Annotated in this window: 53 protein-coding genes (2 of these 53 cut by a window edge); 25 read left to right on the top strand and 28 right to left on the bottom strand. The window is 62.7% G+C overall.

Annotated features, from left to right (window positions below; translation table 11 throughout):
• Both rapZ and REH59_RS04880 read left to right on the top strand, forming a co-directional pair.
• Window positions 1-740: the 3' portion of an RNase adapter RapZ gene (gene rapZ, locus REH59_RS04885; protein ID WP_003255139.1), read on the top strand. The gene continues 115 nt to the left of window position 1, outside the view; 740 of the gene's 855 nt are visible here — the last part of the coding sequence; the start codon falls outside the window, past its left edge; it ends in the stop codon at window positions 738-740.
• A gap of 18 nt (window positions 741-758) precedes the next feature.
• The gene (locus REH59_RS04880) at window positions 759-1,031 is read left to right on the top strand and encodes an HPr family phosphocarrier protein (protein ID WP_003255140.1); all 273 of its coding nucleotides are present in this window, start codon (window positions 759-761) and stop codon (window positions 1,029-1,031) included.
• Window positions 1,032-1,058: 27 nt separating this feature from the next.
• On the opposite strand, the gene REH59_RS04875 is transcribed toward REH59_RS04880, so the two are convergent.
• The 6 genes from REH59_RS04875 to pmbA all read right to left on the bottom strand — a co-directional run bounded on the left by REH59_RS04875 (window position 1,059) and on the right by pmbA (window position 6,427).
• The gene (locus tag REH59_RS04875; protein WP_014861683.1) at window positions 1,059-1,952 is read right to left on the bottom strand and encodes a ZIP family metal transporter; all 894 of its coding nucleotides are present in this window, start codon (window positions 1,950-1,952) and stop codon (window positions 1,059-1,061) included.
• 11 nt (window positions 1,953-1,963) lie between these two features.
• A complete protein-coding gene (locus REH59_RS04870; protein ID WP_003255144.1) occupies window positions 1,964-2,575 on the bottom strand; it encodes a superoxide dismutase in 612 nt (203 codons plus the stop codon).
• A 1-nt stretch (window position 2,576) separates the two neighbouring features.
• The gene (locus REH59_RS04865; protein WP_014755435.1) at window positions 2,577-3,038 is read right to left on the bottom strand and encodes a hypothetical protein; all 462 of its coding nucleotides are present in this window, start codon (window positions 3,036-3,038) and stop codon (window positions 2,577-2,579) included.
• A gap of 27 nt (window positions 3,039-3,065) precedes the next feature.
• A complete protein-coding gene (locus REH59_RS04860; RefSeq protein ID WP_014861685.1) occupies window positions 3,066-4,442 on the bottom strand; it encodes a class II fumarate hydratase in 1,377 nt (458 codons plus the stop codon).
• Window positions 4,435-4,836: a hypothetical protein gene (locus tag REH59_RS04855; protein ID WP_012051310.1), complete on the bottom strand. Its 402-nt coding sequence runs from the start codon at window positions 4,834-4,836 to the stop codon at window positions 4,435-4,437. The genes REH59_RS04860 and REH59_RS04855 overlap by 8 nt, the downstream gene beginning before the upstream one ends.
• 244 nt (window positions 4,837-5,080) lie before the next feature.
• A complete protein-coding gene (gene pmbA, locus REH59_RS04850; RefSeq protein WP_014861686.1) occupies window positions 5,081-6,427 on the bottom strand; it encodes a metalloprotease PmbA in 1,347 nt (448 codons plus the stop codon).
• Between the two features lie 109 nt (window positions 6,428-6,536).
• On the opposite strand from pmbA, the gene yjgA reads away from it, so the two are divergent.
• On the top strand, window positions 6,537-7,058 hold the full coding sequence (gene yjgA, locus REH59_RS04845; protein WP_003255152.1) for a ribosome biogenesis factor YjgA: 522 nt from the start codon (window positions 6,537-6,539) through the stop codon (window positions 7,056-7,058).
• 57 nt (window positions 7,059-7,115) lie between these two features.
• On the opposite strand, the gene tldD is transcribed toward yjgA, so the two are convergent.
• From tldD to mreB, 8 genes are all read right to left on the bottom strand, one after another.
• On the bottom strand, window positions 7,116-8,555 hold the full coding sequence (gene tldD / locus REH59_RS04840; protein ID WP_003255154.1) for a metalloprotease TldD: 1,440 nt from the start codon (window positions 8,553-8,555) through the stop codon (window positions 7,116-7,118).
• 2 nt (window positions 8,556-8,557) lie between these two features.
• The gene (locus tag REH59_RS04835) at window positions 8,558-9,409 is read right to left on the bottom strand and encodes a carbon-nitrogen hydrolase family protein (protein ID WP_012051308.1); all 852 of its coding nucleotides are present in this window, start codon (window positions 9,407-9,409) and stop codon (window positions 8,558-8,560) included.
• An 8-nt stretch (window positions 9,410-9,417) separates the two neighbouring features.
• Window positions 9,418-13,239, bottom strand: coding sequence for a YhdP family protein (locus tag REH59_RS04830; RefSeq protein ID WP_014861687.1), 3,822 nt, complete (start codon window positions 13,237-13,239; stop codon window positions 9,418-9,420).
• Between the two features lie 82 nt (window positions 13,240-13,321).
• A complete protein-coding gene (rng, locus tag REH59_RS04825) occupies window positions 13,322-14,779 on the bottom strand; it encodes a ribonuclease G (protein WP_003255158.1) in 1,458 nt (485 codons plus the stop codon).
• Window positions 14,780-14,833: 54 nt separating this feature from the next.
• Window positions 14,834-15,445, bottom strand: coding sequence for a Maf family protein (locus REH59_RS04820; protein ID WP_003255159.1), 612 nt, complete (start codon window positions 15,443-15,445; stop codon window positions 14,834-14,836).
• Between the two features lie 32 nt (window positions 15,446-15,477).
• Entirely contained in the window at window positions 15,478-15,966 is a 489-nt protein-coding gene (mreD, locus tag REH59_RS04815; RefSeq protein WP_003255161.1) for a rod shape-determining protein MreD, read from the bottom strand.
• Window positions 15,966-16,967 carry a rod shape-determining protein MreC gene (gene mreC, locus REH59_RS04810; protein WP_320450404.1) on the bottom strand — a complete coding sequence of 334 codons (1,002 nt, stop codon included), beginning with the start codon at window positions 16,965-16,967 and terminating at the stop codon, window positions 15,966-15,968. Before mreC ends, mreD begins: the two co-directional genes overlap by 1 nt.
• Before the next feature lie 225 nt (window positions 16,968-17,192).
• Window positions 17,193-18,230, bottom strand: coding sequence for a rod shape-determining protein MreB (gene mreB / locus REH59_RS04805; protein ID WP_003255163.1), 1,038 nt, complete (start codon window positions 18,228-18,230; stop codon window positions 17,193-17,195).
• A 205-nt stretch (window positions 18,231-18,435) separates the two neighbouring features.
• Between mreB and gatC the strand changes: the two genes are divergently transcribed.
• The 5 genes from gatC to REH59_RS04780 all read left to right on the top strand — a co-directional run bounded on the left by gatC (window position 18,436) and on the right by REH59_RS04780 (window position 23,254).
• A complete protein-coding gene (gene gatC, locus REH59_RS04800; protein WP_003255165.1) occupies window positions 18,436-18,723 on the top strand; it encodes an Asp-tRNA(Asn)/Glu-tRNA(Gln) amidotransferase subunit GatC in 288 nt (95 codons plus the stop codon).
• 15 nt (window positions 18,724-18,738) lie between these two features.
• Complete coding sequence (gene gatA, locus REH59_RS04795) at window positions 18,739-20,190, top strand: Asp-tRNA(Asn)/Glu-tRNA(Gln) amidotransferase subunit GatA (RefSeq protein ID WP_265536603.1); 1,452 nt, start codon at window positions 18,739-18,741, stop codon at window positions 20,188-20,190.
• Window positions 20,191-20,201: 11 nt separating this feature from the next.
• Window positions 20,202-21,647 (top strand): Asp-tRNA(Asn)/Glu-tRNA(Gln) amidotransferase subunit GatB, encoded by a 1,446-nt coding sequence (gatB, locus tag REH59_RS04790; RefSeq protein WP_003255169.1) that lies wholly within the window; start codon window positions 20,202-20,204, stop codon window positions 21,645-21,647.
• 128 nt (window positions 21,648-21,775) lie between these two features.
• Entirely contained in the window at window positions 21,776-22,150 is a 375-nt protein-coding gene (locus tag REH59_RS04785) for a septal ring lytic transglycosylase RlpA family protein (protein ID WP_003255170.1), read from the top strand.
• Between the two features lie 60 nt (window positions 22,151-22,210).
• Complete coding sequence (locus tag REH59_RS04780; RefSeq protein ID WP_014861647.1) at window positions 22,211-23,254, top strand: calcium/sodium antiporter; 1,044 nt, start codon at window positions 22,211-22,213, stop codon at window positions 23,252-23,254.
• A gap of 143 nt (window positions 23,255-23,397) precedes the next feature.
• Here REH59_RS04780 and REH59_RS04775 read toward each other — a convergent pair whose 3' ends face one another.
• From REH59_RS04775 to REH59_RS04765, 3 genes are all read right to left on the bottom strand, one after another.
• Window positions 23,398-24,759 carry an amino acid permease gene (locus REH59_RS04775; protein ID WP_003255172.1) on the bottom strand — a complete coding sequence of 454 codons (1,362 nt, stop codon included), beginning with the start codon at window positions 24,757-24,759 and terminating at the stop codon, window positions 23,398-23,400.
• A 56-nt stretch (window positions 24,760-24,815) separates the two neighbouring features.
• A complete protein-coding gene (locus REH59_RS04770) occupies window positions 24,816-25,757 on the bottom strand; it encodes an AEC family transporter (protein ID WP_003255173.1) in 942 nt (313 codons plus the stop codon).
• Window positions 25,758-25,950: 193 nt separating this feature from the next.
• Window positions 25,951-26,838 carry a hypothetical protein gene (locus REH59_RS04765; protein WP_014861646.1) on the bottom strand — a complete coding sequence of 296 codons (888 nt, stop codon included), beginning with the start codon at window positions 26,836-26,838 and terminating at the stop codon, window positions 25,951-25,953.
• Between the two features lie 160 nt (window positions 26,839-26,998).
• Here REH59_RS04765 and olsB point away from each other — a divergent pair, with 160 nt between their 5' ends.
• Window positions 26,999-27,754 (top strand): L-ornithine N(alpha)-acyltransferase, encoded by a 756-nt coding sequence (gene olsB, locus REH59_RS04760; RefSeq protein ID WP_003255175.1) that lies wholly within the window; start codon window positions 26,999-27,001, stop codon window positions 27,752-27,754.
• Entirely contained in the window at window positions 27,754-28,542 is a 789-nt protein-coding gene (locus REH59_RS04755) for a lysophospholipid acyltransferase family protein (protein WP_014861645.1), read from the top strand. The genes olsB and REH59_RS04755 overlap by 1 nt, the downstream gene beginning before the upstream one ends.
• A gap of 94 nt (window positions 28,543-28,636) precedes the next feature.
• On the opposite strand, the gene REH59_RS04750 is transcribed toward REH59_RS04755, so the two are convergent.
• Complete coding sequence (locus tag REH59_RS04750) at window positions 28,637-29,221, bottom strand: ACP phosphodiesterase (RefSeq protein ID WP_004574459.1); 585 nt, start codon at window positions 29,219-29,221, stop codon at window positions 28,637-28,639.
• Between the two features lie 150 nt (window positions 29,222-29,371).
• Here REH59_RS04750 and REH59_RS04745 point away from each other — a divergent pair, with 150 nt between their 5' ends.
• On the top strand, window positions 29,372-29,674 hold the full coding sequence (locus tag REH59_RS04745; RefSeq protein ID WP_003255178.1) for an ArsR/SmtB family transcription factor: 303 nt from the start codon (window positions 29,372-29,374) through the stop codon (window positions 29,672-29,674).
• Window positions 29,675-29,691: 17 nt separating this feature from the next.
• Window positions 29,692-30,741, top strand: a complete 1,050-nt coding sequence (locus tag REH59_RS04740) for an alkene reductase (protein WP_047604985.1) — start codon at window positions 29,692-29,694, stop codon at window positions 30,739-30,741.
• A 90-nt stretch (window positions 30,742-30,831) separates the two neighbouring features.
• Here REH59_RS04740 and REH59_RS04735 read toward each other — a convergent pair whose 3' ends face one another.
• From REH59_RS04735 to REH59_RS04725, 3 genes are all read right to left on the bottom strand, one after another.
• Entirely contained in the window at window positions 30,832-31,701 is an 870-nt protein-coding gene (locus REH59_RS04735; RefSeq protein WP_320450403.1) for an ATPase, read from the bottom strand.
• Between the two features lie 73 nt (window positions 31,702-31,774).
• Window positions 31,775-32,767: an NAD-dependent epimerase/dehydratase family protein gene (locus tag REH59_RS04730; protein WP_003255182.1), complete on the bottom strand. Its 993-nt coding sequence runs from the start codon at window positions 32,765-32,767 to the stop codon at window positions 31,775-31,777.
• 49 nt (window positions 32,768-32,816) lie between these two features.
• Complete coding sequence (locus REH59_RS04725; protein WP_014860099.1) at window positions 32,817-33,707, bottom strand: LysR family transcriptional regulator ArgP; 891 nt, start codon at window positions 33,705-33,707, stop codon at window positions 32,817-32,819.
• Window positions 33,708-33,808: 101 nt separating this feature from the next.
• On the opposite strand from REH59_RS04725, the gene REH59_RS04720 reads away from it, so the two are divergent.
• The 11 genes from REH59_RS04720 (at window position 33,809) to REH59_RS04670 (ending at window position 48,241) form a co-directional block, all read left to right on the top strand.
• Window positions 33,809-34,408, top strand: a complete 600-nt coding sequence (locus REH59_RS04720; RefSeq protein ID WP_003255185.1) for a LysE/ArgO family amino acid transporter — start codon at window positions 33,809-33,811, stop codon at window positions 34,406-34,408.
• Between the two features lie 271 nt (window positions 34,409-34,679).
• Complete coding sequence (locus tag REH59_RS04715; RefSeq protein ID WP_003255187.1) at window positions 34,680-35,276, top strand: superoxide dismutase; 597 nt, start codon at window positions 34,680-34,682, stop codon at window positions 35,274-35,276.
• Window positions 35,277-35,525: 249 nt separating this feature from the next.
• Window positions 35,526-37,577, top strand: a complete 2,052-nt coding sequence (locus tag REH59_RS04710; protein ID WP_014860098.1) for a putative bifunctional diguanylate cyclase/phosphodiesterase — start codon at window positions 35,526-35,528, stop codon at window positions 37,575-37,577.
• A gap of 159 nt (window positions 37,578-37,736) precedes the next feature.
• Window positions 37,737-39,071, top strand: coding sequence for an imelysin family protein (locus REH59_RS04705; RefSeq protein ID WP_003255194.1), 1,335 nt, complete (start codon window positions 37,737-37,739; stop codon window positions 39,069-39,071).
• A gap of 141 nt (window positions 39,072-39,212) precedes the next feature.
• On the top strand, window positions 39,213-39,695 hold the full coding sequence (locus REH59_RS04700) for a hypothetical protein (RefSeq protein WP_003255196.1): 483 nt from the start codon (window positions 39,213-39,215) through the stop codon (window positions 39,693-39,695).
• A 13-nt stretch (window positions 39,696-39,708) separates the two neighbouring features.
• Window positions 39,709-40,095 (top strand): hypothetical protein, encoded by a 387-nt coding sequence (locus REH59_RS04695; RefSeq protein WP_014860097.1) that lies wholly within the window; start codon window positions 39,709-39,711, stop codon window positions 40,093-40,095.
• 109 nt (window positions 40,096-40,204) lie between these two features.
• Complete coding sequence (locus tag REH59_RS04690; protein ID WP_014860096.1) at window positions 40,205-41,632, top strand: di-heme oxidoredictase family protein; 1,428 nt, start codon at window positions 40,205-40,207, stop codon at window positions 41,630-41,632.
• A 19-nt stretch (window positions 41,633-41,651) separates the two neighbouring features.
• Window positions 41,652-42,716 carry an imelysin family protein gene (locus REH59_RS04685; protein ID WP_010952113.1) on the top strand — a complete coding sequence of 355 codons (1,065 nt, stop codon included), beginning with the start codon at window positions 41,652-41,654 and terminating at the stop codon, window positions 42,714-42,716.
• A gap of 2 nt (window positions 42,717-42,718) precedes the next feature.
• Window positions 42,719-43,816: a DUF1513 domain-containing protein gene (locus REH59_RS04680; protein WP_014860095.1), complete on the top strand. Its 1,098-nt coding sequence runs from the start codon at window positions 42,719-42,721 to the stop codon at window positions 43,814-43,816.
• 219 nt (window positions 43,817-44,035) lie between these two features.
• A complete protein-coding gene (locus REH59_RS04675) occupies window positions 44,036-45,184 on the top strand; it encodes an efflux RND transporter periplasmic adaptor subunit (RefSeq protein WP_014860094.1) in 1,149 nt (382 codons plus the stop codon).
• A 12-nt stretch (window positions 45,185-45,196) separates the two neighbouring features.
• Entirely contained in the window at window positions 45,197-48,241 is a 3,045-nt protein-coding gene (locus tag REH59_RS04670) for a multidrug efflux RND transporter permease subunit (protein ID WP_014860093.1), read from the top strand.
• 108 nt (window positions 48,242-48,349) lie between these two features.
• Here the strand turns inward: REH59_RS04670 and REH59_RS04665 are convergent, their stop codons facing one another.
• The 5 genes from REH59_RS04665 to colR all read right to left on the bottom strand — a co-directional run bounded on the left by REH59_RS04665 (window position 48,350) and on the right by colR (window position 52,059).
• Window positions 48,350-48,583, bottom strand: a complete 234-nt coding sequence (locus REH59_RS04665) for a hypothetical protein (RefSeq protein WP_014860092.1) — start codon at window positions 48,581-48,583, stop codon at window positions 48,350-48,352.
• Window positions 48,583-49,281: a lipopolysaccharide kinase InaA family protein gene (locus REH59_RS04660; protein WP_004574440.1), complete on the bottom strand. Its 699-nt coding sequence runs from the start codon at window positions 49,279-49,281 to the stop codon at window positions 48,583-48,585. The genes REH59_RS04665 and REH59_RS04660 overlap by 1 nt, the downstream gene beginning before the upstream one ends.
• 6 nt (window positions 49,282-49,287) lie before the next feature.
• On the bottom strand, window positions 49,288-49,968 hold the full coding sequence (locus REH59_RS04655; RefSeq protein ID WP_320450402.1) for a class I SAM-dependent methyltransferase: 681 nt from the start codon (window positions 49,966-49,968) through the stop codon (window positions 49,288-49,290).
• A gap of 107 nt (window positions 49,969-50,075) precedes the next feature.
• Window positions 50,076-51,386, bottom strand: a complete 1,311-nt coding sequence (locus REH59_RS04650; protein ID WP_003255212.1) for a sensor histidine kinase — start codon at window positions 51,384-51,386, stop codon at window positions 50,076-50,078.
• Window positions 51,376-52,059 carry a two-component system response regulator ColR gene (colR, locus tag REH59_RS04645; RefSeq protein ID WP_003255215.1) on the bottom strand — a complete coding sequence of 228 codons (684 nt, stop codon included), beginning with the start codon at window positions 52,057-52,059 and terminating at the stop codon, window positions 51,376-51,378. Before colR ends, REH59_RS04650 begins: the two co-directional genes overlap by 11 nt.
• Window positions 52,060-52,242: 183 nt before the next feature.
• Between colR and REH59_RS04640 the strand changes: the two genes are divergently transcribed.
• Window positions 52,243-52,971 carry a phosphatase PAP2 family protein gene (locus REH59_RS04640; RefSeq protein ID WP_014860091.1) on the top strand — a complete coding sequence of 243 codons (729 nt, stop codon included), beginning with the start codon at window positions 52,243-52,245 and terminating at the stop codon, window positions 52,969-52,971.
• A gap of 42 nt (window positions 52,972-53,013) precedes the next feature.
• Here REH59_RS04640 and REH59_RS04635 read toward each other — a convergent pair whose 3' ends face one another.
• Entirely contained in the window at window positions 53,014-53,934 is a 921-nt protein-coding gene (locus tag REH59_RS04635) for an iron-sulfur-binding ferredoxin reductase (protein ID WP_014860090.1), read from the bottom strand.
• 249 nt (window positions 53,935-54,183) lie between these two features.
• Between REH59_RS04635 and REH59_RS04630 the strand changes: the two genes are divergently transcribed.
• Window positions 54,184-55,707: a fumarate hydratase gene (locus REH59_RS04630; RefSeq protein WP_003255232.1), complete on the top strand. Its 1,524-nt coding sequence runs from the start codon at window positions 54,184-54,186 to the stop codon at window positions 55,705-55,707.
• A gap of 119 nt (window positions 55,708-55,826) precedes the next feature.
• On the opposite strand, the gene REH59_RS04625 is transcribed toward REH59_RS04630, so the two are convergent.
• On the bottom strand, window positions 55,827-56,660 hold the 3' portion of the coding sequence (locus REH59_RS04625; protein ID WP_014860089.1) for a carbon-nitrogen hydrolase family protein. 39 nt of this gene lie beyond the right edge of the window; the window shows 834 of its 873 coding nt (coding positions 40-873); the start codon falls outside the window, past its right edge; the stop codon is at window positions 55,827-55,829.

Genomic DNA, 56,660 nt, shown 5'->3' with positions numbered 1-56,660 from the left:
AGTTGGCGGAAAATGCACTGATCAACACCGAATTGCTGCAGCCCAAGGTGGCGGTTTCGATCGACGCACGCAACCTGCCCAGCCACCTGATGCGTTTTCCCGAGCTGCTTGAAGAAGCCCGCGCACGGCACATCCAGTGCGACGTGTTGTACCTGGATGCCGATGAAGAGGTCCTTCTCAAGCGTTTCTCGGAAACCCGCAGGCGGCACCCCCTGACCAACGCCAACCGCTCGCTCGCGGAAGCGATCCGCGTGGAAAGCGATTTGTTGGGCCCCATTGCCGACCTGGCCGACCTGAAGATCGACACCACCAACCTGAACCTGTACCAGTTGCGTGACTCGATCAAACTGCGCCTGCTCAACCAACCCGAGCCTGGCACAGCGTTTCTGGTCGAGTCGTTCGGGTTCAAACGGGGCATGCCGGTCGACGCCGACCTGGTTTTTGACGTGCGCTGCCTGCCCAACCCCTACTGGAAACCAGAACTGCGTGAGCACTCAGGTCTCGATCAACCCGTGATCGACTACCTGGCCGCACAACCGGATGTCGAAGACATGTACAACGACATCTCCAGCTACCTGCTCAAATGGTTGCCCCGCTTCGCTGCCAGCAACCGCGCCTACGTAACCATTGCCATCGGCTGCACTGGCGGCCATCACCGTTCGGTGTACATCACCGAGCGCCTTGGTCAACAGCTGCAGCAAACCCTGAAAAACGTCCAGGTCCGTCATCGCGACCTCTAGCCCAAGGATCCACCCCTGATGCCCGCCCGCGAAATCACCATCATCAACAAGCTGGGTCTGCATGCCCGGGCAGCAGCCAAGTTCGTCGGTGTGGCCGGCCGCTTCCCCTGCCAGGTACGGGTGGGTCGCGCCCCGGACAAGCTGGTGGATGGCAAGAGCATCATGGCGGTGATGATGCTGGCCGCAGGCAAAGGCACCCAGGTGCACCTGCATACCGAGGGTGAGCAGGACAACGACGCCATGGATGCACTGGTCGAACTGATCAACAATTTCTTTGACGAAGGCGAATAGGCCTCGCAAACCTGCGCTTGCACAAGATCAGGACATCGCGGTATCCATCACCATCATCAGACAGAAGCCTGTACACAGCCCAAGACTGGCCAGACGATGATGGCCGTTGCTGCGCGATTCGGGGATGATTTCCTGGGTGACCACCAGCAACATCGCCCCTGCTGCACAGGCCAGCCCCAGCGGCAGCAGCAGTTCGGCAACATTCACCAGCCAGGCACAGATCAACGCCGCCACCGGCTCGACCAAGCCTGAGGCTGCGCCGATCAGGAAGGCCTTGAAGCGCGGCATGCCCGCCCCTGCCAGCACCAGCGCGATCACCAGCCCCTCAGGCACATCCTGCAAGGCAATGCCCATGGCCAGGCTGTCGGCGTCAGCCATACCTCCCCCGGCCGACACACCAATGGCCATACCTTCGGGGATGTTGTGGGCAATGATGGCAATCACGAACAGCCAGATGCGCGCTGCAATCACCGGCTGGTTTGCTGTGCCCACCAACGCTTCAGGCGAAGCCCAGGATACCTTGAGGTCGACCAGGAACAGGCACAACGCCCCAAACATCAGGCCAAAACTGACCAGGCCACCTGCCCCCCAAGGGCTGAAGCCAATAGACTGAGCCGCCGCCAGGCCCGGCATGATCAGGGAAAACGCGGTGGCCGCCAGCATCACGCCAGCACCGAAGCCCAACAGCGTATCCGCCAGCGCCACAGGCATATTGCGAATGACCAGTACCGGTACTGCGCCCAGTGCCGTACCCAGCGCGCATAAAGCACCGCCCTCCAGGGCGCGCAGTATGCGCGGATCGAGGTCTAGCCAGGCGAGACCCCGAGCCACCAGTAACGCGGCGCCAGCCAGCAAAAGCAAAGTCCCAAGCGCCAGGCGGAACAGGCGCACACTGCTGACAGACATCACCTCAGAGCGCATACCGGTCCGACTCACTTCAGGGCTTCAAGGTAACGACGTTCAACTTCCACCCAGTCAATGACGTTGTAGAAGGCACCGATGTATTCCGGACGACGGTTCTGGTACTTGAGGTAGTAAGCGTGCTCCCACACGTCCAGGCCCAGGATCGGCGCATTGCCGTGCATCAGCGGGCTGTCCTGGTTGCCGCTACTCTCCACCACCAACGTTTTTTGCGGCGTGACGCTGAGCCAGGCCCAACCGCTGCCGAAGCGGGTCAACGCGGCTTTGGTGAAAGCCTCCTTGAAAGCCTCGAAGCCGCCAAGTTGTGCTGTGACGGCTTGCGCCAGCTGGCCCACAGGCTCGCCACCGCCCTGAGGTGACATGACAGTCCAGAACAGGCTGTGGTTGGCGTGACCGCCACCGTGGTTGGTCACAGCGCCACGCAGGTTCTCCGGCAGTTGCTTGACGGCAGCGACCAGTTTTTCCACCGGCCATTCGGCCCACTCGGTACCTTCGAGGGCGGCATTGAGGCCGTTCACGTAGGTCTGGTGATGCTTGGTGTGGTGGATTTCCATTGTCTGGGCATCAATGTGGGGTTCCAGCGCATCGTAGGCGTATGGCAATGCAGGCAAGGTATGGGGCATGTCAGTGAATTCCGTAGGCATGGGTTCTGGGTGCCACATCCGGCTGGGCAGCGAGCTCGCTGGCACCAGCGCTGTGGCGGTTGAGCAAGCGCTCGGTACGCGGGTACTGGCCATACTCGGCAATGAAACTCAGCAGCTCGGTGTAAGTGCGCGCACTGTGGCGCAAGGCGGCATCACGCAGTGCCTGAGGCAGGCGCGCTTCCTGGCAGGCCTGCAGCAGTCGCTGATGAGCAGCGCACAGGTAGTCGGCGCTTTCATGCGGCTGGTCAAGGCGCAGGTGCAGGTCAGCCAGGTTGTGGTGGGCGATGACGAATGCAGCCACCGCTTCATCCACGTCATGCCAGCGCTCGAACAGCACCTGGGCCAACGCCAAGGCTTGCAGGTAGTGTTCCCGGGCGTCCACCAGTTCGCCTTGTTCGAATAGGCGGTTGGCGGTTTCCGTGGTGCGTTTCCAGTGCTGCATGGTTGTCTCCTGGGCGGTGACGCAGTGTCAGATACCGCCGGCGGTGAGTTTTTCCGGGTCCAGCAGCGCTTCAAGCTGGTCGCGGGACAGGTCGGTGTGCTCCAGCGCCACATCGATGATTGGACGACCCTGCTTGTAGGCGGTCTTGGCGATTTCGGCGGCCTTGAGGTAGCCGATGATCGGATTCAACGCCGTGACCAGAATCGGGTTGCGCGCGAGCGCTTCCTTGAGTTTGTCTTCGTTGACCTTGAAGCTGGCGATGGCTTTGTCGGCCAGCAAGCGGCTGACATTGGCCATCAGCTCGATGCTTTCCAGCAGGTTGCGGGCGATTACCGGCAGCATCACGTTCAGCTCGAAGTTACCGGCTTGGCCTGCGACGGCGATGGTCGCGTCGTTGCCAATCACTTGGGCGGCGACCATGGCAGTGGCCTCCGGGATCACCGGGTTGACCTTGCCTGGCATGATCGAAGAGCCCGGCTGCAGAGCTTGCAGCTCGATTTCGCCCAGACCGGCCAGCGGGCCGGAGTTCATCCAGCGCAGATCGTTGGCGATTTTCATCAACGCCACCGCAGTGGTCTTGAGCTGGCCAGACAAAGCCACGGCAGTGTCCTGCGAGCCGATCAGTGCGAACAGGTTCTGGCCGGGCGTGAACTCGACCTTGGTTAGGCCGCTGAGCTGGCGAGCGAAACCGACAGCGAACTGCGGATGGGCGTTGATGCCGGTACCCACGGCGGTTCCGCCCTGGGCCAGCGCCTGCAAGTGCGGCAGCACACCTTCGATGTGCGCCTTGGCAGCATTGATCTGCGCAGCCCAGCCATCCAGCACCTGACTCATGCGCACGGGCATCGCGTCCATCAGGTGAGTACGACCGGTCTTCACGAATTGATGTACTTGTGCCGACTTGACCTCGATCACCTGTACCAGGTACGCCAGGGCTGGCAGCAACTGCTCGTGCAGGGCCAGCGCGGCGCTGACGTGGATGGTGGTCGGAATGATGTCATTGCTGCTCTGGCCACAGTTGACGTGGTCATTGGCGTTGACCGCCTCACCCAGTACATGGGTAGCCAAGGTGGCGATCACCTCATTGGCGTTCATGTTCGAACTGGTGCCAGAGCCTGTCTGGAACACATCCACCGGGAAGTGCTGGATGAAGTCCTCGGCCAGCAATTGCTCAACAGCCTTGACGATAGCCTGGCCCCGCCCGGCAGACAGTTGCTCCAGTTCGACGTTGGCCTTGGCCGCAGCGGCCTTGGCCAGCAACAAGGCACGAATGAACTGGGCCGGCATACGCTGGCCGCTGATCGGGAAGTTGTCGACCGCGCGCTGGGTCTGGGCGCCATAGAGGGCCTGGGCTGGCACCTGCAGCTCACCCATGCTGTCACGCTCGATACGGGTATCACTCATCATCAAATCCTTGCATCAGTTCATCGGGAGAAATCGAAGGCAGCAGACGGCAATTGGCCAGCTGCAGGGCGTAGGGTTGCCAGCGTTGGTTCTGTTCCTGGCGGTCGAGGTTGCGCAGGTCCAACAGAGGACGCCAGGCCTGGTCCAGGCACAGACAACGCCAATGCCAGGGGAGCATGCGATCGCAGGCGGTATCCAGCAGCAGGCGAAACGCTGTCAGCGCCACCGTCCATGGCGAGGTTTCGGTGCAGCACACCAGATAGCGGCCTTCGGCCAGGTAATGCTCGATCAGGCGCGGCTCGTCGGGGTCGAGCGCACAGCGAATGCGCCGGCTGAGCCAGCGCCAGTTTTCCAGGTAGGGCAGTTCGCGGAGGACGGATTTCATGAACATCATCGCCGGGTTACTGGATAATGATATTCATTATTAAGTGATAAATAGAATCACTTCAAGAAAAAGGTGATGAAATAAAAACCCGGCGCGGGGGCCGGGTCTTCGGATTTGCAGAGAAAGGTGTAGTGCTGTGTAGGCCTCTTCGCGGGTAAACCCGCTCCTACAGCGGCCGGTGTCCAACCCCGATGTGCGTCCACTACCGTGTAGGAGCGGGTTTACCCGCGAAAGGGCCGGCGCAGGCTAAAGATCAGCTACCAGCAACGGTCATCCGCTCGATCAGCACCGAGCCCGTATGAATGTTGCTACGGGTTTCAAGATCGCTGCCAATCGCGACAATCTGTTGGAACATGTCCTTCATGTTTCCGGCGATGGTAACTTCCTGTACGGCATGCTGAATCTCGCCATTCTCGACCCAGAACCCCGCCGCACCACGGGAATAGTCCCCCGTCACCATGTTCAAGCCATGCCCCATCAGTTCGGTCACCAGCAGCCCGCGCCCCATGCGGCGAATCAGCGCGGCCTGATCTTCGACACCGTGGCTGACGAACAGGTTGTGCACACCACCAGAATTGGCCGTACTCGGCAAACCCAGCTTGCGCCCCGAATAGGTACCCAGCAAGTACGACACCAGCTCGCCTTTGTCGACAAACGGTTTGGCATAGGTGGCCAGGCCATCACCGTCGAAGGCGGCGCTGCCCAACGCGCGCGGAATATGCGGGCGTTCGTCGAGGGTCAGCCAGGAAGGGAACAGGCGCTGGCCAATGGTACCCTCCAGGAACGACGACTTACGGTACAGGTTGCCGCCGGAAATGGCCGACAGGAAGCTGCCGAACAGGCCACCGGCCAATTCGGCCGAGAACAGCACCGGTACCTCGCAAGTCGGCACCGGTCGGGCGCCAAGGCGGCTAGCGGCACGCTGGGCAGCGCGCACGCCGATGCTGCTCGGGTCGGCCAGCAGGTTGCCCTGGCGGTTCACGTCGTACCAGTAGTCACGCTGCATCTGCCCGTCGCCTTCGGCAATCATCACGCAGCTCAGGCTGTGCCGGGTCGAGGCGTAACCACCGATGAATCCATGGCTGTTGCCATACACGCGGCAGCCTTGATGGGTATTGAGGGTGGTGCCATCGGCGTTGAGGATGCGCGGGTCGGCGTCGAACGCCGCCGCCTCGCAGGCCAGGGCCATTTCGATGGCCTTCTCGGGCTCGATATCCCAGTCGTGGTACAGGTCCAGATCCGGGATTTCACGCGCCATCAGCGCTGCGTCGGCCAAGCCCGAGCATTCATCCTCGGAGGTATGCCTGGCAATTGCCAACGCTGCGGCGACGGTCTCGCGAATCGCCTCCGGACCACTGGCCGAGGTGCTGGCCGAACCTTTGCGCTGGCCAACATAAAGGGTGATACCAAAGCCTTGGTCGCGGTTGAACTCGACCGTTTCGACCTCACGCTGGCGCACGGTGGTGGACAGCCCTTGCTCCAGCGACACCGCCACTTCGCAGGCACTGGCCCCCTGCCGACGCGCCTCGGCGATGATCGCCTCGACCTGTTCCTGCAATGCTGGCAGGTCTTTCGGACCTACGCTCTGGACTGCACTCATGGTTCTCTCCACTCAAATTCTGCGTACGGCTTGGGGTCATTCTACGACCGGGCCGGACAAGCGGCCCCCGACTGGTTATCATGGCGGCGATTTCTAGCGGACTGCCACCATGGTTGATTCAAACGACGACGCCTTCGACGGCGAAAAAAGCAAAACCCAGATCAAGCGCGAACTGCATGCGCTGGTCGAACTCGGCGAGCGGCTTACCACCCTCAAGGCCGATACCTTGGCGCGCCTGCCTTTGACCGACGAGCTGCGCAAGGCACTGGCCGAGGCCAGCAAGCACACTGCTCATGGCGCCCGTAAACGCCACATGTCGTTCGTCGGCAAGCTCATGCGCGTGCAAGACCTCGATGCCATCCACGCCTTGCTCGAACAGATGGACAGCTCGACTCGCCAGTACAACGAACGTTTCCACAGCCTGGAGCGCTGGCGTGACCGGTTGATCGACGGTAACGACGAAGACCTCGAGCGCTTCGTCAACGAGTACCCCGACACCGACCGCCAGCAGCTGCGCTCGCTGGTGCGCCATGCCCAGCACGAGAAGGCGCGGAACAAGCCGCCTGCCGCCGCGCGCAAGGTGTTCAAGTACATCCGCGACCTCGACGAGTTGCAGCGCGGGTTGCGCTGACGGACTGGGGCCTTGTGGGAGCGGGCGTGCCCGCTCCTACAATGGCTCCCGAAGCCATCAAGCCCCGGTACCGCCCACGGTAATCGCATCCAGTTTCAAGGTAGGCTGCCCCACCCCAACCGGCACCGACTGCCCGTCCTTGCCGCACGTCCCTACTCCGCTGTCCAGTGCCAGGTCGTTACCGACCATCGAAACCCGGCTCATCGCCTCGGGACCATTGCCGATCAGGGTTGCGCCCTTCACTGGCGCGGTAATCTTGCCGTCTTCGATCAGGTAGGCCTCACTGGTGGAGAACACGAACTTGCCGCTGGTGATATCCACCTGCCCACCACCGAGGTTGGCGCAGTAGATACCCTTCTTCACCGACGCAATAATCTCCTGTGGGTCGCTTTCGCCGGCTCGCATGTAGGTGTTGGTCATGCGTGGCATCGGCAGGTGCGCGTAGGATTCACGGCGGCCGTTGCCGGTCACAGCCATGCCCATCAGGCGCGCGTTCAGCTTGTCCTGCATGTACCCCTTGAGCACGCCATTCTCGATCAGCGTGGTGCATTCGGTCGGGGTGCCTTCGTCATCCACGCTCAGAGAACCACGGCGGCCTTCAAGGGTGCCATCGTCGACGATGGTGCACAGGCTCGACGCCACTTTCTCGCCAATGCGGCCACTGAACGCCGAACTGCCCTTGCGGTTGAAGTCGCCTTCCAGGCCATGGCCGACGGCCTCGTGCAACAGCACGCCCGACCAGCCCGAGCCCAACACTACCGGCAAGGTACCGGCCGGTGCCGGGATCGCTTCCAGATTCACCAGGGCCTGGCGCAAGGCCTCGCGGGCATAGCCCATCACCCGCTCTTCGGTGAAGTAGCGGTAATCGGTACGCCCGCCACCGCCCTGCCCACCGCGTTCACGACGGCCGTTCTGCTCGACGATGACGCTGACATTGAAGCGCACCAGCGGGCGTACGTCGGCAGCCAGGCTGCCATCGGCCGCAGCAATCAGAATGCGTTCCCAGACCCCGGCCATGCTCACGCTGACTTGCTGAATGCGCGGGTCCAGGGCACGGGTGGCGGCATCGACACGCTTAAGCAGCTCGACCTTTTCGGCACGGCTGAGCACGTCCAGCGGGTTGTCCGCGGTATACAGGGCGGCCACCTCCTGGCTGCGGAAGGCTTGCACCGTGCCGTTTTGCCCGGCACGGGAAATCGAACGGGCGGCACGGGCTGCCGAGGTCAGCGCTTCAAGGTTGATCGCGTTGCTGTAGGCGAAGCCGGTTTTTTCGCCTGACTGGGCACGCACGCCCACGCCCTGGTCGAGATTGAAGCTGCCCTCTTTGACGATACCGTCCTCCAGCGCCCAGGTTTCCGAGATCTGGCCCTGGAAATACAGGTCGGCGGCGTCGATGCCGGGGCCAGCCAACTCACCCAGCACGCTCTGCAGGCTGTCCAGGGTCAAGCCGCCTGGGGCCAGGAGCTGCTCACTGACGGTGGATAACATCTGGCTCATAGTCACTCCGAGGTATGCGCAGGTCGCAACGCGCCCTGCGAAAAAAAGCGCCGGTGCGATACCACCGGCATGCGCGCCCGAATGGACGCTTGTTCTTCAATGTCGCGCTCGGCAAGCAGTACCGCTTCACCTTGCGCCTGTTCTGCGAGAATGCGCCCCCAAGGGTCGACGATCGCCGCATGGCCATGGGTTTCCCGTGGGCCAGGATGGGCGCCGCCCTGTGCCGCAGCCAGCAGGTAACACTGGGTTTCGATGGCCCGGGCACGCACCAGCACCTCCCAATGTGCTGCGCCGGTCACTGCGGTAAAAGCTGCTGGCGCGGTGATCAGCTCCGCGCCGGCAGCGCGCAGCGCGCTGTACAGTTCGGGAAAGCGCAGGTCGTAACACACGCTCAGCCCCAGCCGCCCGACCGGCGTATCAGCCACCACCACCTGAGCACCCTGCGCGTAGTCATCCGACTCGCGGTAACGGCCCCGGTTGTCGGCCACATCCACATCAAACAAGTGCAGCTTGTCATACCTTGCCGCCACCTCGCCGTGTTCATCGACCAGCAGCGAGCACGCATGGGCCTTGGCATCGGGCTGGCCGAACGGTGGCAAGGGCAAAGTACCGGCAACAATCCATAACTTGAGGTCGCGGGCGGTGCGTTTCAACCACGGCAGAATGGGCCCTTCCCCCAAGGCTTCGGCACGGCCGATGGCAGCAGCGTCCTTGCGCCCCATGGCGGCAAAGTTTTCCGGCAGCACCGCCAACCGTGCGCCGCCCAATGCGGCCTGCTCCAACAGGGCACCGGCACGCTGCAGGTTGGTCTGCACGTCGTCCTGGCTGACCATCTGGATTACCGCTGCCTTCATGGGTACTCCTAGCGGGATTTCTCGAAAGGTTTCACAAAGGTGATTCTAGGCTCTTTCCACGGCCCTTCGACACGGTAGTGCACGCTGGCAAAGCGTGACACGCGGTCACCGATCAGCCGATCGACCAGGAACAGCGCACCGCCCACCGCCGGCGCGCCGACGATCAACGCCGCCAGCGGCAGGTTGTTGGTCACCGGCAGGCTCACCTGCAAGTCAGCATCGACCCGGTCGCTGACCATGTCCAGCGTGCCGTCGAGCTCGAAGTTGCTCGACGGGCCGGTCACGGTAATCGGTTCGCGGGTCACGTACACGCCACTGCTGGCCACCAGCAAGCCCTTGACCCGGTCATAGGCCAGGCCCTTGTCAAACAGGTCGGAAAAGTCCAGACGCAGGCGCCGGCCAATCGAGTTGAAGTTGAGCAGGCCGAACACCCGCAGCGCCTGTGCGCTGCCTTCGACCTCGACGAACTGGCCGGTGCGCAGTGCTGCATCCATGCTGCCCGAGAAGCGTTTCAGGCCCACCGCGGCCGGCGAACCCGGCCAGCGGCCATCCACATCCAGGCGGAAGTCGCGGCTGGTCACCGTCGGGGCAAAGCCCCAGGCGCTGAGCACATCCGCCAGGTTCTTGCCGTCAAGGCGCCCTTTGTACCAACTGCTGGTTTTGCCCGTTTCGCCCTCCCAGCCACCACCGCCATCGATGCGCAACCCCTTGAGGTCGAGGTCGATATCACTGGCTGTGACGCCACGTGGGGTCGGCCGCAGCTTGATCGCGGCGCTACCGTAAAGATCGTCACCGCGATAGAGCTTGTCGATGCTCAGGTCCAGTGCCGGGACTTTGCGCGGATCGAACGAGGCAAGCGGGTCGGGGCCGTCTTCAGCCTGCTGTTCAGCGGCGCTGGCGGCAGGCAGCCGCAAGGTCTGCATGCGCACGACCATGGGCGCGCCCTTGGCATCCGGTACGCGCGCATTACCGATGACTTCCTTGCTGTCGAGGCGCAAATCCCAGGCCGGGCCGCCCCGGGCCAGGCGTACCACGGCCTGGTTCAGGTCCATGCCAAAGGCTTTCAACTGGCCGATGCTCAGGTCGACGCTTTGCAGGTTCTGCCGCGCGCTGCCACCGGGGTCGTCCCCAGCCAGCCGGCCTGCCTGCTCTTGCCAAGGGGCCAGGTCCAGGGTCTCCAGGCGCCCGCGCACCCTCAGCCCCTGGCTGGAAGGTACCCGGGCGTCGCCTGTGCCCAGCACTAGCTCGCCACGGCCCTGAGTCAACGTTTCAGCCGGTGCAGCATAGGCAAAGCGGGCAAGGTCGGCGTAGGCAGCGTTGAATTGCCGCTCCGGGCCCTGAAGGCTCATGTTGAAACGGCTGTCACGGGTATCTGCTGCCGCTTTGCCGAACGGAGCCGGCAGGTCGATGGCCAGTCCCTTGAGGCTGGAAGTGACACTCAGGCGGTTGTCCCGGCTCCCCAGACTGAGCTGCAACTGATAGGGCAGTTCACCGGAGGCCGGCAAGGCCTGCTTGAACTGCAGCCAGTCAGTCAGTGTCTTGAGCGATACCTGGCCATTGGCATTGATGCGGGTCTGCATCTGCCCAGCCTGACCTTCAGCGGTTATTTGCGCCGTTACCGGCTTGCCGAAGGCCTGCAGGCTGATGCCTTTGCCACTCAGGCCCTTGTCGAAGTCGAAGCTGAAGTCGCCCTTCAGGCGGTTCAACTCCAGGCTTGGCGGGGCCACTTTCAGGCGCGCATCGTGGGTGGCGAAGTCCACCTGCACCTTTGGGCGCTGCCCATGGGCCAGCGGGATATCGAGCTTGACCTTGCCCTTCAGCGGCCCCTCACCTTCCCAGCCGGCGAAAATCTCCCCGGTGCCGATTGGCGCTTCCTTGAGAATCTTCAGGCCATCACCCAAGCTACCGTCGAAGTCGCCATCCAGGTAGAGGTGGCTGTGCTGGCCACCCTCGACATGCGGGATATCGACATTCACATCGCTGACCTTGGTGTCGAGCAGCACGCCCTGCTGGGCCTTGATGCGCACGCCACTGTCCTCGATGAACACATCACCATCGACGTGCTGCACCTGTGGCCAACCGGGCTGGAAGTCCAGCGCGGCGTCATGCACCTTGAAGAACAGGCTGATGCTGCGCGCTTGCGGCGCTGCGCCATGGTTCAGCGAGCCCTGATACTGGAAGTAGCCTTCATCCACAGCGCCTTTGACGATCGCGCTGCGCAGCCACTCGTCGAGGGCCGGGCTGAGCACCTCGGGCAGATACTTGGCAGTATAGCGGCCATCGCCTTCGGTCAGGCCGACGCGCAGGTCCATGTAGTCCTCGCGGCCTTCCTCGAACAACAGGCGAATCAGGAAGTCACCGGCGATCTTGCCCTCCTCGCCCAGCACCTTGAGGTAGGGCGCAATCAGGGTGAAACCGTCTTTGTCCAAGGTCCAGGTCAAGCGCGCATTCGCCTTCTGGTAATGCCAGGGCTTGGCGAAGATCGGGTACAGATGCAGCATGAACGCATCGGTATCCAGGCGCAGCTCGCCGTGGCCCAGGTCACCACTGATGCTGCCACTGACGTTACCGGCCGCCGGGGCGTTGTGATAAGCATCGAAGCCTACCTTCTCCAGGTTGGCTGCGAACTGCAGGCGCTGGTCACCCTCGGCCTTGGGCCTGGCCTCGAGGCGCACATTGCGCAACGCACCGGTCACCTTCAAGCCATCGACCACATCCTTGACCTTGTCCGGCAGGGGGGCCAGGGCATCGATCAGCGGAGTCAGCGGGGTGAGGTCGAGGCGGTCGGCCTGTAACTGCCAGCTTTCATCGGCTGCATTCTGGCCAGGGCGATGCTGCAACTGCAGGTGAGACTCCCAGCGGGCCTTGCCGAGGTCCATGGCCAACGAGTCGACGACCACATCGAAGCCTTGCTCCCGGCGCTGGAACCAGGCGCCCAAAGCCAGATTATTCAGGTTGGCAGCCTTGCGCCCGGCATAGGCCCCCTCCAGCCTGGGTGCATTGAGCCTTACGACGGCCCGTTGCAACTGCCCCTTGCCCCAGCCGATCCAGAACTCACCGCCCGCCCGCAGGGTGTCAGCATGCCACTGCCCCAACACCCTGGGCGGCAACCAATGTGCCCAGTCACTTTGCGGCAGGCTGACATAGGCTTCTACCTCGCCATCACGCCAAGCGTCGGCCGACATACGGCTGTTCAGGCTCAACGCCAGGGGTTGGCCGTCAGGCAGGGTCGCACGCAAATCCAAGGCCTGACGGGTGGCACCGGCCTGCAGGCCGGCACTCACATAAGTCAGGGTCAGCGGGTCGCGCTGCCAGGGGTGCAGAGTGACCAGACTGTCGAACACATCGATGCGCCCCAGCTGGCGCAGGCGCTGCAGCAAGTCGGCAGGGTCCAGCGGCGCGTCGTCCTTCTTCGGCAGGCCTTCCAGGCTCCAGGCGCCCTGCTCGTTTTCGCGAAGGATCAGTTGCAGCCCGCCCAGCTGGATGCGCGCCAGGCGCACTTCGCGGGCGGTGAGGCTGGCCCAGATGTCGGGCACCACCATGACGTCGTCCAGTCGGAGCGCCTTGGTGCCTTCGCCCAGTTGCAGGTCACGTACCCGCAGCACAGGGGCCAGTCCGCTCCAGTGCCCTTCCAGGGCACCGACATGCACGGGCAGGCCCAGCGCCTGCTCGGCCTTGCTTTCTACGTCAGCACGGTACTCGGCTACCAGCGGCACCAGTTCACGACCAAGGCTGACATACAGCGCCACCAATACTGCCAACAGGGCACATATGCCCAACCCCCAGCGGGTCAGAGCAACAAGAACGCGGTTCAGACGTCCCATGGCCATGGCCCTCCAAGTCGTTTATCCATGATGGCCCGTCGTGCCGGTTTTGCCAGCACGACGATGCAGTGGCGTGTTTCAGAAGGCCTCAGAGCAGCACCACGTCGTATTGTTCCTGCGAATACATCGACTCGACCTGGAAGCGAATGGTTCGACCGATGAAGGCTTCCAGTTCCGCCACGTTGCCTGACTCTTCATCCAGCAGGCGGTCGACCACCTTCTGGTTGGCCAGCACACGGTAGCCTTCAGCCTGATAGGCACGGGCCTCACGCAGGATCTCGCGGAATATTTCGTAACAGATGGTCTCGGGTGTTTTCAGCTTGCCGCGGCCCTGACAGGCCAGACACGGCTCGCAAAGCACCTGTTCCAGGCTTTCCCGCGTACGCTTGCGGGTCATCTGCACCAGGCCCAACTCGGTGATGCCGATGATGTTGGTCTTGGCGTGATCGCGCTCCAGCTGTTTTTCCAGGGTACGCAGTACCTGACGCTGGTGATCTTCGTCTTCCATGTCGATGAAGTCGATGATGATGATGCCGCCAATGTTGCGCAGGCGCAGTTGCCGGGCGATGGCGGTAGCGGCCTCGAGGTTGGTCTTGAAGATGGTTTCTTCGAGGTTGCGATGACCGACGAAAGCCCCGGTGTTGACGTCGATGGTGGTCATCGCTTCGGCCGGGTCGACCACCAGGTAACCGCCGGACTTCAACGGCACCTTGCGCTCCAGAGCCCGCTGGATCTCGTCTTCGACACCGTACAGGTCAAAGATTGGGCGCTCGCCGGGGTAATGTTCGAGGCGGTCGGCAATTTCCGGCATCAACTCGCCAACGAACTGCGTGGTCTTCTGGAAGGTTTCCCGCGAGTCGATGCGGATCTTCTCGATCTTCGGATTGACCAGGTCGCGCAGGGTACGCAGGGCCAGGCCAAGGTCTTCGTAAATGACCGTTGGCGCGCCGCAGGTCTTGATCTGGGTGCCGATCTGCTCCCACAGGCGGCGCAGGTAACGGATGTCCTGCAAGATCTCCTCGGCACGCGCGCCTTCGGCGGCGGTGCGCAAGATGAAGCCGCCGGCATCCTTGATGTTCTCGCTGTCCATGCAGTCGCTGACCACTTGCTTGAGGCGCTCACGCTCGGCCTCGTCCTCGATTTTCAGCGAAATACCAACATGACTGCTGCGTGGCATGTACACCAGGTAGCGCGACGGGATCGATAGCTGGGTGGTCAGGCGCGCCCCCTTGGTGCCGATCGGGTCCTTGGTCACCTGCACCACCAGGGCCTGGCCTTCATGTACCAGTGCGGTGATGTTCTCTACCGCCGAGCCTTCGCGCTGGGAGATTTCCGAGGCATGGATAAACGCTGCGCGCTCGAGGCCGATGTCGACGAAGGCCGCCTGCATGCCTGGCAGCACACGCACCACCTTGCCCTTGTAGATATTGCCGACGATGCCACGGCGCTGGGTGCGCTCGACATGCACTTCCTGCAGCACCCCGTTTTCAACCACCGCCACACGTGACTCCATCGGGGTGATGTTGATCAGGATCTCTTCACTCATGGCAGGCTCTCGTCAAAGGTTCTTTCTAATGATGGATGGCGTATGCACTGCTGGCTACTGCGGGTTTGTTACCTCTGGCGTATGCGCGAGCGATTGCCAGCAGGCGATGCCGAACTGGCCAAGCAAATCGGCCGTTTCACAGAGCGGCAAGCCGACCACCGCCGAATAGCTGCCGGAAAGACCGGTGACGAAGACCGCACCCAGCCCCTGGACGGCATAGCCGCCAGCCTTGTCAGCTGGCTCACCGCTGGCCCAATAGCGTTGCGCTTCATCGGTGCTGATGGCGCGAAAGCGCACTGTGCTGGTCACGCAAAAACTGTGCACACGCTGGCCATCGTCCAGGGCGACAGCGGTCAGCACCTGATGCTCGCGGCCTGACAGGTCAGCCAGCATGGCCAAGGCATCTTCACGGTTTTCCGGTTTGCCGAGAATACGACCATCGAGCACCACGGCAGTGTCTGCGCCGAGCACTACAGCCGGGCCGTCGACACGGGCCAGGCCGGCGGCGGCCTTTGCCCGGGCCAGGCGTTCGACGTAGGCAGGGGCGCTTTCGCTGGGTAGCGGAGATTCATCGATGGGGGCACTGATGACAATGAACGGCACGCCGATCTGCGTCAGCAGTTCACGACGACGGGGCGAGCCTGAAGCCAGGTATAGCGGGGTCATGCAGACATCTCCCTGTCAGTGGCGCGTTGCCGTCAGTTGATGTGCAAGCGTCGACGCAGGTCGCGCAAGGCAAAGCTGATCCACGGCCAGAGCAAGGCGCTGATCACCGCCGACCAGACCAGCGCCAGGGTGGGCAGGCGGTTGCCGGTCAGTGCACTGAGCCACAGCTGGATCAACTGGGCGATACCAAAGATCACCAAAATGACCAGGCTTTGCTGCCACATGGGGAACATGCGCAGACGCTGCTGCAGGGACAGCACCAAGAAGGTGATGAGGGTAAGGACCAGCGCATTCTGCCCCAGCAGCGTGCCATACAGCACGTCCTCGGCAAGGCCCAGCACGAATGCCGTGGTCATGCCGACCTTGTTCGGCACGGCAAGGGTCCAGAACGACACCAGCAAGGCCAGCCACATGGGCCGGAATACTTCCATGAACTGCGGCATGGGGGAAACACTGAGCAGCAGGCCGATGGCGAACGTAAGCCAGATGACCCAGCCGTTATTGCGGCGTGATGCAGCCATCATTGCCTCCGGGGTTGAGCGGGTGCGGCCGGCATGGCAGGTGCAGCAGACGGGGCTGCTGGCTGCGCGACCGGAGTGGCCGGTGCTGCCGGTGCTGCCGGTGTGACCGACGCGGCAGGCGTGCCAGCGGCGGGTGCGACCTGATCACGGGTAGCGGCCGGCTGGCCAGCGGGTGCAGCCCCCTTTCGGTCAGCCTCTTCCTGGGCAATGGCGGCATCGGTGGCACGCTGCTCCGGGCTACGCCGGTCACTGAACACCAGCAACATGTAGCGGCTGCGGTTAAGCGCGGCGGTGGGGATGGCACGGACGATGGCAAAGGGTTGGCCGGAATCGTGGATCACTTCGTTGACCGTGGCCACCGGGTAGCCGGCAGGAAAGCGCTGCCCCATGCCGGAACTGACCAGCAGGTCGCCTTCCTTGATGTCGGCCGTGTCGGCCACATGCCGCAACTCCAGGCGCTCCGGGTTGCCAGTGCCGCTGGCGATGGCTCGCAGACCGTTGCGGTTGACCTGCACCGGAATGCTGTGGGTAGTATCGGTCAGCAACAGCACCCGCGCGGTGTAGGGCATCAACTCTACGACCTGGCCCATCAGGCCGCGGGCATCGAGCACCGGTTGGCCCAGGAACACACCATCACGCTCACCCTTGTTGATCAGAATGCGGTGGGTAAACGGGTTGGGGTCGACACCGATCAGCTCGGCCACTTCAACCTTTTCGTTGACCAGCGCCGAAGAATTGAGCAGCTCGCGCAGCCGCACGTTCTGCTCGGTCAGGGCCGCCAGCTTCTGCAGGCGCCCCTGCAGCAGCAGGGCTTCGGTCTTGAGCTTCTCGTTTTCGGCAATCAGCTCGGTGCGGCTACCGAACTGGCCGGCCACACCTTGCCAGGCACGCTGTGGCAAATCGGTGATCCAGTACGACTCCATCAGCACCAGGCCCATCTGGCTGCGCACGGGTTTGAGCACGTCGAAGCGCGCGTCGACAACCATCAACGCGACCGACATCACCACCAGAACGAGCAGGCGAACGCCCAGCGAAGGGCCCTTGGAGAAAAGCGGTTTAATGGGCCGTTCCTCGTGGACGACTCAGGAGGTCATTGGACATGGAACAACGCACCAGCCTGGTTGCGGGTTGACGGATACGGCGCCCAAACGGGCGCCAGCCCAGCGCATACAGGTAGCACTGTACGTACTACCTGTAAACCGGGCGCTCGTGAACAGCGAGCGGGATCACTCGCTGGAGAGCAGGTCCATCGCGTGCTTGTCCATCATCTCCAGGGCGCGACCGCCGCCACGGGCGACGCAGGTCAGCGGGTCCTCGGCGACGATCACCGGCAGGCCGGTTTCCTGGGCCAGCAGTTTGTCGAGGTCACGCAGCAGCGCACCACCACCGGTCAGCACCAGGCCGCGCTCGGCGATGTCCGAGGCAAGCTCCGGCGGCGATTGCTCGAGGGCGCTCTTGACCGCCTGGACGATGGTCGCCAGCGATTCCTGCAGCGCTTCGAGCACTTCGTTGGAGTTCAGGGTGAAGGCACGCGGTACACCTTCGGCCAGGTTACGACCACGCACGTCGACTTCACGTACTTCGCCACCTGGGTAGGCAGTACCGATTTCCTGCTTGATACGTTCGGCGGTGGATTCGCCGATCAAGCTGCCGTAGTTGCGGCGCACGTAGGTCACGATGGCTTCGTCGAAGCGGTCACCGCCAACGCGGACGGACTCGGCATAGACCACGCCGTTCAGCGAGATCAGGGCGATTTCAGTGGTACCGCCACCGATATCGACGACCATCGAACCGCGGGCCTCTTCAACCGGCAGGCCGGCACCGATGGCAGCGGCCATTGGCTCTTCGATCAGGAACACTTCACGGGCACCCGCACCGAGGGCCGACTCGCGGATGGCGCGGCGCTCGACCTGGGTCGACTTGCACGGCACGCAGATCAGCACGCGCGGGCTCGGCTGCAGGAAGCTGTTCTCGTGAACCTTGTTGATAAAATATTGCAACATTTTTTCGCAGACGCTGAAGTCGGCAATGACGCCGTCCTTCATCGGACGAATGGCTGCAATGTTGCCAGGCGTACGGCCCAGCATGCGTTTGGCTTCGGTACCGACGGCGACAACGCTTTTCTGGTTGCCATGGGTACGGATGGCAACAACCGAGGGCTCATTCAGGACGATACCGCGCTCACGCACGTAAATAAGGGTGTTGGCAGTACCCAGGTCGATAGAAAGATCGCTGGAAAACATGCCACGCAGTTTCTTGAACATGGGAAAGTGACCCTGGGGAAAGCGTGGGTAAAAAAGTGCGGCAAACTCTAACAATGGCAGGGATTTTGGGCAAGGAGCCAATATGTTAAATTGGCTGTTTTTCCGAGCACGCCAGCAGAATTTCGCGGCCGTTAGACCGCCAGAAAGCTGACATGTTCCTCACCGCGGACCCAAATTCCGTTCTTTGTTTCCCTTGGAGATCCTCATGGCGCTTGAACGCTGCGACGTGGAAAAGATCGCCCATCTGGCCCGCCTGGGCCTGAATGATGGCGAACTGCCACGCATTACCGACGCCCTGAACAGCATTCTCGGCCTGGTCGACCAGATGCAAGCGGTCGATACCACTGGCATCGAGCCCCTGGCCCACCCGCTGGAGGCCAGCCAGCGCCTGCGTCCTGACCAAGTCACCGAAAGCAACCAGCGCGATGCCTACCAGGCCATCGCGCCGTCGACCGAAAGCGGTCTGTACCTGGTTCCCAAAGTCATCGAGTAAGGGATAGAGCCTGCCATGCATCAATTGACCCTGGCCGAGATCGCCCGCGGACTCGCCGACAAATCGTTTTCTTCCGAAGAGCTGACCGGCGCCCTGCTGGCGCGCATCAAACAGCTCGACCCGCAGATCAACAGCTTCATCAGCATCACCGACGACCTGGCCCTGGCTCAGGCGCGTGCCGCCGATGCCCGTCGCGCCGCTGGCGAAACCGGCGTGCTGCTGGGTGCACCGATCGCCCACAAAGACCTGTTCTGCACCAACGGCGTACGCACCAGCTGCGGCTCGAAGATGCTCGACAACTTCAAGGCGCCCTATGACGCCACCGTGGTCGCCAAGCTGGCCGAAGCCGGCATGGTCACCCTGGGCAAGACCAACATGGACGAGTTCGCCATGGGTTCGGCCAACGAATCCAGCCATTACGGCGCGGTGAAGAACCCGTGGAACCTCGAGCACGTTCCGGGCGGGTCGTCCGGTGGTTCGGCCGCTGCCGTGGCCGCGCGCCTGCTGCCCGCCACCACGGGCACCGACACCGGCGGCTCGATCCGCCAGCCAGCGGCACTGACCAACCTCACCGGCCTCAAGCCGACGTACGGTCGTGTGTCGCGCTGGGGCATGATCGCCTACGCCTCCAGCCTCGACCAGGGCGGCCCACTGGCCCGCACCGCCGAGGACTGCGCGCTGCTGCTGCAAGGTATGGCCGGTTTCGACGCCAAGGACTCCACCAGCATCGAAGAACCGGTGCCGGACTACAGCGCCAGCCTGAACGCTTCGCTGCAGGGCCTGCGCATCGGCCTGCCGAAAGAGTACTTCGGTGCCGGTCTAGACCCACGCATCGCCGACCTGGTCCAGGCCAGCGTCAAAGAGCTGGAAAAGCTCGGCGCAGTGATCAAGGAAATCAGCCTGCCGAACATGCAGCATGCCATTCCGGCCTACTACGTGATCGCTCCGGCTGAAGCCTCTTCCAACCTGTCGCGTTTCGACGGCGTACGCTTCGGCTACCGCTGTGAAGAGCCGAAAGACCTCACCGACCTGTACAAGCGCTCCCGCGGCGAAGGGTTCGGCGTTGAAGTACAGCGCCGCATCATGGTCGGTACCTACGCCCTGTCGGCCGGCTACTACGACGCCTATTACGTGAAGGCGCAGCAAATCCGCCGCCTGATCAAGAACGACTTCATGGCCGCCTTCAACGATGTCGACCTGATTCTCGGCCCGACCACGCCAAACCCGGCCTGGAAGCTTGGCGCCAAGAGCAGCGACCCGGTTGCCGCCTATCTCGAAGACGTCTACACCATCACCGCCAACCTGGCGGGCCTGCCTGGCCTGTCGATGCCAGCAGGCTTCGTCGACGGCCTGCCGGTCGGCGTGCAACTGCTGGCGCCGTACTTCCAGGAAGGCCGCCTGCTCAACGTCGCGCACCGCTACCAACAGGTGACCGACTGGCATACCCGCGCCCCCAACGGCTTCTGAGGAATTCACACATGCAATGGGAAGTTGTGATCGGGCTGGAAATCCACACTCAGCTCGCCACCCAGTCGAAGATCTTCTCCGGCAGCGCTACCACCTTTGGCTCCGAGCCGAATACTCAGGCCAGCCTGGTTGACCTGGGCATGCCCGGCGTACTGCCGGTACTGAACGAGGAGGCCGTGCGCATGGCGTGCATGTTCGGCCTGGCCATCGATGCCGAAATCGGCAAGCGCAACGTGTTCGCACGCAAGAACTACTTCTACCCCGACCTGCCCAAGGGCTACCAGATCAGCCAGATGGACCTGCCGATCGTCGGCAAGGGCCACCTGGACATCGCGCTGGAAGACGGCACCATCAAGCGCATCGGCGTAACCCGCGCGCACCTGGAAGAAGACGCCGGCAAGAGCCTGCACGAAGACTTCAGCGGCTCCACCGGCATCGACCTGAACCGTGCCGGCACCCCGCTGCTGGAAATCGTCTCCGAGCCTGACATGCGCAGCGCCAAGGAAGCCGTGGCTTACGTCAAGGCAATCCACGCGCTGGTGCGCTACCTGGGCATCTGCGACGGCAACATGGCCGAAGGTTCGCTGCGCTGCGACTGCAACGTATCGATCCGCCCGAAAGGCCAGACCGAGTTCGGCACTCGCTGCGAAATCAAGAACGTCAACTCGTTCCGTTTTATCGAGCGCGCGATCAACAGCGAAATCCAGCGCCAGATCGACCTGATCGAAGACGGTGGCAAAGTCGTACAGGAAACACGCCTGTACGACCCGAACAAGGACGAAACCCGCTCCATGCGCAGCAAAGAGGAAGCTAACGACTACCGTTACTTCCCCGACCCCGACCTGCTGCCGGTGGTCATCGAGGACAGCTTCCTCGAAACCATTCGCGCCGGCCTGCCGGAGCTGCCGCCACAGAAGGTCGAGCGCTTCCAGACTCAGTACGGTCTGTCGGCCTACGACGCCAACGTGTTGGCTTCCAGCCGCGAACAGGCTGACTACTTCGAAGAAGTGGTGAAGATCGGTGGTGATGCCAAGCTGGCGGCCAACTGGGTCATGGTCGAACTGGGTAGCCTGCTGAACAAGCTGGGTGTCGAAATCGATCAGGCGCCGGTCAGCGCTGCGCAACTGGGCGGCATGCTGCTGCGCATTCGTGACAACACCATCAGCGGCAAGATTGCCAAGACCGTGTTCGAGGCCATGGCCGCCGGTGAAGGCGATGCCGACAGCATCATCGAGAGCAAAGGCCTGAAACAGGTTACCGACACGGGTGCGATCGACAAGATGCTCGACGAAATGCTGGCAGCCAATGCCGAGCAGGTCGAACAATATCGCGCAGCCGATGAGGCCAAGCGCGGCAAGATGTTCGGCTTCTTCGTCGGTCAGGCCATGAAAGCCTCCAAAGGCAAGGCCAACCCGGGGCAGGTGAACCAATTGCTCAAGGCCAAGCTCGAAGGGTGATGGTTTTACCCCTGTAATGCTGCGAGGGCTTCGCCCTCGTTCGCGGCTGAAGCCGCTCCTACACAAGCCAGCGTTTTCCCTGTAGGAGCGGGTTTACCCGCGAATGGTCGCACCGGAGAGCACCTGACTTGCTAAAACGTTCCCTCGGCACCCTCGCCCTGTTTTCTTTCCTGGCCGGCTGCGCCAGCCATGACATCGACCCGCGCGGCTACGACCAGACGGGCACCGCTTCCTACTACGGCTCGCGCCACCATGGCAAACGCACCGCCAGTGGCGAACCGTTCAACCAGCACGGCCTCACCGCCGCGCACCGCAGCCTGCCGTTCGGCACACGTGTACGGGTGACCAACATGGCCAACCAGCGCAGTGTGGTGGTACGCATCAACGACCGTGGCCCGCACACCCGCGGCCGCCTGATCGACCTGTCTCGCGCAGCAGCAGAAAAAATCGGTATGCTCCGTAGCGGAACAGCGCGCGTGCGCGTACAAGGGCTTAGCGACTGACGCGACAGGAGTCCGACCATTTTCGACCTGGCCACCCTCCCCACTTTTAGCCTGCTGCAAATGGGCGTTGCCCTGTTGTTGCTGATCGGTGGCGCCGAGCTATTGGTGCGCTCCGCCTTGCGCCTGGCGCAACGCCTGCACGTTCGCCCGCTGATCATAGGCCTGAGCCTGGTGGCCTTCGGCAGTACCGCGCCACAATTGACCGTAAGCCTGCAGGCCGCCTACCAGGGCGCGCCGGATGTGGCAGTAGGCAGCGTGATCGGCAGCAACATCTTCAACGTGCTGGTCATTCTCGGCCTGGCCGCGCTGATCATCCCGCTACGGGTGTCACGCCAGCTGGTGCGCCTGGACATTCCCCTGATGATCGTCGCCAGCGGGCTGGTGTATGCACTGTCCGCCAATGCCCACCTGGGCAGGGTTGAAGGGGCACTGCTATTGCTGGGGCTGGCCGGTTACCTGGCAATGCTCTGGCATCAGTCGCGCCATTACGCACGCATCTACCCGGCCCCGGACGCCGCCAGGTCCGGGGCCGGGCGCTTCTGGTCAGGTACGCTGCTGCAGATACTGGTCGGCCTTGGCCTGCTGAGCCTGGCGGGCCACTTGCTACTGGAAGCTGCCATCGAGATGGCCACCGACCTGGGCCTGTCCGAGCGTATTATCGGCCTGACGGTCGTCGCCATCTGCACCTCCATGCCGGAACTGGCCGCTGCGCTGATCGCCGCCTTGCGTGGCGAACGGGAGATCGCCGTGGGCACGGTGATCGGCAGCAACCTGTTCAACCTGCTGGCCGTACTGGGCCTGACCGCACTGATCACCCCGGAACCCCTGTCGATCTCGCCTAACGCGCTGTCTTTCGATCTGCCTGTAATGCTCGGCGTTGCTGTCCTGAGCCTGCCAGTGTTCTATTCCGGTTACCGCATCACTCGCGCCGAAGGCCTGGTGTTTCTTTGCCTGTACCTGGCCTACGGCCTTCATGTGGCGGCTTTTACCATGGGTATGCCGCTGGCTGGCCGCCTGGAGCGATTGTTGCTGTTCTATGTACTGCCGGTGCTCGCTGCGGTGTTGCTGTACACCACTGTGCGTGCCTGGCGGAGGCAGCATTGAGGGGCATGGAAGGGGCACGCGTCAGGGCCGCCAGACGCATGCCTTTAGGCTTTCATCGCCTGTGAGATCGAGCGCCGCGCGGGCGGCGCTCGATCTCACAGGCGCCGAAAACCTAACGGCATGCCCCTTACGAACAAACCCGATCAGCCCTTGGCCTGGCGAGCCTTCTTCAGCTTGAAGGCCACCCACAGCACAGCGATCCATGCCGGGATCAGCATTACCGAGATTCGAATCGGCGGCGTCAGGTACATCACCACCAGGATCAGCACGATGAACGCCAGGCACAGGTAGTTGGTCAGTGGGTGCCCCAGGCTTTTGTAGAAGGGGGTGATCCCGGCGGCCAGCTTGGCCTTGCGGAATTTGAGGTGGGTAATGCTGATGCTCGCCCAGTTGATCACCAACGCGGACACTGCCAACGCCATCAGCAAGCCAAAGGCCCCGCCCGGCATCAGGTAATTGATCAGCACGCACAGGCCGGTCGCAAAGGCCGACACGGCCAGCGCGGTCAGCGGCACGCCGCTACGGCTCACCTTCAGCAACTGACGCGGCGCATCGCCCTGGCTGGCCAGGCCGAACAGCATACGGCTATTGGCGTACACACAGCTGTTGTACACCGAGAGCGCAGCCGTCAGCACCACGATATTGAGGATGGTCGCCACCAGGTCGCTGTCCAGTTCGTGGAAGATCATCACGAACGGGCTGCCGCCCTGCACCACCTTCTGCCACGGGTACAGCGACAACAGCACTGCCAAGGCACCGATGTAGAAAATCAGGATGCGGTACACCACCTGGTTGGTGGCCTTGGGGATGCTCTCGCGCGGGTTGTCAGCCTCGGCAGCCGTGATGCCGACCAACTCCAGGCCACCGAACGAGAACATGATCACCGCCAGGGCCATTACCAGACCCGTGACGCCGTTAGGGAAGAAGCCGCCGTACTGCCACAGGTTGGCCACGCTGGCATCCGGGCCACCATGACCGCTGCCCAGCAACCAGGCACCAAAGCCAATCATGCTGACGATGGCTACTACCTTGACCAGGGCGAACCAGAACTCCATCTCGCCATAGACCTTTACCTGGGTCAGGTTGATCAGGTTGATCACCACGAAGAAGATCGCCGCCGTGGCCCAGGTGGGGAAGTCCGGCCACCAGTACTGCACGTAGATACCGACCGCCGTCAGCTCGGCCATGCCGACCAGCACGTACACCACCCAGTAGTTCCAGCCAGAGACAAAGCCGGCGAACTCGCTCCAGTATTGGTGGGCGAAGTGGCTGAAGCTGCCGGCGACCGGCTCTTCCACCACCATTTCACCCAGCTGGCGCATGATCAGGAAGGCCATCAGGCCGGCGATGGCGTAGCCCAGCAACACGGAGGGGCCGGCCAACTGGATGGTCTGGGCAATGCCCAGGAACAACCCGGTACCGATGGCCCCGCCCAGCGCGATCAGCTGGATATGGCGATTCTTCAGCCCGCGCTGTAACCGCTCGGGCGTGCTCTGGTCTTGCATGAAGTGTCCTTTAGCTCAGTGAGGCAGTGTTGTTGCTGTTATTTGCAGTCAAGGATCTAGATCCATCCGCCCCACTGCAAGATGAAAATACCAATGTTGGTGGTGATCGCCGCCATTAGCGTGGTAATCACGATGATCGACGCGGCCAGTTCATGATTGCCGTTGGCCGCCCGCGCCATCACGTAGCTGGCCGCAGCGGTCGGGCTGCCTATGTACAGGAACAGGATGCCCAGCTCCGCCCCGCGAAACCCGCACAACCAGGCCCCAAGGGTGCCGAGCAGCGGCAGCCAGAGCATTTTCACGAGGCTGGCATCGATGGCCAGCCGGCCACAGTTACGCAGCGCTGCCAGCGACAGCGTGCCACCGATACAGATCAGCGCCAGCGGCAGGGTCATCTGTGCCAGGTAGTCGCCTGAGGTCAGCAGCCAGTTGGGCAATGGCACCTGGCCGTAAGCCATCGGCGCAGCCACCAGCACGCTGATGATCAGCGGGTTGCTGAAAATGCTCTTGCAGATGCTCCACGGGTCGGACTTGAGGTCCGGGCTGTACACCGCCAGAACCACCGCTGACAGCGAGTTGTACATGAGGATGACCAGGCCTGCGAGCACCGCCCCCAGGGAAATGCCATAGTCACCGTACAGGCTGGCGGCCAGGGCCAGGCCGATCACACCGTTGTTGCCGCGGAAGGCGCCCTGGGTATAGATGCCTCGGTCGGCCATCGGGCTGCGCCAGATGGCCATGCCCCAGGCAAGGGCGAAACCGGCCAGGGTGGCGACGATGAAATACAGGATGACACCGGGCTTGACCGCTGCGGCCAGGTCGGCGTGGTAGATGCCGAGGAAGAGCAGCGCCGGCATGCAGACGTTGAATACCAACTGCGAGGCGACGCGGTTGAAGTTATCGTCGATCAAGTGAATGCGTTTGAGCAGGACGCCCATGAACAGCATGGCGAAAACCGGTGCCGTGATGTTCAGGGTCTGGATAAGAAGGGCGAGCATGCGCAAGCGATCCTGGAGGGGTTGCCGTCAGGCGGCCAATGATACGTCAACGGCTGGGATTTGCGGGGATCAAGCGCGATAAAAGGAAATGTCTTTCAGGTTTTCTGCTGCCAGTACCGGCCGCTTTGCACCTAACCCCGCCCCCACAGGTACCACGCCGCGGCTCATCGGTTCACACAAACCTGTCAGCCATTCATGACAAACCCGCAGCAACCCACGCCTTGTTCAGCCGCTTCTCCCGTGCCGACGCCGCCAGCGCCATCACCCCTTGGTCACGCTGCCAGATGTGCGCCCAATGCCCCGGCCCTGTCGCCAACGCCGCATCGATCTCCCCCCGCAATGCCTGGAACTGTGCAAACAACCCGCCCAGCAACAAGTGACAACCCATGCTATCGGCACACTGCCGGCTACCCTCGGCGCAGCCGGCCAACAGCCCAAGCAACTGCAGGCGAAGCCCCTGCGGCCAGGCGCACTCCTGCCCAACGCCATACAACCAGGCAGTCAGCGCCGTGAGCACATACAAATCCTCCAGCGAACGGAACGGCTTCACGTAGGCCTCCCAGCCGTCACCGGCCAGCAACTCGCACGATGCCTGCTCCAGCAGCAGTCGGCCGTGCCCGACTTCCGGCATCAGCGGCAGGGTCGGCAATGGCTCCAGTGTCACGCCAGGCTCCCCGGGGTAAACCACCGCCAGGCTCAGTTGCGGCGCCGCGCCAGCCGCTTCGCTACGCGCCGCCACCAGCAACCACTCCGCCTCCAGGCCTGCGGTAACGAAGTCTTTGCAGCCCGACAGCCGCAGAGCGTCCAGCCGTGTGTGCATGTCTGCCGGCCGCACGCTGCGCCGCTCGGTGGCACACAAGGCGCCAAGGCTGTGCGGCGCACTGGGCCACAGCACGCGAAGGGCAGCCTGGTAACCCACCAGGAAGGCCAGGCCCGGGGTGGCCATTGCACGTCCACCCAGTACCGCCAATTCGAACGGGGCAACCGAGCCGAGGCGCTCAAGCAGCGCGGCGTAGGTTTCGCCCAGGGTGCCGGTCGGCGCGAGGCGAAGCGGATCGTTGAGTCGTTGCAACCAGGCCATGGAACAGCTCCTTGCTGGAGGGCTTTCAGTTAAGGCTCAGGGTGTGTCACGCAAGCATCACCAAACATTCACAGGGGTGACACTGGGTCTACCTAGGCTGACTTTGCACAACAAAGCCGACCGGCCGCAACCTTTCTTGGCTGGCTTATGGAGACTCGTAATGACTCGGATCGCTACCGCTGGCGACTACAGCACCGAACGCCGTCTGCAAGCCGAACGCCTGGTTGGCGCCGCGGCGCTGCAGGAAGCCCAGGCTCTGCGCTACACCGTATTCAGCGCAGAATTCAAGGCCAAGCTCAAAGGTGCCGAGCAGGGCCTGGACATGGACGACTACGACGTGCACTGCCGCCACATTGGTGTACGCGACCTGAGCACCGGCGAACTGGTTGCCACCACCCGCCTGCTCGATCACCAGGCCGCCAGTAGCCTGGGCCGTTTCTACAGCGAAGAAGAATTCAGCCTGCACGGCCTGTTGCAGTTGCAAGGCCCAATCCTCGAACTGGGCCGTACCTGCGTCGCCCCCGACTACCGCAACGGCGGTACCATCGCCGTGCTCTGGGGCGAACTGGCCGAGGTGCTCAACGAGGGCCGCTACAGCTATCTGATGGGCTGCGCCAGTATCCCCATGCAGGACGGCGGCGTGCAGGCCCATGCAGTGATGCAGCGACTGCGTGAACGTTACCTGTGCACCGAACACTTGCGTGCCGAGCCGAAGAACCCGCTGCCGAAACTGGCCCTGCCCAATAACGTCATTGCCGAAATGCCCCCGCTGCTCAAGGCCTATATGCGCCTGGGCGCGAAGATTTGCGGCGAGCCATGCTGGGACGAGGATTTCCAGGTGGCAGACGTGTTCATCCTGCTCAAACGCGACGAGCTGTGCCCACGCTACGCCCGCCACTTCAAGGCGGCGGTCTGATGCCGAAGTTGCGGGTACTGGCCCGCCTCATCCGACTGCTGCTGGTGCTGGCGCAAGGCATGCTGATGGCCAGCATTATCGCCTTGGGCGAACGCTTGGGCTTCAAGGCGCCGATCGAACGGCGCCAGCGCTGGACCTGCCTGTTCATGAAGCGCCTGGTCGCCGCCCTGCCCTTCGACGTGAAGGTCGTTGGCGAACTTCCACAGCGACCGATGCTATGGGTCAGCAACCATGTTTCCTGGACCGACATCCCCCTGCTTGGCATGCTCACGCCGCTGTCTTTCCTGTCCAAGGCCGAAGTGCGCCACTGGCCGGTGGCCGGCTGGCTGGCGGAAAAGGCCGGCACGCTGTTCATTCGCCGTGGTGGTGGCGACAGTCAGCGCCTGCGCGAACAGATCGCCGGGCAACTGGGGCTGGCCCGCCCGCTGCTGATATTCCCCGAAGGCACCACTACCAGCGGCCGCACGTTGCGCACCTTTCATGGCCGCCTGCTGGCAGGTGCCATCGACCGTGGCGTGGCAGTGCAGCCAGTCGCTATCCAGTACCTGCGTGATGGCCAGATCGACACGGTAGCGCCGTTCATTGGTGAGGACGACCTGGTGTCGCACCTGATGCGCCTGTTCGCCCTGCCGCGGGGCGAGGTGTGCATCCACCTCCTGCAGCCAATAGGTAGCGTGGGCAAGGAACGTGCGGTGCTGGCATTGCAGGCGCAACAGGCGATTCACCTGGCGCTGTTTGGGGTTGAAGACGTGGAGATGGCGCCACGTCGACAGGCGCGGGCTGCCTGAATGCGTGTACTGCCTGTTCTGGCCCTTTCGCGGGTGAACCCGCTCCTACACCGAGCGCATTACCCGCGAAGGGGCCAGTATCACCCACACACCTCTAACTGTCAGACATCCGCCCTACCGCCGCAAACGCCTGCAGCTGCGGGTAGAACTCGCGAAAATCCGCCAGCAGCGGCTCATACAGTCGCTCCAGTTCCACCATCACCCCGGCCATCCCCTCAGGCCGTGACAAGCGCCGGGCAATGCCGTTGAACACCTGCTCCAGCGTGTCGAAATCGCCATACGCCCCTAGCCAGTCATCCGCTGCCATGAACGGCGCAATCCGCGCCAGCCGCCCAGGCAGCTCGGGCTCTGCCAGCAATACCCGATAAAACGCGCCAGTGAACTGCTCCAGCGGCTGATCGGCGTAGTTGCCCCAGTGCCGTGCCAGGCAATGGTCGAAAAACACATCCAGGACGATGCCGGCAAAGCGCCGCCGCTCGCGCGGAAAACGTGCCAGAGCCGCCAGCACCAACGGATGCTGGTCAGTGTAACTGTCGATATGCCGGTGCAGCCGGATGGCCGCCTCCAGCGCAGGCGGAAAGCGCCCTTCCAAGGAGCCTTTGACAAAGTCGCCATACAGGCTGCCAAGCAGTTGTTGCGGCGCCGGGCCGCCCAGGTGCAAGTGTGCGAGGTAGTTCATGAGCGCAGTCTAGCATCGCCACCCAGCATATCGTTATAACGCGATATATCGATTCGTGCTCAGCTCAGAACGCCTTCGTATTTGTATATCGGAATTCAGCGAATTATATTTCGGCCTATCGCGATATACCGCTACAACGAGCCTCAAACCATGCCACTCGATCTCGACGAAATCATAAAAGCACTGGCCCACCCGGTCAGGCGAGAAATTCTCAGCTGGCTGAAAGACCCGGCAACCCAGTTTCCGGACCAGTACCACAGCACCGAAAACGGTGTGTGTGCGGGGCAAATCGACCAACGCTGCGGCCTGTCGCAGTCGACCGTCTCTGCCCACCTGGCCACGTTGCAGCGCGCCGGGCTGATCAGCAGCCAGAAGATTGGCCAATGGCACTTCTTCAAACGCGACGAAGCCACCATCCAGGCGTTCCTCGAACAACTGCGCCAAGCACTTTGACAAGGCAGGTAACCACAATGACCACGCTTTTCGATCCGATCAAACTGGGCGACCTGCAACTGCCCAACCGTATCATCATGGCCCCGCTCACCCGCTGCCGTGCCGATGAGGGCCGTGTGCCCAATGCGCTGATGGCCGAATACTACGTACAACGTGCCAGCGCCGGGCTGATCCTCAGCGAGGCCACTTCGGTCAGCCCGATGGGCGTCGGCTACCCAGATACCCCCGGCATCTGGAACGATGAACAGGTACGTGGCTGGAACAATGTGACAAAGGCCGTACATGCCGCGGGCGGTCGCATCTTCCTGCAGCTGTGGCACGTGGGTCGTATCTCCCACCCCAGCTATCTGAATGGCGAACTGCCTGTGGCCCCCAGCGCGATCCAGCCCAAGGGCCATGTGAGCCTGGTGCGCCCGCTGAGTGACTACCCTACCCCGCGGGCGCTGGAAACCGAAGAAATCAACGACATCGTCGAGGCCTACCGCAGTGGTGCCGAAAATGCCAAGGCTGCCGGTTTCGATGGTGTGGAGATCCATGGCGCCAACGGTTACCTGCTCGACCAATTCCTGCAAAGTAGCACCAACCAGCGCACCGACCGTTACGGTGGCTCGCTGGAAAACCGCGCGCGCCTGCTGCTGGAGGTGACCGATGCGGCCATTGAAGTGTGGGGCGCGCAGCGCGTAGGTGTGCACCTGGCACCGCGAGCCGACGCCCATGACATGGGCGACGCCGACCGCGCCGAGACCTTCACCTATGTGGCCCGAGCGCTGGGCAAGCGCGGCATCGCCTTCATCTGCTCGCGGGAGCGGGAGGCCGACGACAGCATCGGGCCGCTGATCAAAGAGGCATTCGGTGGCCCGTACATCGTCAACGAGCGGTTCGACAAGGCCAGTGCCAATGCGGCCCTGGCCAGTGGCAAAGCGGATGCCGTGGCGTTTGGTGTGCCATTCATCGCCAACCCCGACCTGCCGGCACGGCTGGCAGCGGATGCGCCGTTGAACGAGGCACATCCCGAAACCTTCTATGGCAAGGGGCCGGTGGGGTACATCGATTACCCGCGGTTGTAATCAAGATTGCCGGGGCGCAGCTCAATCGGCGTTCACCGTACATAGTGGGCCTTGTGTCGCGATAGGAGGGCAACGCCCTCCCCTGCGGCGTCACGGCCGAGCGTTGATCTGTTGCTGCAGGTTCTGAATCTGGCTCTGCAGCGTATTCAGGTTACGCGTCATCTGCGCACGGAAGGCATCGAACTCCTGCACCGAAGCACCACTGGATGACGCCGCGGCCGGGCGGTTGTCGACCTGGCTCTTCAACACCAGCATGTCCTGCTGCAGGCTCTGAATCTCAGCGCTCGGGTTGCCCTGTTTCTTCAAGGCCGCCACCTCGCTACCCAAACTCTTGAGCTGGCCGTCCAGCTGGCCGCCATCCACCTGTGAGGCTTTCAGCGCGGCAACCTGCTCGCTCAGGCTCTTGAACTGGGCATCCAGCTTGCCACCATCGACCTGGCCCGAACGCAGCGCCGCCAACTCGCCATTCACCAGCTTCAGTTGCGCCTGCAACTGGCCTTGCAACTCGGTCACAGCCTTCTGCTGTTCTCGGGTATCGGCCAGCACCTGCTCCAGACGCTTGCCCAGGTCGCCGGTCTGCCCGGCAACACCCTGCTGCAACTGGCGCAGTTGTAGCTTCAATGCCTCACTGCTGGTAGTGGCGCCAGACTCACTGGCCGCCACCTTGCCACTGATCGCCTGAAGGCGGCCAGCCGCCTCTTCACTGATGCGGGCAAAGCTTTCCTGGGTCGCCACCAGTTGCTGCTCCATCAGCGAGATCTGCTGGAAGCTCCACCAGCCCAGCCCCGCCAAGGCGATGAAGGAGGCACCGATCAATGCCCACAACGGCGCCGTACTAGCCCCGCGGGCGGCTTTCTGGCGGCTGCGCATCACATGCGCCGGCATCAGTTCGTCATCATCAACGGTGCCCGCCCGCAAGGCAGGCACGTCATCAAAGTCATCGTGAGCATGGTTACGCATGGATACATTCAACCGCGGTAGTCACAAAGAGGCACGAGTATAAACCGCCAGCGCGGCGCATTGATGACCATTGTCAGCCGGGCGGCAAATGCTTCCACCAGCCGCAGAATTCATCCAGCGCCGTCCACAGGCTGACCTTGGGTTGGTAGTCCAGGTACTGCCGGGCACGGCTGATATCCAGGGTGAAATCACGGCTCATCACCTGCATCCCCAGGCGCGACAAGGTCGGTTGCGGGCGCCCTGGCCATAACATGCAGGCCGCCTCGTTGAGCGCGGCCAGGCTATAGGCAAGACCATAGGAACGGTAGCGGGTCACCTGGGGAAGCTGCATCTGGCGCATCACGTAGTTGACCACGTCCCACAGCGGCAGTGGCTGGCCGTTGCTTATGTTGTAGGCCTGGCCCAGCGCCCGGTCATCAGCGAACAATGCACTTAGCAGCGCCTCGTTGAGGTTGTGCACACTGGTGAAATCGACCTTGTTCAGGCCGTTGCCGATGATCGCCACACGCCCTTTGCGCTGCATCTGCATCAGCCGCGGGAAGATACTGGCATCGCCCGCACCGGTAACGAAGCGCGGACGCAGCGCCAGCACTTCCAGGCCGAACTCCTGGGCACCGAACACTTTCTGCTCGGCCAGGTACTTGGTTTGCCCATAGTGATCGTGGAAGCGACGCGGTACCTGGTCTTCACGGACGTCCAGACGCGAACGGCCATTGAAGTAAATCGACGGCGAAGACAGATGCACCAGGCGCCGTACGTGCTCTTTCAGGCAGCCCTCGACCACGTTCTCGGTCACCACCACGTTGCCTTGGTAGAAATCCTGATAGCGCCCCCAGTTACCGACCGCGCCAGCGCAATGCACCACGGCTTCGACACCCTGGCACAAACGCCGGGCCAGCTCGGCGTCACCCAGATCACCCGGGATGAACTGTGCGCCACGCTTGACCAGATGCTCGACCCCTTCGGCACGGCGGCCGCTGACGCGCACGTCCAGGCCTTGCTCCAGGGCGAAACGCGCAAAACGCCCGCCAATGAAGCCACTCGCGCCGGTGACCAGAATTCGCATGTAACACTCCGTCTTGCCAGATTTCAGATGCAACTGACGCCAGCCACGGCTACAAGGGCACCAGCCAATGCTGTGCGGTGTGCCGCAGGTGGTCGGTCAGTTGCGCGAGCAATTGCCCGCCATTGCGCCAATGATGCCAGTACAGCGGCACATCGATAGGGGTATCGCGGCAGATTTCCACCAATTGCCCACTGGCCAGTTGCTCCCGGGCCTGCAGTTCGGGCACCAGGCCCCATCCCAACCCGGCCTCGGTCATGCGCAGGAAGCCTTCGGATGAAGGGCACAGATGGTGCAGGAAACCACCCTCTATGCCCAGCGATGCCAGGTAGCGATGCTGCAGGAAATCGTCCGGGCCGTACACGATCGCTGGCGTACGGGCCAGGCGGCTGGCGACAAAACCTTGGGGGAAGTGCCGCGCCATGAACACGGGACTGGCCAATGCCCGGTAGCGCATGGCCCCCAGTAGCAAACTGCGTGCGCCGGCTACCGGCCGCTCGCTCCCACACAGGCAGGCCGCCACTTCGCCGGCACGCATGCGTTTCAGGCCCACTTCCTGGTCCTCAACCACCAGGTCGGTCAGCACGTTCTGTTGTGCGCAGAAGTTGCCCACCGCGCCGGCCCACCAGGTGGCCAGGCTATCGGCGTTGAGGGCGATACGCAGGCGCTCCGGCATGCCCTCTTCATCCAGCGCCGGTACCTGGCGCTGCAGGTCGCGTTCAAGCAGGCGCACCTGCTGCACATGGTTGAGTAGCTGCCGACCGACTTCGGTCGTGCCGGGCGGCGAGGCACGTACCAGCACCGGCTGGCCGACCCGCGCCTCAAGCAACTTGATGCGCTGGGAAATGGCCGATTGCGACAAGCCCAGCACCTGCGCCGCACGCTCGAAACCGCCTTGTTCGATCACTGCCGCGAGGGCAGCCAGCAGTTTGTAGTCGAACATCGATTTTCCTAATGGGTGATCAGCTTTATTTGTTTTTCTTATACAGCGCCGAACATCACAATGGCCAGCATCTTCCGTGACCCTTTTTGGAGAGCCCTGCCATGTGGCAAAGCTATCTCAATGGCATGCTGGTGGCCTTCGGCCTGATCATGGCCATCGGCGCCCAGAACGCCTTCGTCCTCGCCCAGAGCCTGCGCCGTGAGCATCACCTGCCGGTGGCAGCGCTGTGCATCGTCTGTGACGCCATCCTCGTGGCCGCCGGGGTATTCGGCCTGGCCACCGTGCTGGCACACAACCCGACCTTGCTGGCAATCGCCCGCTGGGGCGGCGCAGTGTTCCTGATCTGGTACGGCGCCAAGGCGCTGCGCAGTGCCTGCTCCAAGCAGAGCCTGCAGCACCAGCAAGGCCAGGGCGTTCGCTCACGTCGCGCCGTACTGCTCAGCGCCCTGGCGGTGACCCTGCTGAACCCGCACGTGTACCTCGATACGGTGTTGCTGATCGGCTCGCTGGGCGCCCAACAGTCCGCCCCTGGCGCCTACGTGGCCGGTGCGGCCAGCGCTTCGCTGCTGTGGTTCTCGACCCTGGCCATTGGCGCGGCGTGGCTGGCACCGTGGCTGGCGCGGCCTGCGACCTGGCGCATGCTCGACCTGATGGTGGCGGTGATGATGTTCGCGGTGGCGGCACAATTGATCTTCAACTGACCTCGGGGCTTGGTGCGGCATATTCATCGCCTGCCAGATCGAGCGACGCTCGCCCTCACTGGCAACACCAACGCAACGGCGAGCCACTGGTCGGTACAGCCCAACCCCTCCGGAACCTCTATTCCCTATGTTTGTTGCGTGGTTATGCGCCGGGCCCGGTGCTATGATCCAGCCCTTGCGTCGCAAAGAGTACAGACTCGCCGACGCTTATCGGGCCGCCCGTGATCGGCCTTGCGCAAACCGCAAACAGACCTGAATCAGGAGATCCACCATGGCTTTTGAATTGCCGCCGCTGCCGTACGCCCATGATGCCCTGCAGCCGCACATCTCCAAGGAAACCCTGGAGTATCACCACGACAAGCACCACAACACCTATGTCGTGAACCTGAACAACCTGGTCCCAGGCACCGAATTCGAAGGCAAGACCCTGGAAGAGATCGTCAAGAGCTCTTCGGGCGGCATCTTCAACAACGCCGCTCAAGTCTGGAACCACACCTTCTACTGGAACTGCCTGTCGCCAAACGGCGGCGGCCAGCCTACCGGTGCACTGGCTGACGCCATCAACGCCGCTTTCGGTTCCTTCGACAAGTTCAAGGAAGAGTTCACCAAGACTTCGGTTGGCACCTTCGGTTCCGGCTGGGGCTGGCTGGTGAAGAAAGCTGACGGTTCCCTGGCCCTGGCCAGCACCATCGGCGCCGGCTGCCCACTGACCAGCGGCGACACCCCGCTGCTGACCTGCGACGTCTGGGAACACGCCTACTACATCGACTACCGCAACCTGCGTCCGAAGTACGTCGAGGCGTTCTGGAACCTGGTCAACTGGGCCTTCGTTGCCGAGCAGTTCGAAGGCAAGACCTTCAAGGCCTGAGTCATTCGGCCTTGAACGAGAAACCCGGCCATGTGCCGGGTTTTTTTGTGCCTGTGTTGCCGCAAACAGGCTGGCACGGTTTTGCTTGCTCAGCCCGCATAGCGCGCTAACATCAAACCTCTGGAAGATTGATACAGCGCATTCAAGTTGCGGGGTCAGGCAACCGATACACTGCTCATGATCGGCCGGTAGTGTATCGTCATCGTTGATGGCAAAATGATGCCATGCGCATGGATTAAGGAAACCCCATTGAAGCTGGAATTGCGGAACAGCTTGTCGGTCAAGTTGCTCAGGGTCGTGCTGCTGTCGGCGTTGGCGGTTGGCGTCGTGCTCAGCTGTGCGCAAATCGTCTATGACACCTACAAGACCCGCCAAGCCGTGAACAACGATGCCCAGCGCATCCTCGACATGTTCCGCGATCCCTCGACCCAGGCGGTTTACAGCCTTGACCGTGAAATGGGCATGCAGGTCATGGAAGGCCTGTTCCAGGACGAATCAGTGCGCATGGCCTCCATTGGCCACCCCAACGAAACCATGCTGGCAGAAAAGTCCCGCCCGCTGCAGGACATGTCCATGCGCTGGCTCACCGACCTCATCCTCGGCCAGGAGCGCACCTACACCACACAACTGGTCGGCCGTGGCCCTTACAGCGAATACTACGGCGACCTCAGCATTACCCTCGATACCTCCTCCTACGGCAAAGATTTCCTGATCAACGCGGTGATCATCTTCATATCCGGCGTGCTGCGGGCCATGGCCATGGGCCTGGTGCTTTACCTGGTCTACCACTGGCTGCTGACCAAACCGCTGTCGAAGATCATCGAGCACCTCACCCAGATCAACCCTGACCGCCCCAGCCAGCACCAGATACCGCTGCTCAAGGGCCACGAGAAAAACGAGCTGGGCCTGTGGGTGAACACCGCCAACCAGTTGCTGGCCTCGATCGAGCGCAACACCCATCTGCGCCACGAGGCGGAAAACAGCCTGCAGCGCATGGCCCAGTACGACTTCCTCACCGGCCTGCCCAACCGCCAGCAACTGCAGCAGCAACTGGACAAGATCCTCGTCGACGGCGGCCGCCTGCAGCACCGAGTGGCTGTGCTGTGCGTTGGCCTGGACGACTTCAAGGGTATCAACGAACAATTCAGCTACCAGGTCGGTGACCAGTTGCTGCTGGCCCTGGCCGATCGACTACGCGCCCACAGCGGCCGCCTGGGCGCTCTGGCGCGGCTGGGCGGCGACCAGTTCGCCCTGGTACAGGCCAATATCGAGCAGCCCTACGAGGCTGCCGAACTGGCGCAAAGCATCCTTGATGACCTGGAAGTACCGTTCGACCTCGACCACGAGCAAATCCGCCTGCGCGCGACCATCGGCATCACCCTGTTCCCCGAAGACGGTGACAGCACCGAAAAACTGCTGCAGAAAGCCGAACAGACCATGACCCTGGCCAAGGCCCGCTCGCGCAACCGCTACCAGTTCTATATCGCCAGCGTCGACAGCGAGATGCGTCGCCGTCGCGAACTGGAAAAGGACCTGCGTGAAGCCCTGCCCCGCAACCAGCTTTACCTGGTGTATCAGCCACAGATCAGCTACCGCGACCACCGGGTGGTTGGCGTAGAGGCCCTGCTGCGCTGGCAGCACCCGGAACTGGGCATGGTGCCACCCGACCAGTTCATCCCCCTGGCCGAGCAGAACGGCAGCATCATCAGCATCGGCGAATGGGTGCTTGACCAGGCCTGCCGGCAACTGCGCGAATGGCACGACCAAGGCTTCAGCGACCTGCGCATGGCGGTCAACCTGTCTACCGTGCAACTGCACCACAGCGAGCTGCCACGGGTGGTCAACAACCTGCTGCAAGCCTATCGCCTACCACCGCGCAGCCTGGAACTGGAAGTCACCGAAACCGGCCTGATGGAAGACATCAGCACCGCCGCCCAGCACCTGTTGAGCCTGCGCCGCTCCGGGGCGCTGATTGCCATCGACGACTTCGGCACCGGCTACTCGTCCCTCAGCTACCTGAAGTCGCTGCCCCTGGACAAGATCAAGATCGACAAGAGTTTCGTTCAGGACCTGCTCGACGATGATGACGACGCCACCATCGTTCGCGCCATCATCCAGCTGGGCAAGAGCCTGGGGATGCAGGTGATCGCCGAGGGCGTGGAAACGGCCGAGCAGGAAACCTACATCATTGCCCAGGGTTGCCACGAGGGCCAGGGCTACCACTACAGCAAGCCTCTTTCGGCCCGTGAACTGACCCACTTCCTCAAACAAGCGCAACGCAACCGGGTTTCGGTGTCCTGAGGCCACCTGCCCGGTTACAGGCCGTGCCCCTGATTTACATGAATTGCGCGCCCGCCTCTTTACAGCAAATGCAAATCTTTCGCATGATGTTGTAGTTTTGCGTGCCACGGCGCACGGTCCACCCCTCTGGTCCAACCACACGATGCAGGAAAACCAATAATGATTCGAATGCCTCTGGCCTCCGCCAGTCTGCTGGCCATTGCCATCGCCCTCGCCGGTTGCGGTGAAGGCAAGGACGAAAAAGCCGCCGCGCCGCAAGCCCAGGCACCTGCTGCCGCCACCACCGCTGTTGCGCCAGGGGCTGTCGACGAAGCAGCCGGCAAAGCCGTGGTCAAGCATTACACCGACATGGTCTACGCCGTGTACAGCGACTCGCTGAGCACTGCCAAGACGCTGCAGAGCGCAGTCGACGCGTTCCTGGCCAAGCCCAACGACGAAACCCTGAAAGCCGCCAAGGAAGCCTGGTTCGCCGCGCGCGTACCGTACCTGCAGAGCGAAACCTTCCGCTTTGGCAACACCATCATCGACGACTGGGAAGGTCAGGTGAACGCCTGGCCCCTGGACGAAGGCCTGATCGACTACGTCGACAAGAGCTACGAGCACGCCTTGGGCAACCCGGGGGCCAGCGCCAACATCATCGCCAACACCGAGATCCAGGTGGGCGAAGAGAAGGTCGACGTCAAGGACATCACCCCCGAAAAACTGGCTAGCCTGAACGAGCTGGCTGGCTCCGAGGCCAACGTTGCCACGGGCTATCACGCCATCGAATTCCTGCTCTGGGGCCAGGACCTGAACGGCACCGGCCCTGGCGCTGGCAACCGCCCGGCATCCGACTACCTGGAAGGCCAGGGCGCTACCGGCGGCCACAACGACCGCCGCCGCGCCTACCTCAAAGCGGTTACCGACCTGCTGGTCACCGACCTCGAAGAGATGGTCGGCAACTGGGCACCGAACGTCGCCGACAACTACCGCGCCAAGCTGGAAGCCGAGCCTGTCAACGACGGCCTGCGCAAGATGCTGTTCGGCATGGGCAGCCTGTCGCTGGGCGAACTGGCTGGCGAGCGCATGAAAGTTTCGCTGGAAGCCAACTCGCCGGAAGACGAGCAAGACTGCTTCAGCGACAACACTCACTATTCGCACTTCTACGACGCCAAGGGCATCCGCAACGTCTACCTGGGCGAGTACACCCGCCCGGACGGCACCAAGCTGACCGGCCCTAGCCTGTCGTCGCTGGTCGCCAAGGTTGACCCGGCCGCCGATGCAGCCCTCAAGGCCGATCTGGAAGCCACCGAGGCCAAGCTTCAGGTGATCGTCGACCACGCCCTCAAAGGCGAGCACTACGACCAGCTGATCGCCGCCGACAATGCTGCCGGCAACCAGATCGTGCGTGACGCCATCGCCGCCCTGGTCAAGCAGACCGGCTCGATCGAGCAGGCCGCGGGCAAGCTGGGCATTGCCAACCTGAACCCGGACACTGCGGATCACGAGTTCTGATCCTGCTGTAGCGCTTCATCGAAAACGCCCGGCCTTGTGCCGGGCGTTTTCGTTTGCTGCCGGGTAAAACGCTTCCCGCTGCCTGGCGTGCACGCAGATGCTCATCCTGTAGGCCTTCGATCAAAGCTAACAGGAGGCACAGTGCTGCAGATTCTTGATGTCTGGGGCGAAGGCCGAATCGTCCAGCGCATGAATGGGGAAGACCTCATCACCGGATTCAACGATGCGTACAACCTGAACAAGGCTGGCCAGCTCATCTCCAACGGGCCGTTCGCTGGTGGGCACATTCCCAACCTCATTGTCGTATACGAATACGATGCTCCGGACTTTCCCCTCGACGACCATGCAGTCCCTCACGTGACGCTGATGGGCGCTCCGATCACCCGGCATGTGGCCGAGGAAATGTGCCGGGTAGTTGCCCGCCCCGGCAAGATCTACCTGTACGACCCCAACGAAACTGACCGCCGTATGTTCGAGGCAGTCGCCATTGACCAAGGGATGCAGCTGCTCGGACGCTTTCATCCCGCCGAGCTCGACCCTCCGTTCAACGAAATCACCTTGCTCGCGGCCTATGTCTATCGCGCCCCGACCAGCCCGTTGCCACGCCCGAAAACTGAACATTGAAAGGAAACACTACATGGCCAACGTCACCTACTTGCGCTCCATCGCCAATAACACGCCTTATACCCTGACCCTGATCGACGGTGAAAACCGCAGCAACAGCCTGGCAGTCGGTGCCCAGCACGTCTGGAATGGCTCGCTGGCCATCCCGTGGATCGGCAGATCGACTGAGAACCACAAGGCCTTGCGCCTGATCCTCGGCCCGTCTGCCGACACCAGCATCTGGTTATTCCAGGATTACTGGCAACCTGCGCACATGGACGCGGTCAAGTGCATTACCGCCTCCTCCATGGAATACACCAGCGAAGAAGTCATCGAAGTCACCGGCGATAATCGCGGTGGCGGCAACAAGAACCTGATCGTCAACCTGGTCAACCGACACTTCATGCTCTATATGGCCTGACCAACCGCGCTCGCAGCGATTTCATCAAGCAAACGCAAATTGCTCTTATTCAATGATCCTGGGCCTGCTAAGCTGCACGCCGGTTTTTCGCTCACGCCCAGGATTCTCGATGTCCTTGTCGCTGTCCCGACTCCTTCCCTTGCTGCTGGCCTTGGCCTTGGCCGCCTGTGACGACGCCCCGCGTTTCACTCACGCCGAGCCCGGCGAAGCGTTGTCGGGTGGCCAGGCGACCGTGCAGCGCAGCGACCGCAATGCCTATTCCCTGCCCTCGGCCAACCTCTCGCCAGCGCTGCGCCTGGACTTCGCCGTTGGCAACAGCTTCTTTCGCAACCCCTGGGTGATCGCGCCGTCAACCACCACCGCGCGTGATGGTCTGGGCCCGCTGTTCAATACCAACGCCTGTCAGAACTGCCACGTGCGCGATGGCCGTGGCCACCCGCCAGAGCCGGGCGACAGCAACGCGGTGGGTATGCTGGTACGCCTGTCGATCCCCGACCAACCCTACCTGGCCAAAGTGATCGAGCGCCTCGGCGTGGTGCCAGAACCTGTCTACGGTACCCAGTTGCAGGACATGGCCATCCCCGGCGTGGCGCCCGAAGGCAAGGTGCGGGTGAGCTACACCCACGAAACCGTGTCATTCAAGGACGGCCACCAGGTCGAGCTGCGCAAGCCAGCCCTGCAGATCACCCAGCTCGGCTATGGAGTGATGCACCCCGACACGCGTTTTTCTGCGCGGGTGGCACCACCGATGATCGGCCTGGGCCTGCTTGAAGCGATCCCCGAAGCCGACCTGCTGGCCAACGAAGACCCGGACGACCGTAACCGCAATGGCATCCGCGGGCGGGCCAACCGTGTATGGGACGACGCCCAGGGCAAAACAGTGATCGGCCGCTTCGGCTGGAAAGCCGGGCAGCCCAACGTCAACCAGCAGAACGTGCACGCCTTTGCTGGCGACATGGGCCTGACCAGCACCCTGCTGCCCAACGACGATTGCACTCCGGCACAAACCGACTGCCTGGCTGCGCCCAACGGCGACGGTGCCGATGGCGAGAAAGAAGTCAGCGACAACATCCTGCGCCTGGTCACGTTCTACACCCGCAACCTGGCGGTGCCGGCCCGCCGCGACGTCGGCTCGCCACAGGTGCTGGCGGGCAAGAACCTGTTCTACCAGGCGGGTTGCCAAGGTTGCCACACACCGCAGTTCACCACCGCCGCCGATGCCACCGAACCCGCATTGGCCAACCAGGTCATCCGCCCCTACAGCGACCTGCTGCTGCATGACATGGGCCCGGGGCTGGCCGACGAGCGCACCGAATTCGCCGCCAACGGCCAGGACTGGCGTACGCCGCCACTGTGGGGCATCGGCCTGAGCGAAACGGTCAGCGGCCATAGCCAGTTCCTGCATGACGGCCGCGCCCGCAACCTGCTTGAGGCCGTGCTGTGGCACGGTGGCGAAGCCGAGGCGGCACGCAATTTCGTACTCACTTTCGATGCCGAGCAGCGCGCTGCGTTGCTCGCGTTCCTGAACTCACTTTAAACGCGCAAAGGAGCCGGGCATGTTCCGACCCAAACTGTTGTTCACCAGCCTCGCCGCACTCGCCCTCGGTGCCTGCTCGCCACAAGACCCGCAAGCAGTGACCTCCGCCGCCATCGCCAACCAGGTGATCCTGCCTACCTACAGCCGCTGGGTCGAAGCCGACCGTACGCTGGCTGCCAGTGCCCTGGCCTATTGCGAAGGCAAGGAAAGCCTGGACAAAGCCCGCGCCGACTTCCTCAATGCACAAAAAGCCTGGGCCGAGCTGCAACCGCTACTGGTCGGCCCGTTGGCTGAAGGCAACCGCGCCTGGCAGGTCCAATTCTGGCCTGACAAGAAAAACCTGGTCGGCCGTCAGGTCGAGCAGTTGGTCAACGGCGACAAGCCGGTTGATGCTGAGGCTTTGGGCAAGTCCAGCGTAGTGGTACGTGGCTTGTCGGCCTATGAGTACATCCTGTTCGACAGCAAGCCGGACATCGCCACTGCCGAACAGAAAGCCCGCTACTGCCCGCTGCTGGTGGCCATCGGCGCACACCAGAAAGCCCTGGCAGAGGAGATTCTCAAAGGCTGGAACAGCACCGACGGCATGCTTTCGCAGATGACCAAGTTCCCCAACCAGCGCTACGCCGACTCCCACGAGGCTATCGCCGATCTGCTGCGCGCCCAGGTGACCGCCCTGGACACCCTGAAGAAGAAGCTCGGCGCACCGATGGGCCGTCAGAGCAAGGGCATCCCGCAGCCGCTGCAGGCCGAGGCCTGGCGCAGCCACAACTCGATGAACAGCCTGCAGGCCAGCCTCAAGGCCGCCGAAGCCGTCTGGGTCGGGGTAGACAACCAGGGCCTGCGCGGCCTGCTGCCCAGCGATCAGAAAGCGCTGGCGGACAAGATCGACGCTGCCTACGCAACCTCGCTCAAGTTGCTGGCCGATAACCAGAAAACGCTGGGTGAGCTGCTGGCCGACGACGCCGGTCAACAAACCCTCAACCAGATCTACGACAGCTTGAACGTCGTCCACCGCCTGCACGAAGGCGATCTGGCCAAGGCGCTGAACATCCAGCTGGGCTTCAATGCCAACGACGGTGACTGATCATGCTGCGACGCCAGGCACTCAAACTCGGTAGCGTATTGCTCAGTGCCCTCACCTTGGGCGGCTGGAGCCTGTTCCGCAACAAAGGCAGCGAACCCTTGCTGCTCTCGGCGCGTGACAACGGCAACGGCCAGCACTTTGCCGTAGGTTTTCGCCTGGACGGCACACAGGTGTTCAGCACCCAGGTCGCTCAGCGTTGCCATGCCATCATCCACCACCCCGAGCTGCCCATCGCCCTGTTCGTCGCCCGCCGCCCAGGCACCGAAAGCTACCTGATCGACCTGCGTGACGGGCGCCTGCTGCAAACAGTAACCTCGCAGCCGAACCGGCACTTCTATGGCCACGCCGTCGTGCACAAAGGCGGCGAATGGCTGTATGCCACCGAGAACGACACCACCGACCCCGGGCGCGGTGTGCTTGGCGTGTACCGTTTCGAAGGCGAACGCCTGGTGCACACCGGTGAGATCCCGACCCACGGTATCGGCCCGCACGAGGTTGCCTGGCTGCCTGACGGTGAAACGCTGGTCGTGGCCAACGGCGGTATCCGTACCGAAGCCGAAAGCCGTGTCGAGATGAACCTCGACGCCATGCAACCGAGCCTGGTGCTGATGCAGCGCAACGGCACCCTGCTGAGCAAGGAAACCCTGACCCAGCAGATGAACAGCGTGCGACACCTGGCAGTGGCCAGCGATGGCACCATCGCCGCCTGCCAGCAGTTCATGGGCGATGCCGATGAAACTGCCGAGCTGCTGGCGATCAAGCGCCCGGGCGAGCCATTCAAGGCCTTCCCGGTGCCAGAGCGGCAACTGCAAGCCATGGCCCAATACACCGCAAGCGTTGCCATCCACAGCGAGCTGCGGCTGGTGGCGCTGACGGCACCGCGGGCCAACCGCCTGTTCGTCTGGGACCTGGACAGCGGCGCGGTGCGGCTGGATGCCCCGATGCCCGACTGCGCAGGCGTTGGCGCGGTGAAGGACGGCTTTGTCGTCACCTCCGGGCAGGGCCGCTGCCGGTTCTACGATTGCCGCAAGGCCGAACTGGTCGGGCAACCGATGAACCTGCCGTCCGGCTTCTGGGACAACCACCTGCATCTCGTCTGATTGTTCCGTTGCATTCACTGGCCTTCTCGCGGTTAAAGCCGATCCCACAGGGTTCTACACAGTCCCTGTAGGAGCGGCTTTAGCCGCGAAAAGGCCGGCACAGGCATTTCACCCCCCCACCTCCGGAAAAACAGTCAATACTTCCCCCATCCACACGTGGGCAGGATCGCCCGTTGTCGTGTAGAAGCGAATAACAATTGCATCCAAGGAACCGGACCTATGCTGCGCCGCCGCATGCTCATCATGTTGGCCGTGGTTCTGCTGATCGTGCTGGCCCTGGGGGGTTACAAAGCCTTCTCGATCTACCAGCAGATCCAGATGTTCACTGCCCCCAAGCCCCCTATCACCGTGGCGGCTGCCATGGCTGAACAGCGCCCGTGGCAAGAGCGCCTGCCCGCTGTCGGCAGCCTCAAGGCGCTGCAGGGCGTGGATCTGAGCCTGGAGGTGGAAGGCATCGTCAAATCCCTGCACTTCGACTCAGGCCAGCAGGTCAAGGCCGGGCAACTGCTCTTGCAGCTCAACGACGATCAGGAAACAGCCCTGCTCGGTACCGCCCTGGCCGACCTGGGCCTGGCCAAGGTCGACTTCGGCCGTGGCAGCCAGCTGGTGGGCGATTCGGCCATCTCCCGCGGCGAGTTCGACCGCCTTTCCTCCCAGTACCGGCGCAACCAGGCAGTGGTCGAGCAGCTTAAGGCGCAGAAGATCAAGAAACGCATCAATGCACCTTTCAGCGGCACCATCGGCATCCGCCAGGTGGACATCGGCCAGTACCTGGCCGCCGGCACTGTGATCGCCACCCTGCAAGACACGTCCAGCCTGTACGTAGACTTCAACGTGCCGGAACAGGCCCTGCCACAACTACGCCTGGGCCAGCAGGTGCTGGTGCAAGTGGCCGCCTACCCGGGTCAGCGCTTCCCCGGCAGCCTCAGCGCCATCAACCCCAAGGTCGAGGAAACCACGCGCAACCTGCTGATACGCGCCACCCTGGCCAACCCCGACGGCAAACTGCTGCCAGGCATGTTCGCCAGCCTGTTGATCCTGCTGCCCAACCCGCAACCGCAAGTGGTGGTGCCGGAAAGCGCCATTACCTACACCCTGTATGGCAACTCGGTATATGTCGCCTCACCGAAAAAGGACAAGGACGGCAAGCCGGAATACGACGACAAGGGCCAACCCCAGCTGGTCGCCGAACAGCGCACGGTAAAGACTGGCGAGCGCCGAGACGGCGTGGTTGTAGTCAGCGAAGGCCTGCAGGCCGGGGAACAGGTGGTCACCGCCGGGCAGCTGAAACTCACACCCGGTGCCGCAATACGCATTGGCCAGGACAACGCCCTCAAGCCCGAACCGGGCGCAGCGGCCAAGGACTGACAGGAGGCTGGCATGGCGTTCACCGACCCGTTCATCCGCCGCCCGGTGCTGGCCAGCGTGGTCAGCCTGCTGATTCTGCTGCTCGGCTTCCAGGCCTGGAACAAGCTGCAGATCCGCCAGTACCCGCAAATGGAAAACGCCCTGATCACGGTCACCACCGCCTACCCCGGGGCCAACGCCGAAACCATCCAGGGCTATATCACCCAGCCATTGCAGCAAAGCCTGGCCAGCGCCGAAGGCATTGACTACATGACCTCGGTGAGCCGGCAGAACTTCTCGATCATTTCCATTTACGCGCGCGTTGGCGCCGACAGCGACCGGCTGTTCACCGAACTGCTGGCCAAGGCCAATGAGGTGCGTAACAAGCTTCCCCAGGACTCAGAAGACCCGGTACTGAGCAAGGAAGCTGCCGACGCCTCGGCGCTGATGTACGTCAGCTTCTACAGCAAGGAAATGAGCAACCCGCAGATCACCGACTACCTGTCACGTGTGATCCAGCCCAAGCTGGCCACTTTGCCGGGCATGGCCGAGGCGGAGATCCTCGGCAACCAGGTGTTCGCCATGCGCCTTTGGCTGGACCCCGTGAAGCTGGCCGGCTTCGGCCTTTCGGCTACCGACGTGACCAATGCCGTACGCCGCTACAACTTCCTTTCCGCCGCTGGCGAGGTGAAAGGCGAATACGTGGTCACCAGCGTCAACGCCAGCACCGAACTGAAGTCGGCCGAGGCGTTCGCCGCCCTGCCGCTCAAGACCAGCGGTGACAGCCGCGTGCTGCTGGGCGATGTGGCGCGGGTCGAGATGGGCGCAGAAAACTACGACACGGTCAGCTCGTTCGACGGCACCCCGTCGGTCTATATCGGCATCAAGGCCACCCCGGCCGCCAACCCACTGGATGTCATCAAGGAAGTGCGGCGCATCATGCCTGAGCTGGAAAGCCAGCTGCCGTCGGCATTGAAAGTGTCGATTGCCTACGACGCCACGCGGTTCATCCAGGCCTCGATCGACGAAGTGATCAAGACCCTGGGCGAAGCGGTGCTGATCGTCATCGTGGTGGTGTTCCTGTTCCTCGGTGCCCTGCGCTCGGTACTGATTCCGGTGGTGACCATACCGCTGTCGATGATCGGTGTACTGTTCTTCATGCAGATGATGGACTACTCGCTCAACCTGCTGACCTTGCTCGCCATGGTGCTGGCCATCGGCCTGGTGGTGGACGATGCCATTGTGGTGGTGGAAAACATTCACCGGCACATGGAAGAAGGCAAGTTGCCGTTCGACGCAGCCCTGGAAGGCGCGCGCGAAATTGCCATGCCAGTGGTGTCCATGACCATCACCCTTGCCGCCGTGTATGCACCGATCGGCTTTCTCACCGGGCTCACCGGCGCGCTGTTCAAGGAGTTTGCCCTGACGCTGGCCGGGGCGGTGGTCATTTCCGGTATCGTTGCCCTGACCCTGTCACCGATGATGTGCGCCCTGCTGCTGCGCCGGGAGCAGAATCCGAGCGGCCTGGCCCACCGCCTCGACCAGCTGTTCGAACGCCTGAAAGGGCGCTACCAGCGTGTGCTGCACGCCACCCTCGACAGCCGGCCGGTGGTGCTGGTGTTTGCCGTGATCATCCTGTGCCTGATCCCGGTGCTGCTCAAATTCACCCAGAACGAACTGGCGCCCAATGAGGACCAGGGGGTGATTTTCATGATGAGCAGCTCGCCTCAACCGGCCAACCTCGACTACCTCAACGCCTACACCGACCAGTTCACACCGCTGTTCAAGGCCTTCCCCGAGTATTACTCGTCGTTTCAGATCAACGGCTTCAACGGCGTGCAGACCGGTATCGGTGGTTTTTTGCTCAAGCCCTGGAACGAGCGCGAACGCACACAGATGGAGCTACTGCCGCTGGTACAGGCCAAACTCGAGGAAATCAGCGGGCTGCAGATCTTCGGCTTCAACCTGCCGTCGTTGCCCGGCACTGGCGAGGGCTTGCCATTCCAGTTTGTGATCAATACCGCTGGCGACTACCCGGCACTGCTGGACGTGGCCCAGCGCATCAAGACACGCGCTCAGGCATCGGGCAAGTTCGCCTTCCTCGATATCGATCTTGCCTTCGACAAGCCCGAAGTGGTGGTGGACATCGACCGGGCAAAGGCGGCGCAGATGGGGGTGTCGATGGACACCCTCGGCGGCACCCTGGCGACCCTGCTGGGCGAGGCGGAAATCAACCGCTTCACCCTTGAAGGCCGCAGTTACAAGGTGATCGCCCAGGTTGAACGGCCTTACCGCGACAACCCCGGCTGGCTGAACAATTACTACGTGAAGAACGAGCAGGGCCAGTTGTTGCCGCTGTCGACCCTGATCACCCTCACCGACCGCGCTCGCCCACGCCAGCTCAACCAGTTCCAGCAACTGAACGCTGCGATCATCCAGGGCGTCCCCATGGTCAGCCTGGGCGAGGCACTGAAGACCGTGCAGGACATCGCTCGCGAAGAGGCCCCAGAGGGCTTTGCCTTCGACTACGCCGGCGTGGCCCGCCAGTATGTGCAGGAAGGCAGCGCATTGTGGGTCACCTTCGGCCTGGCGCTGGCGATCATTTTCCTCGTGCTGGCTGCACAGTTCGAAAGCTTCCGCGACCCGTTGGTGATTCTGGTGACCGTGCCGTTGTCGATCTGTGGCGCGCTTTTGCCGCTGTTCCTGGGTGTGTCGAGCATGAATATCTACACCCAGGTCGGGCTGGTGACATTGATCGGGCTTATCAGCAAGCACGGAATCCTGATCGTCGAGTTCGCCAATCAGCTACGCGATGAGCGTGGCCTGAGTGTGCGCGAAGCGATCGAGGAAGCAGCGGCCATTCGCCTGCGGCCGGTGCTGATGACCACTGCGGCTATGGTGTTCGGCATGGTGCCGCTGATTCTGGCAACCGGGGCGGGAGCGGTCAGCCGATTTGACATCGGTATGGTGATTGCCACCGGGATGTCGATTGGCACGCTGTTTACCTTGTTTGTGTTGCCGTGCGTCTACACCCTGCTGGCGCACAAGGCGAGCGCCAAGGCACCTGCAATCGCTTGAACCGACCTGTGGGGGCGGGCTTGCCCGCGAAGAGGCCGGCAACGCAGATGCAAAAAGCCAAAGGCCCCGCAATCGCGAGGCCTCTGGCTTTTCCAGCTAACGCAGGGTTCATCCCGGTGGCCGCAACCCTTGACGCAAGCCAAACAGGAACAGCAAAAGGTCCTGGTCCGGCTCGCTTCGTGCCTGCTGCTGCGGTTTTGCATCCCGCGGCAACGCGCACTGGTCTGCCATCTCAGCCTTGCTGAACACCGTTGGCCTCGGCTCTTCCCAGGCAGCCACCGCCACGGTGGTCACCGCCAGGCCAGCTACCAGGAACAAAGCTCGAGCAATTTCTAGTTTCATTACTCTAACCCTTTGACAGCGCTGCCAAACGCCATCTTGTAAAAGTAGAGCAGTGTCTGCCATTCCGCGTCATTGAGCGACGAATGGCGGCGTAGCTGACGCAAGTCATTGCCGGCCGCACGCTGGCAGCTGATACGCCGCCTGCACTTTTCCAGGTCCAGCAGCGCCACTTCGACGCGAGCCTGCTCGCCCTCGCCGATTACCTTGATGAATACGTGCTTGCCGTACAGGCAGCCATGCTGCCAGTGCCCTAGGTGCATCCGCGCCAGGTTGTCCGCCAGGTCCTTGAGCATGCGCTCATGCACCACCTGCGGGTAACGCTCGCGGGCACCTTCGGCATGCCAGGTGTCGAGTTCGACAAAACCGTCCAGCGCTTCGCTGACCAGCAGCGCGCGCCACTGGTGCTCGGCATCGCGCTGCGCGCCACAGAAGACGATGCGCGGTACACGCACGCCCAACTGCTCGAAACTGTTCAGCGCATCGAGTTCACGCAACACGGTCGGCCGACCAAAAGGGTGCAACAGGCTGCGGTAGATATGCCCGACCTGGCGTTTGGCATACAACAGCTTGCCATCGGCATCGTTAAGGCGTTGCACGCCACTCTCGCCGCCGCGGCGCTGGTTAGGCTCCTCGACCCACTCGCCTTGCTGGCGCCAGTAAAAATCGAACTGTGCTTCCCCTTTATGGGCTACAGCCATCAAACACTACCCCTTACGCAATACATAGACCCGCCACATGGCATAGAACGGCAGGAAGTCCAGGCGTTCCTGGATTCTGAAGCCGGCGGCCCTGAATTCTTCTTCGACCGTTTCGGCAGGTAACACGAAACGGTTCTGGTAATTATCCTGTTCGGCCTTGGCGCTACGGCGCTGCTCCAGCTTTTTCCGGCGCCAGGCCTTGAAGTTGCCATCCACCCACAGACACAGGATCACGCTATCACGGCTAACCCGTTGAAATTCCGAAAGAATGGTCTTTCTGTGCGCTGCCTCGCCAATGTGATGGAACAGGCGCATGCAGAAAATGCTGTCCACGGCGTTATCTGGCAGGTCGATGGCAAATGCCGAAGTCTGCAAAGGCCGTACCCGTGCCACCACTTCTGGCGGTTGCGCCGCACAGGCGGTCTCGATCATGGCCTCGGAGTTGTCGGCACCGATGATTACCCGATTGGGCTTTTCCGCCAACAGCGGCCAGAAACGGCCCGCTCCGCATGGCAGGTCCAGTACCAAACCAGGCTCGCCCGCCAAGGCCAAGGCGCGGCGCGCCAACTGCTCATCTCGCTTGTGGGAAAGGCGTCGCGCCAGGCCGTCCTGGTGCTTGAGAAAGTACTCGCGCGCATGGTCTTTGTCGTACTTCTCGGAAAATTCAAGCTTGATGGGGCTACGCATTGGACATCTCCTGACTCCATTGCGCCCACATTAGGTATGCAAGCGTTGGAATCAGGTCATGCCAATGTGAAAAAAACGTTGAACACCATTTGACCTGATACAAGAAATTACTCGGCCAGGGCGTCCGGGTCGCCTTTGGCCACGGTGTTGCTCAGGTCCACCTGGAAGCGGCAGCCATGCGGCAAGGTGGATGTCAGGGTGACACGCCAACCCTGGTCGTCACAGATCCGCTGCACCAGCGAAAGCCCTAGCCCCAGGCCCTCGCCACGCCGTTCATCGCCGCGCACGAACGGCCTGAACATGGCCTCACGCTGCTCTTCGGGGATACCCACGCCGCTGTCCTCTACGCTGAAACCGTTGGCTTCCAGGCTCAGGCGGATATACCCACTGTCGGTGTAGTGCGCCGCATTGCGCAGCAGGTTGCCCATCACCGACTGCAGGAAGGTGGCGTTGTACAGCACAGGGCTAGCGCTCACGCGGCCATCGAAATACAGGGTGAGGCCTTTCTGTTCGATGGTGTCGCGCCACACCCCGATGAGCTCGTCGGCCACTTCGCGCAGGGTCGCCCGTGACGCCACTGCCCCCTCATCACGCTGCGCGCGGGCCAACATGAGGAAGGTCTTGACCAGCTCGCGCATTTCTTCGGTGGCCCGCGCCACGCGCTCCACCTGGCTACGCGCACGGGCATCGAGGCCGGGGTTTTCCATCAGAAGCTCACACGACGTAGCCAACACCATCAACGGCGTGCGCAGCTCGTGGCTGACGTCGCTGGTGAACAGCCGCTCGCGGGTCAGCGCATCACGCAGGCGGCCCAGGGTGTCGTCGAAAGCCACTGCAAGCTGGCCGACTTCGTCTGCCGCATAATCCGGAGCCAGCGGCGGGGCCAGGCCCAGTAGTTGATCGCGGTGGCGCACCTGACGCGCCAGGCGGATGACCGGTGCCATTACCCGACGTGCAACCAGCCAGCCAAGGATGACCGCCAACACCAGGCTGAGCACGAAGCCCACCACAACCACGGCAAACAGTACGCGCTCGCGCTCCTCGAAGTCGCTCTGGTCCTGCAGCAGTACATAACGGCGACCATCGACGATTTCGACCATGGCGTGGTAGGACAGCTGGTCTCGGAACACCTCGTGGAAACCGCGGTCGAGGTGCCGCAGGTCCTTGGGCAGCTCGAAGTCATCACGCCCGCCGCTGAAATAGAACAGCTGGTCTGGGCGAGGCCGATGACTCCAGTCACTGACGCTGTCCATACGCAACAGGCGCTGCAGATCACCGCCCAGTACCGAGGAAATCAGTCGCTCTTCGACCAGGTGCACCGTGCCGACGATACCGAATGCGAAGGCTCCGGCCACCAGCGCGCTCATCAGGGCAAAGGCGATGATGATGCGCTGGGCAAGGCTTTGCTTAAACTCCATCGCGGCCCTCGGCGAGGCGATAGCCGACGCCATGGACGGTATGCAGCAACGGTTTTTCAAACGGTTTGTCGATCACCTGGCGCAGCTGATGCACATGGCTGCGCAGGCTGTCGCTATCGGGGCAGTCGTCGCCCCACAAGGCTTCTTCCAGCACCTCGCGGCGCAGTACGTGCGGGCTTTTCTGCATCAGTACCGCCAGCAGCTTGAGGCCGACCGGGTTAAGCTTCAGCAGGCGACCCTGGCGGGTTACCTCGAGGGTATCGAGGTCGTAGCTCAGGTCAGCCACCTGCAGGGTGCGGCGCCCACCGCCCTGGGCACGGCGCAGCACCGCTTCGATGCGCGCCGCCAGCTCCGACAGGGCAAATGGCTTGAGCAGGTAGTCGTCAGCCCCAGAGCGGAAGCCCTGCAGGCGGTCGTCCAGCTGGTCACGGGCAGTGAGCATGATCACCGGCGTGTCACGGCGGGCATCTTCGCGCAGGCGCTTGCACAGGGTGTAGCCATCGATGCCTGGCAGCATGATGTCGAGTACGATCAGGTCGTAATGTTCGGTGGCAGCCAGATGCAGCCCGGACAGGCCATCCTGGGCACAGTCGACGGTGTAGCCTTTCATGCCCAGGTAATCGGCCAGGTTGGCCAGGATATCGCGGTTGTCTTCAACCAAAAGAATGCGCATCGGTTTCTCCTGTGCGGCGCTCTTCGCTGTGGTGCGCGGCAGGCGCAGCTTAAGGCCTATGCCTGCACGGTGCCAGCCCTGGGGAAAATTCACCGCACTTGACGGTTTTTTCACTGATCCTTCACGGACACAGGATAGCGGGCGGCCGACAATAGCCGATCTTTTTCGCGCCCTGGAGCCGTCATGCAGCAACGCACCCGCCCTCGCCCGATCAACTATTGGCTGTACCTGGGAATTCCCCTGGCGACTGCGCTGGCCTTGATCCTGCTGGAGCTGACTTCAGTCGACATGGATGTCGCCAACCTGTTCTTCGACCCCGCTGCCGGGCAGTTCATTGGCCGCCACAGTTACCTGTTGGAAAACATCCTGCATGACCGGGTCAAGCAAGTGGTGATCCTGTTGGGGGTGATATCGCTGCTGACCTTTGCCGCGAGCTTTTTCTGGAAGCGCCTGTTTGGCTGGCGCCGTGAACTGGGCTGCCTGGCGCTGGCACTGGGCTTGTCCACGGCGTTTGTCACGCCGCTGAAAAAAGTCACCCAGGTGCAGTGCCCTTGGAGCCTGACCCAGTTTGGCGGCACCGAAACCTACAGCAAGCTGCTGGAACCACGGCCGCCTACCGACAAGCCTGGGCTGTGCTGGCCGGGCGGGCATGCAGCGACCGGTTTCTGCCTGTTCGCCTTGTTCTTCATGCTGCGTGATCGCAAGCCGCGCCTGGCGCGGGTGGCATTTGCAGTGGCCTTGATAGCAGGGTCGGTACTGTCGGTGGGCAGGATGATGCAGGGGGCGCACTTCCTGTCGCACAATGTGTGGACGGCAGTGTTCTGCTGGTTGATCGGATTGGGGTCGTATTACCTGGTTCTCTATCGGCGGGGGCAGGCCGAGGTACCCGTCGCCGAGCGCAGCGCCGCATGAAAGAGGGGCCGCTTTGCGGCCCTTCGCACTTCAAGGCGACCCTCAGGCATGCTCGACGAACACATCAGCAAACACCTGCCCCCGCGGTACCCCTGCCATGAACATCCGCCGGGCAAACCGCTCGACACTCCCCGGTGCCCCACACAGCAGCGCCACCGTCTGGCGCGACAACAGCCGCATCCCGGCCAACGCTTCATCCACATGCTCCACCAGCACCAGCTCGACACTCACCCCGGGCAGCTTCAGCAGCTTCTCCGCCAGATAGTGCCCAGCCGGATCCCGCGCCACATGCACCACCCGGATTTCGCCCCGATGCCCCCGGCGCAACGCTTCGCGCAAGATACCCCAGAGCGGCGCCAGCCCGGTTCCCGCAGCCAGCAACCACAGCGGCCGCTCCTGCCAATCAGGGTCGTAATGAAGGGCTCCGCCTCTGAACTCCCCCAAACGCATCTGATCGCCGACCTGCAGACCACGCGCCTTGTCGCAAAAGGCACCAGGCCGCTGACAATCGATATGAAACTCGAGAAAATCGTCCTCACCCGGCAGACTGGCCAAGGAATAAGGCCGAGCAACCGCGCCTAGCCACAGCACCACGTGCTGCCCCGCCTGGTAACGCACCACCCGATCGGGGCGCAACCGCAGGCGCAATACATCGCCAAACCAGTCCAACGCACAGACCTGTGCCGGTACACCACCCAGCAAGGGGTCGTAAAGCGCCACACGCAGGTCCTCGACCACCCGGCACTGGCAAGCCAGGCGCCAGCCCTGGGCGTGCTTCTCCAACGCCAATGCCTCGGGCAAAGCGTCTGCCGGTTGCCCGTCCAGGCAATGCACCAGGCAGGCGTGGCAACTGCCGGCGCGGCAACTGTAAGGCACATTAAGCCCCGCCTCGTTGAGGGCATCGAGCAGGTTGCTGCCAATGGGCACCACCCAGCGCCGCTCGCCCACGCAAATTTCGGGCATGTTCGGTACATCTCCTGCTATCCAAGGCTCACTGTAAGCCAAGCAGCGCACACCAGCAAAATAGATGCCTACACGCTGCCGACCATGGTCCAGACCGGCCGCAGGTGTGCCGGGCACGGATGCGCGCTATACTGCCGCGCCTTTTTCCGTCGGCCTGACCTGCCGGCGCCTTGCAAGGCGCTTCGACGTGCTGGTCGGCTATGTCGAGCGTCTTTTTGAATGTTCCCGTCTTTAAGAGGAGCGCGCTGCATGACCGTGATCAAGCAAGACGACCTGATTCAGAGCGTCGCCGACGCCCTGCAATTCATCTCGTACTACCACCCCGTCGATTTCATCCAGGCCATGCACGAGGCCTATCTGCGTGAGGAATCGCCTGCTGCACGCGATTCCATCGCCCAGATCCTGATCAACTCGCGCATGTGCGCCACCGGCCATCGTCCAATCTGCCAGGACACCGGTATCGTCACCGTGTTCATCCGCGTGGGCATGGACGTGCGCTGGGACGGCGCCACCATGAGCGTCGACGACATGATCAACGAAGGTGTGCGTCGCGCCTACAACCTGCCTGAAAACGTCCTGCGCGCTTCGATCCTGGCCGACCCGGCCGGTGCCCGCAAGAACACCAAGGACAACACCCCGGCAGTGATCCACTACTCCATCGTCCCCGGCGACAAGGTGGAAGTCGATGTCGCAGCCAAGGGCGGTGGCTCGGAAAACAAGTCGAAGATGGCCATGCTCAACCCGTCCGACTCGATCGTCGACTGGGTACTGAAAACCGTGCCGACCATGGGTGCTGGCTGGTGCCCGCCTGGCATGCTCGGCATCGGCATCGGCGGTACCGCCGAGAAGGCCGCGGTCATGGCCAAGGAAGTGTTGATGGAGTCCATCGACATTCACGAACTGAAAGCCCGTGGCCCACAGAACCGCCTGGAAGAAATCCGCCTGGAGCTGTTCGACAAGGTCAACCAGCTGGGCATCGGCGCCCAGGGCCTGGGTGGCCTGACCACCGTGCTCGACGTCAAGATCATGGATTACCCGACCCACGCGGCATCCTTGCCGGTGTGCATGATCCCCAACTGCGCCGCTACCCGCCACGCCCACTTCGTGCTTGATGGCACCGGCCCGGCAGAACTGGAAGCGCCGTCGCTGGACGCCTACCCGGAAATCGTCTGGGAAGCCGGCCCAAGCGCCCGTCGCGTCAACCTCGACGACATTACTCCGGAAGAAGTGGCCAGCTGGAAGCCGGGCGAAACCATCCTGCTCAACGGCAAGATGCTGACCGGCCGCGATGCCGCGCACAAGCGCATGGTTGAAATGCTCAACCGTGGCGAAGAGCTGCCGGTAGACCTGAAAGGCCGCTTCATCTACTACGTCGGCCCGGTCGACCCGGTGGGTGACGAAGTGGTAGGCCCAGCCGGCCCGACCACTGCTACCCGTATGGACAAGTTCACCCGCCAGATCCTTGAGCAGACTGGCCTGCTGGGCATGATCGGCAAGTCCGAGCGTGGCCCGACCGCCATCGAGGCGATCAAGGACAACAAGGCCGTGTACCTGATGGCTGTTGGCGGCGCTGCCTACCTGGTCGCCCAGGCCATCCGCAAGTCGAAGGTACTGGCCTTCGCCGAGCTGGGCATGGAAGCGATCTACGAGTTCGAGGTCAAGGACATGCCGGTGACCGTCGCTGTGGACAGCAACGGCGAGTCGGTACACATCACTGGCCCTGCCCTGTGGCAGAGCAAGATTGCCGAAAGCCTGGCCGTCGAAGTGAAGTAACCTGATGTAACTGGGGCGGCGGCTTCGCGGGCAAGCCCGCTCCCACACGTACAGCGCAAGCCAGAAGGCTACGCGTTACCTGTGGGGGCGGCCTTGGCCGCGAAGAGGCCGCACTGTCATCACAGGACTCTCTCGAACTGCTCCGGCCAGTCCCGCCAGGTAAACACCTGCCCTTCCCGCCTCACCCGACGCACTTCCTGCAGATCTACCTCACACACCAGCCACTGGCTGCAGTCCGGGTTCAACTGCTCGCTCAACGCCACCACCCCATCCCCCGGCATCCCGTGATCCGGCGGCACGAACAAGCCTGCCCGGCCGATATTCTCGTCCAATGCCGGCGACCAGGGCGCCACCCCCACCGTAGGGCTCTGCAACACGGCAATCTGGTTCTCCAGGGCACGCGCCTGGGCGCCGATACGCACCCGGTGATAACCGGCTTCGGTATCGGTACAACTTGGCGCCAGGATCAGATCGGCACCACACTCGGCCAGGCGGCGGGCCAGCATCGGGAACTCGTTGTCGTAGCAGATCAGAATGCCCAAGCGCCCCAGTTCGGTTTCAAAAACTTGCAGCCCCTGGCCTGCAGCGATGTCCCACTGCTCGCGCTCGAAGCGGGTCATCATCAGTTTGTCCTGATAACCCAGCACACCTTGGGGGCCGAACAGCCAGGCACGGTTGCGGTAGCGCCCATCGCTGTCCAGCACCGGCACACTGCCCGGTTGCAGGTAGATCCCCCAGCGTCGGGCAAGGCTCTCGCACAACGCTTTCCAAGGTTCGATCAGCGGCTGGATGCCGGCAATCGAAGCCTTCAGGTCTTCCCGCTGCCCGGCATTCAGCTGGCCGCTCAGCACCAGCCCGGCGTATTCCGGCAACAGCAGCAAGCGTGCCCCCGCCTCCACCGCTTCGGCGCACAGGCCTTGCAGGTGGTCGGCGTAGGCGTCCCAGGTTTCGTG

Origin of the sequence: Pseudomonas sp. BO3-4, from assembly GCF_034044115.1 — a bacterium.
GTDB classification, from domain to species: domain Bacteria; phylum Pseudomonadota; class Gammaproteobacteria; order Pseudomonadales; family Pseudomonadaceae; genus Aquipseudomonas; species Aquipseudomonas alloputida.
This window is presented reverse-complemented; position numbering and strand designations above follow the sequence as displayed.

Coding starts and splice junctions, on each gene's coding strand:
- REH59_RS04750 (WP_004574459.1), bottom strand. CDS start 29,221: ATGAACTACCTCGCACACTTGCACCTGGGCGGCCCGGCGCCGCAACAA.
- gatC (WP_003255165.1), top strand. CDS start 18,436: ATGGCGCTTGAACGCTGCGACGTGGAAAAGATCGCCCATCTGGCCCGC.
- REH59_RS04875 (WP_014861683.1), bottom strand. CDS start 1,952: ATGCGCTCTGAGGTGATGTCTGTCAGCAGTGTGCGCCTGTTCCGCCTG.
- REH59_RS04770 (WP_003255173.1), bottom strand. CDS start 25,757: ATGCTCGCCCTTCTTATCCAGACCCTGAACATCACGGCACCGGTTTTC.
- REH59_RS04835 (WP_012051308.1), bottom strand. CDS start 9,409: ATGAAGGCAGCGGTAATCCAGATGGTCAGCCAGGACGACGTGCAGACC.
- REH59_RS04630 (WP_003255232.1), top strand. CDS start 54,184: ATGACCGTGATCAAGCAAGACGACCTGATTCAGAGCGTCGCCGACGCC.
- mreD (WP_003255161.1), bottom strand. CDS start 15,966: ATGGCTGCATCACGCCGCAATAACGGCTGGGTCATCTGGCTTACGTTC.
- REH59_RS04775 (WP_003255172.1), bottom strand. CDS start 24,759: ATGCAAGACCAGAGCACGCCCGAGCGGTTACAGCGCGGGCTGAAGAAT.
- REH59_RS04865 (WP_014755435.1), bottom strand. CDS start 3,038: ATGCAGCACTGGAAACGCACCACGGAAACCGCCAACCGCCTATTCGAA.
- REH59_RS04830 (WP_014861687.1), bottom strand. CDS start 13,239: ATGGCCATGGGACGTCTGAACCGCGTTCTTGTTGCTCTGACCCGCTGG.
- REH59_RS04765 (WP_014861646.1), bottom strand. CDS start 26,838: ATGGCCTGGTTGCAACGACTCAACGATCCGCTTCGCCTCGCGCCGACC.
- REH59_RS04665 (WP_014860092.1), bottom strand. CDS start 48,583: ATGAAACTAGAAATTGCTCGAGCTTTGTTCCTGGTAGCTGGCCTGGCG.
- yjgA (WP_003255152.1), top strand. CDS start 6,537: ATGGTTGATTCAAACGACGACGCCTTCGACGGCGAAAAAAGCAAAACC.
- REH59_RS04670 (WP_014860093.1), top strand. CDS start 45,197: ATGGCGTTCACCGACCCGTTCATCCGCCGCCCGGTGCTGGCCAGCGTG.
- rng (WP_003255158.1), bottom strand. CDS start 14,779: ATGAGTGAAGAGATCCTGATCAACATCACCCCGATGGAGTCACGTGTG.
- mreC (WP_320450404.1), bottom strand. CDS start 16,967: ATGTCGGTCGCGTTGATGGTTGTCGACGCGCGCTTCGACGTGCTCAAA.
- tldD (WP_003255154.1), bottom strand. CDS start 8,555: ATGAGCCAGATGTTATCCACCGTCAGTGAGCAGCTCCTGGCCCCAGGC.
- REH59_RS04780 (WP_014861647.1), top strand. CDS start 22,211: ATGGGCGTTGCCCTGTTGTTGCTGATCGGTGGCGCCGAGCTATTGGTG.
- REH59_RS04735 (WP_320450403.1), bottom strand. CDS start 31,701: ATGCGTAACCATGCTCACGATGACTTTGATGACGTGCCTGCCTTGCGG.
- REH59_RS04660 (WP_004574440.1), bottom strand. CDS start 49,281: ATGGCTGTAGCCCATAAAGGGGAAGCACAGTTCGATTTTTACTGGCGC.
- gatA (WP_265536603.1), top strand. CDS start 18,739: ATGCATCAATTGACCCTGGCCGAGATCGCCCGCGGACTCGCCGACAAA.
- olsB (WP_003255175.1), top strand. CDS start 26,999: ATGACTCGGATCGCTACCGCTGGCGACTACAGCACCGAACGCCGTCTG.
- REH59_RS04755 (WP_014861645.1), top strand. CDS start 27,754: ATGCCGAAGTTGCGGGTACTGGCCCGCCTCATCCGACTGCTGCTGGTG.
- mreB (WP_003255163.1), bottom strand. CDS start 18,230: ATGTTCAAGAAACTGCGTGGCATGTTTTCCAGCGATCTTTCTATCGAC.
- REH59_RS04820 (WP_003255159.1), bottom strand. CDS start 15,445: ATGACCCCGCTATACCTGGCTTCAGGCTCGCCCCGTCGTCGTGAACTG.
- REH59_RS04745 (WP_003255178.1), top strand. CDS start 29,372: ATGCCACTCGATCTCGACGAAATCATAAAAGCACTGGCCCACCCGGTC.
- REH59_RS04720 (WP_003255185.1), top strand. CDS start 33,809: ATGTGGCAAAGCTATCTCAATGGCATGCTGGTGGCCTTCGGCCTGATC.
- REH59_RS04740 (WP_047604985.1), top strand. CDS start 29,692: ATGACCACGCTTTTCGATCCGATCAAACTGGGCGACCTGCAACTGCCC.
- REH59_RS04725 (WP_014860099.1), bottom strand. CDS start 33,707: ATGTTCGACTACAAACTGCTGGCTGCCCTCGCGGCAGTGATCGAACAA.
- REH59_RS04655 (WP_320450402.1), bottom strand. CDS start 49,968: ATGCGTAGCCCCATCAAGCTTGAATTTTCCGAGAAGTACGACAAAGAC.
- REH59_RS04680 (WP_014860095.1), top strand. CDS start 42,719: ATGCTGCGACGCCAGGCACTCAAACTCGGTAGCGTATTGCTCAGTGCC.
- REH59_RS04685 (WP_010952113.1), top strand. CDS start 41,652: ATGTTCCGACCCAAACTGTTGTTCACCAGCCTCGCCGCACTCGCCCTC.
- REH59_RS04690 (WP_014860096.1), top strand. CDS start 40,205: ATGTCCTTGTCGCTGTCCCGACTCCTTCCCTTGCTGCTGGCCTTGGCC.
- REH59_RS04675 (WP_014860094.1), top strand. CDS start 44,036: ATGCTGCGCCGCCGCATGCTCATCATGTTGGCCGTGGTTCTGCTGATC.
- REH59_RS04650 (WP_003255212.1), bottom strand. CDS start 51,386: ATGGAGTTTAAGCAAAGCCTTGCCCAGCGCATCATCATCGCCTTTGCC.
- REH59_RS04870 (WP_003255144.1), bottom strand. CDS start 2,575: ATGCCCCATACCTTGCCTGCATTGCCATACGCCTACGATGCGCTGGAA.
- REH59_RS04705 (WP_003255194.1), top strand. CDS start 37,737: ATGATTCGAATGCCTCTGGCCTCCGCCAGTCTGCTGGCCATTGCCATC.
- REH59_RS04635 (WP_014860090.1), bottom strand. CDS start 53,934: ATGCCCGAAATTTGCGTGGGCGAGCGGCGCTGGGTGGTGCCCATTGGC.
- REH59_RS04880 (WP_003255140.1), top strand. CDS start 759: ATGCCCGCCCGCGAAATCACCATCATCAACAAGCTGGGTCTGCATGCC.
- REH59_RS04695 (WP_014860097.1), top strand. CDS start 39,709: ATGGCCAACGTCACCTACTTGCGCTCCATCGCCAATAACACGCCTTAT.
- gatB (WP_003255169.1), top strand. CDS start 20,202: ATGCAATGGGAAGTTGTGATCGGGCTGGAAATCCACACTCAGCTCGCC.
- REH59_RS04855 (WP_012051310.1), bottom strand. CDS start 4,836: ATGATGTTCATGAAATCCGTCCTCCGCGAACTGCCCTACCTGGAAAAC.
- pmbA (WP_014861686.1), bottom strand. CDS start 6,427: ATGAGTGCAGTCCAGAGCGTAGGTCCGAAAGACCTGCCAGCATTGCAG.
- colR (WP_003255215.1), bottom strand. CDS start 52,059: ATGCGCATTCTTTTGGTTGAAGACAACCGCGATATCCTGGCCAACCTG.
- REH59_RS04730 (WP_003255182.1), bottom strand. CDS start 32,767: ATGCGAATTCTGGTCACCGGCGCGAGTGGCTTCATTGGCGGGCGTTTT.
- REH59_RS04715 (WP_003255187.1), top strand. CDS start 34,680: ATGGCTTTTGAATTGCCGCCGCTGCCGTACGCCCATGATGCCCTGCAG.
- REH59_RS04640 (WP_014860091.1), top strand. CDS start 52,243: ATGCAGCAACGCACCCGCCCTCGCCCGATCAACTATTGGCTGTACCTG.
- REH59_RS04860 (WP_014861685.1), bottom strand. CDS start 4,442: ATGAGTGATACCCGTATCGAGCGTGACAGCATGGGTGAGCTGCAGGTG.